Source organism: Streptomyces sp. NBC_01190 (genome assembly GCF_045039895.1).
In the GTDB taxonomy this organism is placed as follows: Bacteria; Actinomycetota; Actinomycetes; order Streptomycetales; family Streptomycetaceae; genus Actinacidiphila.
The window spans coordinates 806838-863437 of record NZ_CP108580.1 but is presented as its reverse complement, the minus strand read 5'-3'; the positions used below and the strand labels follow the sequence as shown (position 1 = coordinate 863437).

Annotated in this window: 56 protein-coding genes (2 of these 56 cut by a window edge); 47 read left to right on the top strand and 9 right to left on the bottom strand. The window is 73.7% G+C overall.

Annotation, left to right across the window (positions count from 1 at the left end; translation table 11 throughout):
* The 12 genes from OG519_RS03740 to OG519_RS03685 all read left to right on the top strand — a co-directional run.
* Positions 1-894: the 3' portion of a carbohydrate ABC transporter permease gene (locus OG519_RS03740; RefSeq protein WP_405578605.1), read on the top strand. The gene continues 15 nt to the left of window position 1, outside the view; the window shows 894 of its 909 coding nt (coding positions 16-909); its start codon lies beyond the left edge, outside the window; its stop codon occupies positions 892-894.
* The gene (locus tag OG519_RS03735) at positions 891-3029 is read left to right on the top strand and encodes an alpha-galactosidase (RefSeq protein WP_405578602.1); all 2139 of its coding nucleotides are present in this window, start codon (positions 891-893) and stop codon (positions 3027-3029) included. Before OG519_RS03740 ends, OG519_RS03735 begins: the two co-directional genes overlap by 4 nt.
* An 88-nt stretch (positions 3030-3117) precedes the next feature.
* Complete coding sequence (locus OG519_RS03730) at positions 3118-3879, top strand: SDR family NAD(P)-dependent oxidoreductase (RefSeq protein ID WP_405578599.1); 762 nt, start codon at positions 3118-3120, stop codon at positions 3877-3879.
* Between the two features lie 64 nt (positions 3880-3943).
* Positions 3944-4678, top strand: a complete 735-nt coding sequence (locus OG519_RS03725) for a FadR/GntR family transcriptional regulator (protein WP_405578597.1) — start codon at positions 3944-3946, stop codon at positions 4676-4678.
* On the top strand, positions 4675-5820 hold the full coding sequence (gene dgoD / locus OG519_RS03720) for a galactonate dehydratase (protein ID WP_405578594.1): 1146 nt from the start codon (positions 4675-4677) through the stop codon (positions 5818-5820). Before OG519_RS03725 ends, dgoD begins: the two co-directional genes overlap by 4 nt.
* On the top strand, positions 5814-6746 hold the full coding sequence (locus OG519_RS03715; protein WP_405578591.1) for a hypothetical protein: 933 nt from the start codon (positions 5814-5816) through the stop codon (positions 6744-6746). The genes dgoD and OG519_RS03715 overlap by 7 nt, the downstream gene beginning before the upstream one ends.
* A 218-nt stretch (positions 6747-6964) precedes the next feature.
* On the top strand, positions 6965-7612 hold the full coding sequence (locus OG519_RS03710) for a bifunctional 4-hydroxy-2-oxoglutarate aldolase/2-dehydro-3-deoxy-phosphogluconate aldolase (RefSeq protein WP_405578589.1): 648 nt from the start codon (positions 6965-6967) through the stop codon (positions 7610-7612).
* Entirely contained in the window at positions 7609-8655 is a 1047-nt protein-coding gene (locus tag OG519_RS03705; RefSeq protein WP_405578587.1) for a sugar kinase, read from the top strand. Before OG519_RS03710 ends, OG519_RS03705 begins: the two co-directional genes overlap by 4 nt.
* 27 nt (positions 8656-8682) lie before the next feature.
* On the top strand, positions 8683-9831 hold the full coding sequence (locus OG519_RS03700; protein ID WP_405578585.1) for an anion permease: 1149 nt from the start codon (positions 8683-8685) through the stop codon (positions 9829-9831).
* A 125-nt stretch (positions 9832-9956) separates the two neighbouring features.
* Positions 9957-10187, top strand: coding sequence for a hypothetical protein (locus OG519_RS03695; RefSeq protein WP_405578583.1), 231 nt, complete (start codon positions 9957-9959; stop codon positions 10185-10187).
* A gap of 55 nt (positions 10188-10242) precedes the next feature.
* On the top strand, positions 10243-11166 hold the full coding sequence (gene ppk2 / locus OG519_RS03690) for a polyphosphate kinase 2 (RefSeq protein WP_405578580.1): 924 nt from the start codon (positions 10243-10245) through the stop codon (positions 11164-11166).
* Positions 11167-11207: 41 nt separating this feature from the next.
* Positions 11208-12338 carry a P1 family peptidase gene (locus OG519_RS03685; RefSeq protein WP_405578577.1) on the top strand — a complete coding sequence of 377 codons (1131 nt, stop codon included), beginning with the start codon at positions 11208-11210 and terminating at the stop codon, positions 12336-12338.
* Between the two features lie 118 nt (positions 12339-12456).
* On the opposite strand, the gene OG519_RS03680 is transcribed toward OG519_RS03685, so the two are convergent.
* The 3 genes from OG519_RS03680 to OG519_RS03670 all read right to left on the bottom strand — a co-directional run bounded on the left by OG519_RS03680 (position 12457) and on the right by OG519_RS03670 (position 17584).
* Positions 12457-13704, bottom strand: coding sequence for a glycosyltransferase (locus OG519_RS03680; RefSeq protein WP_405592440.1), 1248 nt, complete (start codon positions 13702-13704; stop codon positions 12457-12459).
* A 208-nt stretch (positions 13705-13912) separates the two neighbouring features.
* Positions 13913-16192 (bottom strand): protein kinase domain-containing protein, encoded by a 2280-nt coding sequence (locus tag OG519_RS03675; RefSeq protein ID WP_405578574.1) that lies wholly within the window; start codon positions 16190-16192, stop codon positions 13913-13915.
* Between the two features lie 105 nt (positions 16193-16297).
* A complete protein-coding gene (locus tag OG519_RS03670; protein WP_405578572.1) occupies positions 16298-17584 on the bottom strand; it encodes a hypothetical protein in 1287 nt (428 codons plus the stop codon).
* A 306-nt stretch (positions 17585-17890) separates the two neighbouring features.
* Between OG519_RS03670 and OG519_RS03665 the strand changes: the two genes are divergently transcribed.
* The 3 genes from OG519_RS03665 (at position 17891) to OG519_RS03655 (ending at position 20113) form a co-directional block, all read left to right on the top strand.
* Positions 17891-19144: an AI-2E family transporter gene (locus OG519_RS03665; protein WP_405578571.1), complete on the top strand. Its 1254-nt coding sequence runs from the start codon at positions 17891-17893 to the stop codon at positions 19142-19144.
* Positions 19145-19294: 150 nt separating this feature from the next.
* Positions 19295-19513: a hypothetical protein gene (locus tag OG519_RS03660; protein WP_405578569.1), complete on the top strand. Its 219-nt coding sequence runs from the start codon at positions 19295-19297 to the stop codon at positions 19511-19513.
* Between the two features lie 144 nt (positions 19514-19657).
* Positions 19658-20113, top strand: a complete 456-nt coding sequence (locus OG519_RS03655; protein ID WP_405578566.1) for a response regulator — start codon at positions 19658-19660, stop codon at positions 20111-20113.
* A 66-nt stretch (positions 20114-20179) separates the two neighbouring features.
* On the opposite strand, the gene OG519_RS03650 is transcribed toward OG519_RS03655, so the two are convergent.
* Entirely contained in the window at positions 20180-20545 is a 366-nt protein-coding gene (locus OG519_RS03650) for a YkvA family protein (protein ID WP_405578564.1), read from the bottom strand.
* A 136-nt stretch (positions 20546-20681) separates the two neighbouring features.
* Between OG519_RS03650 and OG519_RS03645 the strand changes: the two genes are divergently transcribed.
* Positions 20682-20954, top strand: coding sequence for a WhiB family transcriptional regulator (locus tag OG519_RS03645; RefSeq protein WP_405578561.1), 273 nt, complete (start codon positions 20682-20684; stop codon positions 20952-20954).
* Positions 20955-21010: 56 nt separating this feature from the next.
* Here OG519_RS03645 and OG519_RS03640 read toward each other — a convergent pair whose 3' ends face one another.
* Complete coding sequence (locus OG519_RS03640; RefSeq protein WP_405578558.1) at positions 21011-21358, bottom strand: STAS domain-containing protein; 348 nt, start codon at positions 21356-21358, stop codon at positions 21011-21013.
* A 154-nt stretch (positions 21359-21512) separates the two neighbouring features.
* Here OG519_RS03640 and OG519_RS03635 point away from each other — a divergent pair, with 154 nt between their 5' ends.
* The 7 genes from OG519_RS03635 to OG519_RS03605 all read left to right on the top strand — a co-directional run bounded on the left by OG519_RS03635 (position 21513) and on the right by OG519_RS03605 (position 28343).
* Positions 21513-21965, top strand: a complete 453-nt coding sequence (locus tag OG519_RS03635; RefSeq protein ID WP_405578555.1) for an ATP-binding protein — start codon at positions 21513-21515, stop codon at positions 21963-21965.
* 110 nt (positions 21966-22075) lie between these two features.
* On the top strand, positions 22076-22933 hold the full coding sequence (locus OG519_RS03630) for an STAS domain-containing protein (RefSeq protein WP_405578553.1): 858 nt from the start codon (positions 22076-22078) through the stop codon (positions 22931-22933).
* Positions 22930-23307: an STAS domain-containing protein gene (locus OG519_RS03625; protein WP_405578550.1), complete on the top strand. Its 378-nt coding sequence runs from the start codon at positions 22930-22932 to the stop codon at positions 23305-23307. The genes OG519_RS03630 and OG519_RS03625 overlap by 4 nt, the downstream gene beginning before the upstream one ends.
* Positions 23304-23732: an anti-sigma regulatory factor gene (locus tag OG519_RS03620; protein WP_405578547.1), complete on the top strand. Its 429-nt coding sequence runs from the start codon at positions 23304-23306 to the stop codon at positions 23730-23732. The genes OG519_RS03625 and OG519_RS03620 overlap by 4 nt, the downstream gene beginning before the upstream one ends.
* Positions 23720-24850: an ATP-binding protein gene (locus OG519_RS03615; protein ID WP_405578545.1), complete on the top strand. Its 1131-nt coding sequence runs from the start codon at positions 23720-23722 to the stop codon at positions 24848-24850. The genes OG519_RS03620 and OG519_RS03615 overlap by 13 nt, the downstream gene beginning before the upstream one ends.
* Positions 24847-26760, top strand: coding sequence for an ATP-binding protein (locus tag OG519_RS03610; protein ID WP_405578542.1), 1914 nt, complete (start codon positions 24847-24849; stop codon positions 26758-26760). Before OG519_RS03615 ends, OG519_RS03610 begins: the two co-directional genes overlap by 4 nt.
* Complete coding sequence (locus OG519_RS03605; protein ID WP_405578539.1) at positions 26757-28343, top strand: SpoIIE family protein phosphatase; 1587 nt, start codon at positions 26757-26759, stop codon at positions 28341-28343. Before OG519_RS03610 ends, OG519_RS03605 begins: the two co-directional genes overlap by 4 nt.
* Here OG519_RS03605 and OG519_RS03600 read toward each other — a convergent pair.
* Positions 28324-28620: an STAS domain-containing protein gene (locus OG519_RS03600; RefSeq protein ID WP_405578536.1), complete on the bottom strand. Its 297-nt coding sequence runs from the start codon at positions 28618-28620 to the stop codon at positions 28324-28326. The genes OG519_RS03605 and OG519_RS03600 overlap by 20 nt on opposite strands.
* Positions 28617-32891 (bottom strand): SpoIIE family protein phosphatase, encoded by a 4275-nt coding sequence (locus OG519_RS03595; protein ID WP_405578533.1) that lies wholly within the window; start codon positions 32889-32891, stop codon positions 28617-28619. Before OG519_RS03595 ends, OG519_RS03600 begins: the two co-directional genes overlap by 4 nt.
* Positions 32892-33020: 129 nt before the next feature.
* Between OG519_RS03595 and OG519_RS03590 the strand changes: the two genes are divergently transcribed.
* The 4 genes from OG519_RS03590 to OG519_RS03575 all read left to right on the top strand — a co-directional run bounded on the left by OG519_RS03590 (position 33021) and on the right by OG519_RS03575 (position 35134).
* Entirely contained in the window at positions 33021-33383 is a 363-nt protein-coding gene (locus OG519_RS03590; RefSeq protein ID WP_405578530.1) for an STAS domain-containing protein, read from the top strand.
* Between the two features lie 11 nt (positions 33384-33394).
* Positions 33395-33751 carry an STAS domain-containing protein gene (locus tag OG519_RS03585; protein ID WP_405578528.1) on the top strand — a complete coding sequence of 119 codons (357 nt, stop codon included), beginning with the start codon at positions 33395-33397 and terminating at the stop codon, positions 33749-33751.
* Between the two features lie 36 nt (positions 33752-33787).
* On the top strand, positions 33788-34255 hold the full coding sequence (locus OG519_RS03580) for an ATP-binding protein (RefSeq protein ID WP_405578526.1): 468 nt from the start codon (positions 33788-33790) through the stop codon (positions 34253-34255).
* A gap of 438 nt (positions 34256-34693) precedes the next feature.
* Positions 34694-35134: an ATP-binding protein gene (locus tag OG519_RS03575; protein WP_405578523.1), complete on the top strand. Its 441-nt coding sequence runs from the start codon at positions 34694-34696 to the stop codon at positions 35132-35134.
* Positions 35135-35206: 72 nt separating this feature from the next.
* Here OG519_RS03575 and OG519_RS03570 read toward each other — a convergent pair whose 3' ends face one another.
* Positions 35207-36121: an aldo/keto reductase gene (locus tag OG519_RS03570; protein ID WP_405578520.1), complete on the bottom strand. Its 915-nt coding sequence runs from the start codon at positions 36119-36121 to the stop codon at positions 35207-35209.
* A gap of 128 nt (positions 36122-36249) precedes the next feature.
* On the opposite strand from OG519_RS03570, the gene OG519_RS03565 reads away from it, so the two are divergent.
* The 18 genes from OG519_RS03565 to OG519_RS03480 all read left to right on the top strand — a co-directional run bounded on the left by OG519_RS03565 (position 36250) and on the right by OG519_RS03480 (position 54686).
* A complete protein-coding gene (locus OG519_RS03565) occupies positions 36250-37221 on the top strand; it encodes an aldo/keto reductase (protein WP_405578517.1) in 972 nt (323 codons plus the stop codon).
* 198 nt (positions 37222-37419) lie between these two features.
* Positions 37420-37608: a DUF4236 domain-containing protein gene (locus OG519_RS03560; RefSeq protein WP_405578515.1), complete on the top strand. Its 189-nt coding sequence runs from the start codon at positions 37420-37422 to the stop codon at positions 37606-37608.
* A gap of 143 nt (positions 37609-37751) precedes the next feature.
* Positions 37752-39479 carry a PP2C family protein-serine/threonine phosphatase gene (locus OG519_RS03555; protein ID WP_405578513.1) on the top strand — a complete coding sequence of 576 codons (1728 nt, stop codon included), beginning with the start codon at positions 37752-37754 and terminating at the stop codon, positions 39477-39479.
* 301 nt (positions 39480-39780) lie between these two features.
* A complete protein-coding gene (locus OG519_RS03550) occupies positions 39781-40215 on the top strand; it encodes an STAS domain-containing protein (RefSeq protein ID WP_405578510.1) in 435 nt (144 codons plus the stop codon).
* An 84-nt stretch (positions 40216-40299) separates the two neighbouring features.
* On the top strand, positions 40300-41208 hold the full coding sequence (locus OG519_RS03545; RefSeq protein WP_405578507.1) for a DUF1206 domain-containing protein: 909 nt from the start codon (positions 40300-40302) through the stop codon (positions 41206-41208).
* A gap of 45 nt (positions 41209-41253) precedes the next feature.
* Positions 41254-41529 (top strand): GlsB/YeaQ/YmgE family stress response membrane protein, encoded by a 276-nt coding sequence (locus OG519_RS03540; protein ID WP_405592438.1) that lies wholly within the window; start codon positions 41254-41256, stop codon positions 41527-41529.
* Positions 41530-41695: 166 nt separating this feature from the next.
* Positions 41696-43138 carry an NADP-dependent phosphogluconate dehydrogenase gene (gene gndA / locus OG519_RS03535; protein ID WP_405578505.1) on the top strand — a complete coding sequence of 481 codons (1443 nt, stop codon included), beginning with the start codon at positions 41696-41698 and terminating at the stop codon, positions 43136-43138.
* A 75-nt stretch (positions 43139-43213) separates the two neighbouring features.
* The gene (locus OG519_RS03530; RefSeq protein WP_405578502.1) at positions 43214-43570 is read left to right on the top strand and encodes a PRC-barrel domain-containing protein; all 357 of its coding nucleotides are present in this window, start codon (positions 43214-43216) and stop codon (positions 43568-43570) included.
* 79 nt (positions 43571-43649) lie between these two features.
* Entirely contained in the window at positions 43650-43814 is a 165-nt protein-coding gene (locus tag OG519_RS03525) for a hypothetical protein (protein WP_405578499.1), read from the top strand.
* Between the two features lie 7 nt (positions 43815-43821).
* The gene (locus OG519_RS03520) at positions 43822-44619 is read left to right on the top strand and encodes a DedA family protein (protein ID WP_405578496.1); all 798 of its coding nucleotides are present in this window, start codon (positions 43822-43824) and stop codon (positions 44617-44619) included.
* Between the two features lie 84 nt (positions 44620-44703).
* The gene (locus OG519_RS03515; RefSeq protein WP_405592436.1) at positions 44704-45978 is read left to right on the top strand and encodes a PP2C family protein-serine/threonine phosphatase; all 1275 of its coding nucleotides are present in this window, start codon (positions 44704-44706) and stop codon (positions 45976-45978) included.
* A gap of 141 nt (positions 45979-46119) precedes the next feature.
* Positions 46120-46869, top strand: coding sequence for a DUF4232 domain-containing protein (locus OG519_RS03510; RefSeq protein ID WP_405578494.1), 750 nt, complete (start codon positions 46120-46122; stop codon positions 46867-46869).
* Between the two features lie 46 nt (positions 46870-46915).
* Positions 46916-47761 (top strand): GH25 family lysozyme, encoded by an 846-nt coding sequence (locus OG519_RS03505; protein ID WP_405578492.1) that lies wholly within the window; start codon positions 46916-46918, stop codon positions 47759-47761.
* 105 nt (positions 47762-47866) lie between these two features.
* Entirely contained in the window at positions 47867-48901 is a 1035-nt protein-coding gene (locus OG519_RS03500) for a PHP domain-containing protein (protein WP_405578489.1), read from the top strand.
* A gap of 589 nt (positions 48902-49490) precedes the next feature.
* A complete protein-coding gene (locus OG519_RS03495) occupies positions 49491-50033 on the top strand; it encodes a 2Fe-2S iron-sulfur cluster-binding protein (protein WP_405578486.1) in 543 nt (180 codons plus the stop codon).
* Positions 50030-51115, top strand: a complete 1086-nt coding sequence (locus OG519_RS03490; protein WP_405578483.1) for an FAD binding domain-containing protein — start codon at positions 50030-50032, stop codon at positions 51113-51115. The genes OG519_RS03495 and OG519_RS03490 overlap by 4 nt, the downstream gene beginning before the upstream one ends.
* Entirely contained in the window at positions 51112-53277 is a 2166-nt protein-coding gene (locus tag OG519_RS03485) for a xanthine dehydrogenase family protein molybdopterin-binding subunit (protein ID WP_405578481.1), read from the top strand. The genes OG519_RS03490 and OG519_RS03485 overlap by 4 nt, the downstream gene beginning before the upstream one ends.
* Positions 53274-54686 (top strand): polyprenyl synthetase family protein, encoded by a 1413-nt coding sequence (locus OG519_RS03480; protein ID WP_405578478.1) that lies wholly within the window; start codon positions 53274-53276, stop codon positions 54684-54686. The genes OG519_RS03485 and OG519_RS03480 overlap by 4 nt, the downstream gene beginning before the upstream one ends.
* Before the next feature lie 56 nt (positions 54687-54742).
* Here OG519_RS03480 and OG519_RS03475 read toward each other — a convergent pair whose 3' ends face one another.
* On the bottom strand, positions 54743-54949 hold the full coding sequence (locus tag OG519_RS03475) for a hypothetical protein (protein WP_405578475.1): 207 nt from the start codon (positions 54947-54949) through the stop codon (positions 54743-54745).
* Between the two features lie 199 nt (positions 54950-55148).
* Between OG519_RS03475 and OG519_RS03470 the strand changes: the two genes are divergently transcribed.
* Together OG519_RS03470 and OG519_RS03465 are read left to right on the top strand one after the other, a co-directional pair.
* Positions 55149-56162 (top strand): YihY/virulence factor BrkB family protein, encoded by a 1014-nt coding sequence (locus OG519_RS03470; RefSeq protein ID WP_405578472.1) that lies wholly within the window; start codon positions 55149-55151, stop codon positions 56160-56162.
* Positions 56163-56351: 189 nt separating this feature from the next.
* Positions 56352-56600, top strand: the 5' end (the start) of a protein-coding gene (locus OG519_RS03465; RefSeq protein ID WP_405578469.1) for a magnesium and cobalt transport protein CorA. The gene runs 738 nt beyond the window's last position; only the first 249 of its 987 coding nucleotides appear in the window; the start codon lies at positions 56352-56354; the stop codon falls past the right edge of the window.

Here is a 56600-nt window from a genome sequence, read left to right as displayed (position 1 = left end):
ACCGCCACCCAGCGGACCGGCACGGCAGCCGACACCCGGCCGCCGACCCCGGCCCGCGCCCCGCGGGTCCGGCGCCGGGTCTGGGGCACCGTCGCCTTCCACACCGGCGCCGGGCTGCTCTCGGCGCTGTGGCTGGTGCCGATCGCCGTCGTCCTGATCACCGCCACCCGCTCCTTCGACGACATCGCCGGCCACGGTCTCGGCAGCGCCCCGCACTCCTTCACCCTCGGCGGCTTCCGCCAGGCGTGGGTGGCCGGCGGCCAGCGACAGGCCCTGATCAACAGCCTGATCGTCTCGGTGCCGACCGTGCTGATCTCGCTGCTGCTCGCCTCCATGGCCGCCTTCGCGCTCAGCCGCTACGACGTGCCCTTCCGCCGGGTGCTGCTGCTGCTGATGCTCAGCGGAAACCTGCTGCCACCGCAGATCCTGCTCATCCCGGTCTCCAAGCTCAGCGAGCAACTCGGCATCTACGACTCGCTGTACGCCCTGATCGGCGTGCAGGTCGGCTTCGGCGTCGGCTTCTACGTCTTCGTGCTGCACGGCTTCATGCGGGCCATCCCGGCGGAGATCCAGCAGGCCGCCGTCATCGACGGCGCCGGGCCCTGGCAGATCTACACCCGCGTCATCCTGCCGCTCGCCAGGCCCGCCCTCGCCGCCCTCACCGCGCTCGCCTTCACCTGGATCTTCAATGACCTGCTGTGGGCGATCACCGTACTGCGCTCGGACACCAAGATGCCGATCACCGCGTCACTGCTGGGACTCCAGGGGCAGTACGTCTCCCAGTGGAACGTCATCGCCGCCGGTTCGGTGATCGCCGCCGCCCCGACCGTCCTCGTCTTCCTCCGGTTCCAGCGGCACTTCGTGGCCGGACTCAACCTCGGAGCCGTCAAGTGACCCCCGCCCGCGAGGAGACCGCGCCCGGTCCCTGGCTGCTGCGCACCGAGCACACGGTGTACGCGGTCCGGCTCGCCGGCGACGGCCGCTGGGCGGAACTCGCCGCCTGGGGCCCGCACGGCGCCGAGACCGGACCCTCGCCGCTCGACCCGTCGCGCCGGACCCACTTCATCACCCCCGCGGACGCGGCCCCCGCCGAGTACCTCCCCACCGGACTGCGGCCGTTCACCGGCGCCGACCTCACCGTCCGCCGCCCCGGCGGCGAACGCGGCCTGTGGTGGACCTTCACCGGCGCCGACCACGACGGGGACACCGCGCTGCGGCTGGAGTTCACCGACGGGCCGACCGGCCTGCGCACCACCCTGTGCTATCGGACCGTGCCCGGCACCGACGTCGTACTGCGCTGGACCGAACTCCGCAACGCCGGCACCGAGGACCTGCGCCTGGAGACCCTCGACTCGGCCGCCGTCAACGTGCCCGTGACCGGCGGCGCCCGGCTGACCTACCTGGCCGGACAGTGGTCACAGGAGTTCCAGCGCCACCAACTCGACCTCACCCGCGGCCGGTTCGAGATGTCCTCGACCCAGGGCGTGCCCGGCCACGCCTACGCGCCCTGGCTCGCCGTGCAGGACGCCGCCGACGCCGCCGAGCACGACGGGCCCGCCTACGGCGTCGCCCTCGAGTGGTCGGGCAACTGGCACCTCACCGCCGACGCGGAACCCGGCGGCGCGGTGCGGATCCGGGCCGGCCGTGTCCCGCACGAGGGAGCCGCCCTGCTGCGGCCAGGAGCCGCCCTCACCACCCCGCGGCTCGCCTGCGTGTCGAGCACCGAAGGACTCGACGGGCTGTCCCGGGCCTGGCACCGCTACGAGCGCGCGCTCGCCGGCGAACGGCTGCACCGCACCCGCAAGGTCCTCTACAACTCCTGGGAGGCCACCGGCTTCGGCGTCGAGGCCGGCGCGCAGCTCGAACTCGCCTCGATCGCCGCGGACCTGGGCGCCGAGCTCTTCGTCGTGGACGACGGCTGGTTCACCGGCCGCCACGACGAGAAGGGCGGCCTCGGCGACTGGCACCCCGACCCCGCCGCCTTCCCCGGCGGAACGGGCGGACCCGGCGGGTTCGACGAGTTCATCGCCCAGATCCGGGCCAAGGGCATGGACTTCGGCCTGTGGGTCGAGCCCGAGGCGATCAGCCCCGCCTCCCGGCTCCACGCCGAACACCCCGACTGGGTCTACCGGATCGACGGCCGCCCGGCGACCCTCGTCCGCGAACAGCTCCTGCTCGACCTCGGCCGGGCGGACGTCCAGGACTTCGTCATCGGCACCCTGGACCGGCTGCTCACCGAGCACGCCGTCGACTACCTCAAGTGGGACATGAACCGCCCGCCCACCGAACGCGGCCGCCCCGGCGGCGCGCCGGCCGGGGAACAGGACCTCGACGCCGACCATGTGGCCGGCTATCTGCGGGTCCTCGACCATCTGCGGAACCGGCACCCGCACGTCACCGTCGAGGGCTGCGCGGGCGGCGGCGGCCGGATCGAACACGCCACCCTGGCCCGTACCGACGTGGTGTGGCCGAGCGACAACACCGCGCCGCTCGACCGGCTCGCCGTCCAGTACGGCTATCTGCACGCCCACGCCGCGCACACCATGAGCAGCTGGGTCACCGACGCCCCCGGCGTCTTCGACCCGCGGCCCCGCTCGCTCGCCTTCCGCTTCGTGCTCGCCGCGGCCGGTGTCCTCGGCATCGGCGCCGACCTGCGGCACTGGACCGCCGCCCAACGCGCCGAAGCGGCTGGCTGGGTGGCCCGCTACAAGCAGGTACGGGACGTCGTCCACCACGGCGAGGCCCGGCTGCTCGGCGCACCCGTCGACCCCACCTGCGGGGTGCAGTACGACGCGCCGGACGGTGACCGGGTCGTGGTCGCCGCCTGGAGCACCGGCCGGCTCGACGGCGCGCCGCTCGTCCCCGGCCGCGCCGCCCGGCTGCGGCTGCGCGGCCTCGACCCGGCCGCCCGCTACACGGACGACAGCACCGGAACCCAGTACAGCGGCGCCCATCTGCTGCACTACGGACTGCCGTTGACCTGGACCGCCGCCCACGACGCCGAGTTGGTCACCCTGCTCCGGCAATGAGCCAACGGAGTAAGGCGATTGGCGAACCCGCCCCCATCACGTCACTAGAGTCGCGACACCACCGCACCCCGAGGAGTCGACCCGCCCCATGAATGTCACCGCCGCCCGATTCGCCGGACAGGTGGCCGTCGTCACCGGCGCCGCCTCCGGGATCGGCGCCGCCACCGCGCGGCGCCTCGCCGACGAGGGCGCCCGCGTGGTCCTCGCCGATATCGCCGAGGCCGCGGGGCAGGACGTCGCGGCGGGGATCCGCGAGCGGGGCGGCGACGCCGTGTTCGTCGCCGCCGACGTCTCCTCGGCCGGCGACTGGGACCGGATCGTCGCGCGGGCCCACACCCTCGGACCGGTCGACGTGCTGATCAGCAACGCCTACACCGTCGATGTCAGACCGGCCCACGAGACGACCCTCGCCTCCTGGGAACGGCAGCTCGCGGTCAACCTCACCGGCGGCTTCCTCGGCGTCAAAGCGCTCCTGCCCGACCTGCGCGAGCGCCGCGGCGCGATCGTCCTCACCTCCTCCGTGCACGCCCACAAGGGCATCCCCGGCCACCCGGCCTACGCCGCCTCCAAAGGGGCGCTGCTCTCGCTGTGCGGACAACTCGCCGTCGAATACGGCCCCGAGGTCCGCGTCAACGCCGTCCTGCCAGGACCCATCCTCACCGCCGCCTGGGACCGCGTGCCGCAGCCGGACCGGGACAAGAGCGTCGCCGAGACCGCCGCCCGCCGCTTCGGCAGACCCGAGGAGGCCGCCGCCGCCATCGCCTTCCTGGCCGCGCCCGAGGCGTCGTACATCACCGGGGCGAGCCTGCTCGTGGACGGCGGCTGGAGCGTCGTCAAGGCCTCCGCGTGATCGGCGCCCGCCCCACCCGGCATGCCGACCGACATGCCGGCCGACCCGAGAGAGGCAGAACGACATGACGCCATACGCGCGCCGCGGCGTGCACGGCCAGACCGTGGAGACCCTCGCGCGCCGGGTGCTGAGCGGTGCGATCCCCGAGGGCGCCACACTCGATCTCCCGGCGCTCCAGGCCGAGTTGGACGTCAGCCTGACCGCCCTGCGGGAGTCCCTGAAGGTCCTCGCGGCCAAGGGCATGGTCGACGCCCGGCAGAAACGCGGCACCTTCGTGCGGGCCCGCGCCGACTGGAACCTGCTCGACGCGGACGTGCTGCGCTGGCAGTTCGCCGGCGGCACCGCGGCCGGCGCCGACCTGGCGGTGCTGCGCAACCTCGGCGAGGTGCGCGGCATCATCGAGCCCGCCGCGGTCCGGCTCGCCGCCGTCCGCCGCACCGAGGACGACCTGACCGCGCTCGACGCGGCGCTCACCGCGATGAGCCGGCAGGACGGCGGCCCCGCGCACGCCGTCGAGGCCGACCTCGCCTTCCACCGCGCGCTGCTCGCCGCCACCCACAACGAACTGCTCGAACGCATGGAGATGGTCATCGAATCGGGACTCGCCCACCGCGACCAGATCGTGCACAGCTCACCGCACGGCGAGGACCCGGTGCCCAGCCACCGCGCCGTCCTCGACGCGGTCCGCGACCAGGACCAGGACGCGGCCGAGCGCGCCATGCGGGCCCTGCTCGACCAGGCCGTACGCGACCTGGACCTGGTGCACGGCGCCGACTCCCCGGCGGAGGACGCCCGGTGAAGATCGTCCGCGTCGAGACCTTCCTGGTACCGCCCCGCTGGCTCTTCTGCCGGATCGAGACCGACGAGGGGCTGGTCGGCTGGGGCGAACCCGTCGTCGAGGGCCGCGCGGAAGTGGTGCGCGCCGCCGTCGAGGTGCTCGCCGAATACCTCGTCGGCCAGGACCCGTTGCGGATCCAGGACCACTGGCAGGTGCTCACCAAGGGCGGCTTCTACCGGGGCGGCCCGGTGCTCTCCAGCGCGGTGGCCGGCCTCGACCACGCGCTGTGGGACATCGCGGGAAAGGCGTACGGCGCGCCCGTGCACGCGCTGCTCGGCGGCCCGGTCCGCGACACCGTACGCGTCTACGCCTGGGTCGGCGGCGACGAACCGGCCCGGCTGACCGAGGAGATCGGCGCCCAGATCGAAGCCGGCTTCACCGCGGTCAAGATGAACGCGGCGGGCCGCACCGACGCGCTCACCACGCCGGCCGGCACCGCCGCCGTGGTGGCCCGGGTGGCCGCCGCCCGGGAGGTGCTCGGCCCCGACCGCGATGTCGCGGTCGACTTCCACGGCCGCTTCAGCCCGGCCGGCGCCCGCCGGGTCCTGCACGCGATAGCCCCGCTGCACCCGCTCTTCGTCGAGGAGCCGCTGCTGCCCGAACACGGCCACCTCACCGCGTCGCTCGCCGCCAACACCCCCGTACCGCTCGCCACCGGTGAACGGCTCTACGGGCGGGGTGAGTTCCTGCCGGTGCTCAGCGCCGGCATCGCCGTCGCCCAGCCCGATCTGTCGCACGCCGGCGGCATCACCGAGGTCACCCGGATCGCGGCGCTCGCCGACACCTTCGGCGCCCAACTCGCCCCGCACTGCCCGCTCGGCCCCATCTCGCTCGCCGCCAGCCTCCAAGTGGCCTTCTGCACACCCAACTTCCTCATCCAGGAACAGAGCCTCGGCATCCACTACAACAAGGACGCCGATCTGCTCTCCTACCTCCTCGACCCCGAGCCCTTCCGCTTCACCGACGGCCACGCCCATCGCACCGCGCTGCCGGGACTCGGTGTCACCGTCGACGAGAACGCCGTCCGGGCCGCCGACCGCACCGGGCACGCCTGGCGCAACCCGGTCTGGCGGCACGACGACGGCTCCTTCGCCGAATGGTGAGCCGGACGCCGGAGAGGGCGCAAAGCCGTCCACCGGAGGTGCGGATCACCACCGACCCCGCCCACGGCGGCCGCTGGACCTCGCTGCGGGCCGGGACCCGGGAGTGGCTGTGGCGGCGCGAGGAGCCGCGCAGGGCGGGCGCGCGGCCGGGTGACGACTTCGCCGACGCGGGCGGCCTGGAGGAGTGCGTGCCCACCGTCCGGGGCATCCCGGACCACGGCGACGCCTGGTCCCGCCGGTGGACCGCGCGGGGCGACACCGCCTCCGTGCGCTGCCCGGACTTCCACCTCACCCGCCGCATCACCACGGAACCCGGCCGGGCGGTCGCCGACTACCGGCTGACCGCCGACCCCGGCTACCGCTTCCTGTGGGCGGCGCACGCGCTGCTCGATGTCTCCCCGCGGGGGCGGATCGCCATCGCCGAGGGCGCGCCGGGCCGCTGCTACCCGGACGGCGGCGCGCGGTGGACGCCGTTCGCCTGGCCGCGCGCCGGAGAAGAGCCGGCGGGCGGGAGGCCGCTGGGCGGCGGTCCCACGGGCGGCGGCCCGGTGGGTGGCGGGTCAGCGGGTGGCGGGCCCACGAGCGGCGGCCCGGTGGGTGGAGGCGCCGCAACCGTGACCCGCTTCGACCTGCTCGGCCCGGACGACGGCACGGCGCTCGGCGCGATCATGGCGACCTCGACGGCGACCGTCCACGACGGCCCCGACATGCTGGCGTTCACTCTCGAAGCCCCCGGCCAGCCCGTCTCCGTCGCCCTGTGGCGCAACCTCCGCGGTTTCCCCGAACCGGCCCCCTATCGCTCGATCGGTGTCGAACCCATGCTCGGCCGCGCTTTCGACCTGGGCGCGGCCACCGACGAGGACTGCGCGCGGGTGCCGGCCGGCGGCGAGGTCCGCTGGCGCCTGACCGTCACCGCGTCGCCGTGACTGACCGCCGGGCGAAACGGCCGGCCGGGCCCGTATCCACTGCCCCATATCAACCGACGATCCCGCGACCCCGCCCGCGACGGACGAGGCGCGGGCTCCCCGGCCCCGGTCGCCCGCCCGCCGTCCGGTGTAGCCCGTCGTCACACCGTCACCGCTCGCGTCACCTCCCGGGGCCGGGCCCAGCCGCCCGCCCCGGCTCATCGGAAAGGAGCCCGCACATGGACCTGTTGGCCGCGCTGCGTACCCACCGGCTCGTCGCGATCGTGCGCGGCAGCGAACCGGACGCCGCCTACCGGGCGGTGCTCGCCCTCGTGGCCGAGGGCGTCGCCCTGGTCGAGGTCTCGCTCAGCGGGGCCGGCGCGCTGGACGTGATAGCCCGGGCCCGTACCGCGCTGGGCGCCGGCGCCCCGCTCGGCGCGGGCACCGTGCTCAGCGCGGACGACGCGCGCGCCGCGCACCTGGCCGGGGCGGACTTCGTGGTCACCCCCGCGCTCGGCGAAGGGGTCGGCGCCGCCCGTGCGTTGGGCCTTCCGGTACTCGCCGGGGTGATGACGCCGACGGACGTGCTGACCGCCCGGCGGATGGGCGCGACCGCGCTGAAGATCTTCCCCGCCGAGCAGGCCGGCGGCCCCGGCTACCTGCGGGCCCTGCGCGGACCCTTCCCCACGCTCCCCTTCGTCCCCGTCGGCGGTGTGGACGCGGACGCCGCCCGGGCCTATCTCGCCGCGGGCGCCACCGCCGTCGGCGTCGGCTCCCCGCTGCTCGGGGACGCCGCGGACGGCGGTGACCTGGCCGCGCTGCGGACCAGGGCGCGGACCTTCCTCGCCGCCGTGCGGGACGTCGGCGCGGGCGGGAGCGAGCGGTGATCCGGCTCGCCGAAGGGCCGGTCGTCTGCGTCGGCGAGACCATGGCCGCGCTCGTGCCCGAGCCGGTCGGACCACTCGTCGCCGCCGAGGCACTGTCGATCGCGGTGGCCGGGGCCGAGTCGAACGTGGCGATGTACCTCGCCGACCACCGGGTGCCGGTGCGCTGGGTGTCCGCGCTCGGCGACGATCCGTTCGGGCGGCGGGTGCTGGCCGAGGTGGCCGCGCCGGGGGTGGACGTGAGCGGCGTCCGTACCGATCCGTCCCGGCCGACCGGACTGCTCGTCAAGGACCCGGGGACCGCCGCCACCCGGGTCCACTACTACCGGCGGGGCTCGGCCGCCGCCGCCCTCGGCCCGGAGGCGCTGACCGGCGCCGCCGTGCGCGACGCGTCGCTGCTGCACCTGACCGGCATCACCGCCGCGCTCTCCCCGTCCTGCCGGGACCTGGTCGAAGCGGCGCTGCGCGGCCCGCACCCGGTGAGCTTCGACGTCAACCACCGGCCCGCCCTCTGGTCCGACGGCGGCGCGGCCGAGGTGCTGCGCGACCTCGCGGACCGCGCCGACCTGGTCTTCGTCGGCCTCGACGAGGCCCAGGCCCTGTGGGGCGCCGCGGTCGCCGCACCCGGCGACATCCGTACGCTCCTGCCGGGACCGCGACTGCTCGTGGTCAAGGACGGCGCGACGGCGGCCACCGTCTACGACGGACCGACACCGCACACCGTGCCCGCCCTCCGTACGAGGGTGGTCGAACCCGTCGGCGCGGGCGACGCCTTCGCCGCCGGGTTCCTGGCCGGCCTGTACCGGGCGGAGCCGCCGGACCGGGCGCTGCGGCTCGCCCATCTCACCGCGGGCGCCGCGCTGCGCGTCGCGGGCGACCACGGACCGCTGCCGTCCGCGGCCCGGATCGCCCGGCTGCTGTCCGCGCCGGAGGCGCAGTGGCGCCGGCTCGGCCCGTCCGGCGATCCGCCGCCGGGGCCGGGCGGCGGGTCGCCCGACGGCGGTTCGCCAGCGCGTACCCGACCTTCACGTGTCCTTCCCCGTTAGGACGCCTGCCACTGCTTACCTGGTGCGATGGACCACATCACCTTCATTGTGGCTTTGGTCATCGTCACGGCTCTGGCCTTCGACTTCACCAACGGTTTCCATGACACGGCCAACGCGATGGCCACGTCGATCGCGACCGGCGCCCTGAGACCCAAGGTCGCGGTACTGATCAGCGGGGTGCTCAACCTGGCCGGCGCGTTCCTCTCCACCGAGGTGGCCAAGACGATCTCGGGCGGCATCGTCGACGACGCCGTGGTCACCCCGGGCATGATCTTCGCCGGGCTGGTGGGAGCCATCCTGTGGAACCTGGCCACCTGGCTGGTGGGACTGCCGTCCAGTTCGACCCATGCCCTCTTCGGCGGGCTGATCGGCGCGGTGTGGGTCGGCGCGGGACGCGAGGGCGTCAACTTCGACAAGGTCGTGGAGAAGATCCTGATCCCCGCGGTCGCCTCGCCGATCGTCGCGGGTCTGGCCGCGATAGGGGCCACCTATCTCGCCTACCGTTTCACCCAGCGGGCTCCCAAGGACACCGTCACCAAGGGCTTCAGGTCCGGGCAGCTCGCCTCGGCCTCCCTGGTCTCGCTGGCGCACGGCACCAACGACGCGCAGAAGACCATGGGCATCATCACCCTCGCGCTGATCTCCTGCGGCGCGCTCGGCAAGAACGCCGGGCCGCCCCTGTGGGTGATCCTCACCTCGGGACTGGCCATCGCCACCGGCACCTATCTCGGCGGCTGGCGGATCATCCGCACCATGGGCAAAGGCATCGTGGACATCCAGTCGCCGCAGGGCTTCGCGGCCGAGTCGGCGGCCACCTCGGTGATCCTGACCTCGGCCAAGCTCGGCTTCCCGCTCTCCACCACCCAGGTCTGCGCGGGCGGCATCCTCGGCGCGGGGGTCGGCCGCAGGCTCGCCGAGGTCCGCTGGGGCACCGCGGGACGGATGGCGCTCGCCTGGCTGGTGACGCTGCCCGCCGCCGCGGCGGTCGGCGCGCTCGCGGCCGGCGGCGTGGTGCACGGCGGCACCCTCGGCACCGTACTGATCGCCCTGGCGGCGCTCGCCGTCGCGCTGGTGATCGTGGTGCTGTCCCGCCGCCACCCGGTGGACGCCGAGAACGTCAACAACACCCCGGACGCCACGCCCACCGAGCCGGAACGCGCCGGGGCGGGCACCTGATCCGCCAGGCGCCGCCGACACCGCCGACACCGCCGATACCGATACCGATACCACTAATACCGCCGATACCGACAAGGTCGACCAGGTCAGGGGAGACAAGCCGTGACGAGGGCAGGAGGATCCGTATGAGCATCGCGTGGGGGTCACTGGGGGATGTCGCCCTGGTGAGTATCGGCGCCACCATCGCCGTGGTGGCCATGTTCGCTCTCGGGGTGCGCACGCTGGCCGAACGTGACACGGCTCGCGCGCACGGCGGGAATGGTACGTTTCAGCAGGTCAGTGCGGGTGCGTGTTTTCTGGTGTGCGCCGCCGCGGTGCTCTACGGGCTGTATCTGATCATCCCTCAGTTCCACTAGGCCCACCAGGCCACACGTAGGCAGTACGCGGCGACGGAAGGCGGGCGGGCGAACGATGACGACGAGCACCACCTCCCAGGGGTACCCCCTGCTGGAGGGAATGAAGGTGGACTACACCGACCAGGACGACCCGGTGCTGATCCGCCCGGACGGCAGCGTCATCGACACCTGGCGGGAGAACTATCCGTACGACGCGCGGATGGAGCGGCCGGAGTACGAACACCACAAGCGGCTCCAGCAGATAGAGCTGCTCAAGCTGCAGAGCTGGGTCAAGGAGACCGGGCAGCGGCTGGTCATCGTCTTCGAGGGACGGGACGCGGCCGGCAAGGGCGGCACCATCAAGCGGTTCATCGAGCACCTCAATCCGCGCGGCGCGCGGGTCGTCGCACTGGAGAAGCCCACCGAGCGGGAGAGCGGGCAGTGGTACTTCCAGCGGTACGTGGCGCATCTGCCGACCGCCGGCGAGATCGTGCTCTTCGACCGCTCCTGGTACAACCGGGCCGGTGTGGAGCGGGTGATGGGCTTCTGCTCGGACGACGAGTACCACCGCTTCATGCGGCAGGCGCCCGCCTTCGAGCGGATGCTGGTGGACGACGGCGTGCACCTGGTCAAGTTCTGGTTCTCGGTCTCCCGCAACGAGCAGCGCACCCGGTTCACCATCCGCCAGGTCGACCCGGTACGGCAGTGGAAGCTCAGCCCCATGGACCTGGCCTCGCTCGATCTGTGGGACCGCTACACCGAGGCGAAGGTGGCGATGTTCCATGAGACCGACACCGAGTACGCCCCGTGGACGGTGGTGAAGAGCAACGACAAGAAGCGGGCCAGGGTGGAGGCGATGCGCAGCGTGCTGGACCGCTTCGACTACGACGACAAGGATCTGGACGTCGTCGGCGCCCCCGACCCGCGGATCGTCGGCGCCGCCGCCAACCTGCTGGAGGCGGGCGAGGACGCCGCCGCCCGCTCGGAGCTACGGCCCTGAGGCGATCGAGGGGTTGTCGCGGCGGGACGGGAGGGGGACAGGTGAGCGGATCGGGACGGCCGGGGGCGGCGAACGCGCTGACCGATGTCGGCGGACTGCGGGTCGGTCACGCCGGGCGGCGCGGTGACGGCTGGCTGACCGGGGTCACCGTGGTGCTGGCGCCCGAGGGCGGCGTGGTCGCCGCCGTCGACGTACGCGGCGGCGCCCCCGCCACCCGGGAGACCGACGCGCTCGACCCGGGCGATCTGGTCGAGCGGATCGAGGCCGTGGTGCTCACCGGCGGCAGCGCCTTCGGGCTCGACGCGGCCTCCGGAGTGGTCGGCTGGCTCGAGGAGCGGGGCCGCGGCTTCCCGGTCGGCGGACCGGGCCGGGTGGTGCCGGTGGTGCCCGCGGCGGCCCTCTTCGATCTCGGCCGGGGCGGCCGGTGGGACGCCCGGCCGGGGCCGGAGACGGGCCGCGCCGCGGTCGCCGCCGCGGTCGCCGCGGCGGAGGGCGCCGCCGTCCCGCAGGGCTGTGTCGGCGCCGGCACCGGAGCGGTGGCCGGCGGTCTGAAGGGCGGGGTGGGGACCGCCAGTTGGGTGCTGTCGTCGGGCGCCACGGTGGCCGCCCTCGCCGTGGTCAACGCGGCCGGGTCCGTGGTGGATCCCGACACCGGGACGCTGTGGGGCGTCAGGCCCGGCTGGGCCGCCGAGTTCGGGCTCGACGGCGGCCCGCCGACGCCCGCCACCGCCGCGCGCGCCCGGACCCGCCTCGCAGCCGCGCCGCCGCCCGCCCTCAACACCACGCTCGCCGTGGTCGCGACGGACGCCGCGCTGGCCCGTCCGCACGCCCGGCGGCTGGCCGGATCGGCCCACGACGGGCTGGCCCGCGCGGTACGGCCGGTGCATCTGCTCGCCGACGGTGACACCGTCTTCGCCCTGGCCACCGGGCGCCGCCCGCTCCTCCCCGCGGGCGCGCCGGACCGGCGGGGCGGGTGGTCAGGACCTACGGAGTCACCCGCTACGGAGTCAGCCGCGGTCGACGAGATCCTCGCCGCCGGCGCCGACACCCTGACCCGCGCCGTCCTGCACGCCGTGCTCGCGGCGGACAGCGTCTCCGGCCCCGGCGGTGACTTCCCCTGCTACCGGGAGCTGTACGACCTCCCCGCCGGCCACCACCGCCGGGGCGGATAGGCCGCACGCCGGCCACCCGCGCCGCCCACCCCGTACCGCCCGGCCGTCGATGAACGGCGCGGGCGGCACGGGCGGCGCGGAAGCCTCCGGCGGCCGGAAGGGCGGTGTCCGGCCGGGATCAGAACGGCTCGGGAAGCGGGGCCGGCGCCGGGACCAGGCCGTGGTGCACCTGCTCGATCAGCGTGCCGTAGGCGGCGATCATCCGGGTGCGGCTGAACCGCTCGCGGCTCAGCTCAAGAGCCGGGGCGAACTCGGCCGCGCGGCCCGCCGCCTCGCTCCAGGCCGCCGCGATCGCCACCGGCTCCGGCGGGGTGACCAGACCGCGCCCGGCCACCAGCGCCGCGCTGTCGCCCACATCCGTGGTCACCGGCACGGCGCCGCACATCATGCCCTCGATCAGGCAGAGCGGCGCCGCCTCACCCGAGGACGAGGTCAGCGACACCACATCGGCGGCGGCGTAGATCGCCTCCATGTCGTACCGCACCCCGAGCAGCGACATCCGCTCGGCGAGCCACGGCTCGTCGCCGAGCGCCGCCTCGATGTCGGCGCGCAGCCCGGGGTTGTCCCCGGTCATGCCGGCGCCGCACATCAGCACATGGCCGTGCGGTTCCTGCCGCAGGAACTGCCGGGCGGCCCGCAGGAACAGCGGTACGTTCTTCATCTCGGCGTACCGGGCGGCGAAGACCACCACCGGGGCCTGCGCCGCCACGCCGAGCGCCGCCCGCCGAGCGGCCCGCCGCGCCGGGTCGGGGCGGAAGCGCAGCAGGTCCACCCCGTTGGGGATGACATGCAGCAGCTCCGCGGGGATGCCGGCCGCCGCGTACGCCGCGCGGGTCGACTCCGCGCAGCACACGCCCGCCCGCACCCGTCCCGCCTCGATCGCGGCCCGCAGGGCGTCGAGGGCGGCCCCCTGGTTCTCCGGGTCGGACCGGTGCAGGCAGACCACGACCGGGCGCAGCGGGAGACCGGCCTGGTTGAGCAGCGCCAGCGGCTGCTCCTTGAGGGACAGCACCACGTCGGCGGCGGCCGTCGCGCGGGCGGTGGCCGCCAGTTCGGTGGCGCTGAACAGCTCCGGCGGCACGCCGCCGAAGGGCTCTTCCGCGCCGATGGCACCGGCAGCGCCGACGCCGACCGGTCCGACAGGTGCGACGGCGCCGCCGCGCAGCGCGGTGACCGGGATTCCCGCGCCGGTCAGCGAGCGGTAACAGGCATCGTCCTCCATCCGCTGCCGGGTGGCCTCCCGGTGCATCTCGCCGTGAATGCTCAGCACCGCGTGCTCCTGCGCACCGCCGTGCAGACCGAGGATCATGTCGCTGTGCAGAATTCGGGCCCCGCCGGAAAAGAAGCCTTCGTAGACCGACAGCACACGCAGTTCGCTCATAACCCGCACCTATCGCCGTCCCGCGCTGGCGGGAAATTTACGGACCCCCTTGACCAGCGGGTTAGCCGCGATAGGAGCAGCCGAAACTGGCTGCCGTGTGAATTCCTTATTGCCGATGATCGCGGATGAGGTTACGTGGCCGGTCCCGGGCCTGCGCCGGGTGGTTCCGGACCGTTTCCGCGGCCGGTTCCGGTCACCGCCACGAGGGATGGCCTTCGGGAACGTCGCCGGTCGTGAGCTTGCGGGCTCCGGTGCCGTCGGCCCGGACCGCCCACACGGCGGGCGCGTCGACCGGCCCCCGCACATAGGCCACCCATTGGCCGTCGGGGGACCACGTCGGGTCCATTTCCAGATCCCCGGTGGCCGCCAGCGGGCGATCGCCGGTACCGTCCACGGCGATAAGGTGAATATCTCCTTGCGTACTGCCCCCCGCGAAGGTGTACGCGAAGTGTTTTCCGTCCGGCGACCACGCCGGATCCTTCGCCTTCTGCCGCTGGTGGGTGATCTGCCGGGGCGCGGCGCCCGGATCGTCCGGGTCGACCAGATGGATCTGCGACAGGCCCGGTGACGTCTCGACGCAGACCGCGATCTTCGAGCCGTCCGGCGACCACGCCGGGTCGTCCACCAGGCGGGCGCCCGAGGTGATCTGGCGCGCCGAGCCGTCGGCGAGCGTCAGGACGTACAACTGCTGCACCCCGTTGTCCGCTTTGCGCAGGAGCGCGAGTCTGCTGCCGTCCGGCGACCAGGAGACCCGGCCGCCGGAGATGGCGGCGAGCTTGCGCGGTCCGGAGCCGCCGGTGTTGTCGACGTGCCCGGTGCCGTCGGTCTTCTCAATCCACACCGCCAGATCCGCGCCGGAGCCCCGGACGAAGGCGAAGGACTTGTGGTCGGGCGCCCACGCGGGGAGCCGGTCGCAGTCGTCGCCCGACGTCAACTGGCGCAGGACGTCGGAGTCCGGGTCGCGGACGCCGATCACCTGGCCGCAGTGGCCCGGCGTCTTCCCGGCGATGGTCTCCCGGACCAGCAGAGGACCGGTCGACAGCGGCGCCGGTCCCGCGGCCTTCGCCGAGCCGCTCGCGCCGGTGGAGGCGCTGTGCGCCGCGTTGCCACCGCTGCTGGTGCCGTTGTGGTGGTGACCGCCCGACCAGGGCTGGGTGGCCAGCAGCCCGGCGGCCGAACCGGCCACCACAAGCGCGGCCACCGCGATCAGCGCGGTACGCCGCCGGCCGCCGGCCCGCCGCGGCCCGGCGGCGGCCCCGGAGGGCGCCGCGGGCGGTCCGAAGCCGCCGCCCGCCGGAGCGGTCGCGGGGGTGGCCGGATACGCGGGCGGCGCGGCTGACGGCGCCGGGGGGAGCGGGGCCTCGGCCCTGACCGTCCGGGGGTGGTCGCCGGTGAAGGGGTCGGCCTGCGGCCGGGGGTCGGCGGAACCGGGCGGTGTGTCCGGGGCTTGCGAGTGGGTCGGGCCCGGCGGACCCGCCTTGACCGTGTCGGGGTGGTCGGTTGCGGGCGGCGCGGCGGCCGCGCCGGAGGGTCCGGCGGCCGGCGGGGGAGTGAAGGGCGACTCGGCCCACCCGGCGGCCGGTTCGGCCCCCGCCGCCGTCGCGGGCGGCGGCTCGACCCGTCGCAGCATCGCCGTCGCCGCTTCCGGGAGCCAGGCGCCGTCCGGCAGGTCCCGTACGGTCAGCCGGGCCAGGAACCGCGCCGGGGTCGGCCGGTCGGCCGGGTCCTTGGCCAGGCAGGCGCCGATGAGCGGGCGCAAGCGCTCGGGCACGCCCGCGAGATCGGGCTCCTCGTGGACCACCCGGTAGTGCCGGGCCGCCGAAGGACCGTCGCCGAACGGAAAGGCGCCGGTGGCCTGGCTCAGCACCACGCCCAGCGCGAACATGTCCACCGCCGGGGTCACCGCGCCACCGGTGAGCTGCTCGGGCGCGAGATAGCCCGGGGTACCGATCTGCAACCCCGTCTGGGTCAGCGCGGTGCCGTCCAGGGCCCGGGCGATCCCGAAGTCGATCACCCGGGGGCCGTCCTCGGCCACGATGATGTTGGCCGGCTTCAGATCGCGGTGCATCACGCCGACCCGGTGGATCGCCTCCAGCGCCTCGGCGAGGCCGGCGGCGAGCACCGAGACGGTGTCGAGCGGCAGCGCCCCGACCGTCTGGAGCACCGCCTGCAAGGTGGGACCGGGCACGAACGCGGTGACCAGCCAGGCCGGTTCGCCGTCCGGGTCGGCGTCGACGACCGGCGCGGTGTGGAAACCGCCGACCCGGCGGGCGGCGGCCACCTCGTCGGCGAAGCGGCGCCGGAACCCCGGTTCGGTACTCAGCTCGGGCCGTACCACTTTGACCGCCACCGCCCGTCCGGACTGCGAACGGCCGAAGTAGACCACCCCCATGCCGCCCTGGCCGAGCCGTCCGACCAGCCGGTACCGGCCCTGTCCGACCGATGTCGGATCGCCCGCCTCCAGCGGCTTCATGTCGCCCCCCATCCGTCACCGCCCCGCGCGGCGACTCCTGTCGCCGGGTCGGCGGACCCTCGGGTCCGCCCCCCGGCGAGCCGGCTGTTCGACGGGGCGCCGGGGCTATCGGGAGGTCATCCGCCGTCGCGCGACGGTCAGCAGCAACCCCGCGAGGAGCAGGGTACTGCCGCCGATGAGGAAGGCCGGCCGAGGCGTCCGGTCGCCCGTCACGGCCAGGGTATTGGGCATGTCGGCCGAGCGTACGGGCTTCGGTCGAGCCGTTGCCGCCGGATACCAGGTACGGGCCCCGGACGGCGGGCGGGTGGCCGCCGTGGCGGGCGCGGGCGGGGCGTCCGACACCGCGGCGGCCATGGTCGGGCTCACCGTGGCCGACGGGAGGGGCGGCGCCACCTCGATCCGCCGGCTGAGGGGGTCGGTGCCGGGGCCGGCCGGGTCGCGGGGGGAGCCGGGGGAGCCAGGGGAGCCAGGGGAGCCGGGATAGTCGAGGTAGGGGTCGGCGGTCCCGCCGACCCCGGCACTGATCACGCCGTCGGCGGTCACCGAGATCGCCACCGAGAAGCGGCCGTCGGCGCCCGTGTGGGCCTCCTCGACCAGCGGCGGCGCGGCGGCGGCGCGGTACTCGATCCGTACCGTGGCGCCGGCGACGGGCCGCGGCCCCGGCGGGCTGTCACGGTGGAGACTGCCCGTCGCGGTCACCTTCCGGCCCGCCGCCGAGACGCCGCCCAGTCGGTAGTCGACGGCCAGCAGCGCCCTGCTCCGCGTGGCGGTCACCGTCAGCCGCGCCTGCACCGTGTCGTCAGGGTCGTCAGGGTCGTCGGGGTCGTCGGCGTCGGTTGCCGGCGCGCCCGCGCCGGTGCCGTCTCCTCCGGTGGCCTGCCCGCCCGTGCCGCCCTGCCCGCCGGTCCCGTCCCCGTCCGTCGGGGTCGGGTCGTCGCCGTGGTGGACGGCGCGGATCTCGACCGTGGCAGGACCCGCCGTCCCGTCGGCCACCGGATCCACCCGGGCGCCCGCCAGCCGGAACCGGCCGTCCGCGTCGGTGGTGACCGTGCCGAGCGAGGTGCCGCCGCCGTCCGGCGCCGTGGCGCCCGCCGACTCGACGAGCTCCACCGCCGCGGCGGGCGCGGGCCGGTCGGGACCGCCCTCGACGGGGCGCCGCAGCAGCAGACCGGTCAGGGTCACCGTGCGGTGGTCGTAGTCGGTGGCCGCCGGCGTGGCGGCGAAGTGCGCGAACGCGTAGATCCACGCCGTGGCTCGCGGCGGTTCGGCGTACGCCGTGGCCGGACTCAGCGCGACCGTGAACAGCGCGGCCGCGGACAGCGCGACCGCCGTGACCACGGACGCGCGCCGGGCCGACCCCGCCCGGCACCCGGCCGAAGCGATGGGTGACACCTGGTCCCCTCCCCCTGACATCTGTTGGACCACCGATCGCTCGTCCAGGTCGCGCCCGGGGAATGCCAGGAAAGGAGAAATCCGGCTGTTCCGGGCCCGAACCGGCGGCCAACACCTTTTGCGGGCGGCGGAAGCGCGGATGTACGCAGAGGGTATCGGCCGACCGGCGGTACCCGGTGACGCGGACCGAATCATCACCGTTGGTGCGGGTACACGCGATGCGACACCATGCCGGCGGCGCGGGACCCTCGGGGCCCGCATCGCGGAACCGGCCCACCAGGACCACCGTCGCGAGGAGACACCGCCATGTCCGACACACCGGCCGGCACCGCACCACGCCCCAGCGCGGCCGAGGACGTACCGGAGCCCGCCACGGACCCCGGCCGGCGGACCGCCGCGCCGGCCGCCACGGCCGCCACCGTGACGGCCGCCACGACCCACCCCGGCGAGAGCGCCCAGCAGCCGGGGGAGACCGGCGGGGGCGCGGCGCGGCCGGCGGGACGCTGGGCGCGCAGGCCGCCCGCGCCGCCCGGCGGGCAGCGCTCCTCGTGGTTCCGGGTCGGCTTCGGCATCGGGCTCGGGGCGATCCTGGCCTGGCTGGTGGTGCACACCGTGCTTCAGATCAGCGCGCTGCTGACGCTGCTGCTGCTGGCCTTCTTCATCGCGGTCAGCCTGGAGCCCGTCGTGGCGCTGCTCTGCCGGCTGGGCCTGCGGCGCGGTCTGTCGGTCGCGGCGGTGCTGGTCGCGTTCGCCGGCCTGCTCGCCGGCTTCCTCGCCCTGGTCATCCCGCCGGTCGTCGCCGCGGTCAACGCGCTCACCGACGCGGTGCCGCGCTGGCGCGACCAACTCCACGACCACCGCTCCACGCTGGGCCGGCTGGAGGACCATTACCACCTCATCGAGAAGGTGCAGGCGCAACTCGGCTCCGGCGGAGCCTCGGCGGTGGCCGGCGGGGTGCTCGGCGCCGGGCAGGTGGTGATCAGCGCCGTCACCTCGACCGTCATCGTCATCACCGTCACTCTTTATGTGATGGCCGCGTTGCCCGCCATCAAACGGTTCGGCTACCGCTTCGTTCCCGGCACCCGGCGCTCCAGAGTGGAGATGGTCACCGAGGAGATCCTGAGCCGGGTCGGCCGCTTCATGCTCGGCAACCTCGTGACCTCGGCGATCGCCGGCGCGGCCACCTTCGTGTGGTGCGAGGTGATCGGTGTGCCCTACCCCGCCGCGCTCGGCTTCTTCGTGGCGCTGATGGACATGGTGCCGGTGATCGGCTCGACCATCGGGGGAGTGGTGGTCAGCCTGGTGGCGCTCGCGGTGTCCCTGCCGGTGGCGGTCGCCACGGCCGGCTTCTACATCGGCTTCCGGATCGCCGAGGACTATCTGATCATGCCGCGGGCGATGAAGTTCGCGGTGAACGTCCACCCGGTGGTGACGGTGGTCGCGGTGCTGATGGGCGGGTCACTGCTCGGCATCATCGGCGGCCTGGTCGCCATCCCGGCCGCGGTGGCGCTCGGCATCGTCCTCGACGAGTACGTCTTCCCGCGCACCGACGCGTCCTGACGTGCGGTGCGGGCGGCCGGTTTGGCGGTACGGCGAGCGGCAAGGCGAATGACTGCCGCTCGCCCGCGCCGAACCCCTTCCCCGGGCGCGGGCGGGCCTTGAGAGGCTCGGGAAGCTTGAGAAGCTTGAGAAGCTTGAGAAGGAGGCCCCATGCGGACGACCCTGGGAGTGCTGCTGGCGCTGTGGGGTGTGTTCTTCGTGCTGTTCAGCGGCCGGGTGGCGCGCGGCCAGTATCCGCGCGGCCGGCTGGCCGCGACCGACGCCCCCGCCGGGGGCGCCGGACCGCACCGGACCACGACCGCCCTCAACGCGGCGCTCGGCTGCGCGCTGACCGTGTGCGGCGTCCTGCTCGCCGTCGGAGCCTTCTGACCGCGGCGCGAGCCAAGGCCCGGGTGACAACTCGTGTTGTCGCCCGGGCCGAATCCTCCCTAGGATTCGCTGCGCACCCCGCCCCACGCCGCGCTCGGATCCGCACGCCGTGGGAACCGTGTCCACCGCGACCAGGAGCCACCCATGAACGCCCTCAACGAGCCGCCCCGTTCCTACCGCGTCCTGCTGGTGGAGGACGACCCGGCCGACGCCCTGCTCATCGAGGACGCGTTGAGCGAGGGCGGGGTGGCCAGGTCACTCACTCATGTGGCGGACGGTCTCGAGGCGCTGGAACATCTGCGGGACCCCGAGTCCGAGCGTCCCGACCTGATCGTGCTCGACCTCAACATGCCGCGGATGAACGGCCGGGAGCTGCTCGCCGTGCTGCGGGACGACGAGAACCTGGGCTCCATCCCGCTGGTCGTGCTCACCACGTCCGCGGCGCCGGACGACATCACCGACGCCTACCAGAAGCACGCCAACGCCTACGTCACCAAGCCGGTCAACCTGGACGACTTCCTCCAGGCGGTGCAGCGCATCGACGCCTTCTTCCTGGGCACCTCGGCCCCGCTGCCCCGCGGCAACAACAACCAGCGGTAGCCACCGGCCGCCACCGGACGGCACACAGGCGCCGGGGCGCACCGGCCGGCCGGTGCGCCCCGGGGCTCAACGCCGTTGTCCGGACTCCCACTCCACGTACCTGCCCGACTCGCGGACGATCCCGGTCAGGAACCACAGCGCGACCGCCCCGTCGTCGGTCCAGCCGAGTACCGGGATGAAGTCGGGGATCGCGTCCAGCGGCGACACGATGTAGACCGCCGCGAGCAGCCCGAGGAGCAGCAGCTTGCCCCGGGACAGCCCGGGGTAGTCCCGGCGCAGCACCGAGCCGATCAGCCGCGGGGTGGCCAGCAGCCGGCGCAGCAGCCCCGGCGCGCCCGGCCTGCGCGTCTCCCGGTACAGGCCCCAGGCCGAGCGGCCGACGCGCCGCCGGTCCAACTCCCGGCCCGTCGTGATGTCCTGTGTCTTCCGCACGGTTCTCCCCATCCTTTGCCGAACCTCTTCACGGATCGCCACGTTGACCGGGCGCCTGAGCGGGCAGGCGCCACGATACGGCGCCGAGGACCGCGCCCCGTTTCTCCGTAACCACCGATATAAGGCGGTGTTCCCCGTGAGCTGGCAACAAAAGGCTGCCTGCCGTACCGAAGACCCCGAACTCTTCTTCCCCGTGGGCCAGTCCGGCCCGGCCAAACTCCAGACCCGACAGGCCATGGGGGTCTGCGCGAGGTGCCCGGTGCGGGAGCGGTGTCTGAGCGACGCGCTCGCCGCCGGCGACACCAGCGGGGTGTGGGGAGGTACCACGGAGGACGAACGGCGGGCCATCAGGCGCCGGTCCGCCCGCAAGCGCTCCGTCACCGGCCCGAGCGGGCGCAGGGACGGATGACGTCACGGCCGGACCGTGGAGCGCCCGCACCGGCCGCACCGGCGGTGCGGGCCCGGTCAGCCGATCGGCCCGGCGGGGGCCGCCTGCGTGGCCTCGGAGACGGTCGGGTACAGGGGGATGATCCGGTCCGCGCCGGTGATCCCCAGCAGCCGCAGCACCTGTGGGGAGGAGCCGGCGACCCGCAGATCGGTCAACTGGCGCACGCTGAGCAGCACGGACAGGAAGCTGGAGTCGGCGAAGCTGACATCGGAGGCGTCGAGGACCACCACGGGCCCTTGGGCCGCCGTTTCCAGGGCCCGCCGCAGCGGCCCGAGGTTATCGATGTCAAGATCGCCCCGCGCCGTCACCACGGGCACGGAACCGGCGGCCGGGCCGCCCTGGGGGGATTCATCTTGCGTCGGCATGGCGGAAGTATGCACGAATGTTCGGGTCGCCCGGAGCCCGGACGCGATGGTTGAACGGGTGGCGCGGCGGGTGGTGTAAAGGTGGAACGGGCGGGTACACGGTCGATCGGTCGTACCTGGCGACCGGACAGGGGCTGCGGAGATGGAAACAGCGATGGCGACCGGCCGTAACCGACGTGGGCCGACGGGTGCGGGCATCTGGGCGGGAGCCGCGTACGACGGGCAGACGGGGGCCATCGCCGAGGCGCGTTCCTTCGCCGCCGGATTCCTGGAGCGGGCCCGTACCGCGCACGGCGTCCACGTTCCCGAGCGGGCCGACGCCGACGCCCAGCTCGTGGTCAGCGAGTTGATCACCAACGCCTTCAAGTACGCCCCCGGGCCCTGCGCGCTCAACCTGGAGATCCGCGGCCCGCTGCTGGAGATCACCGTCTGGGACACCAACACCGCGCTGCCGATCGCCCGCGCCGCCGAGCCGGGCCGGATCGGCCAGCACGGCCTGGAGATCGTCTTCGCGGTCGCCGACGGCTTCGACGTACGCCGCGAGCCGGTCGGCAAGCGGATCACCGTGACGCTGGCGCTCGGCCCCATCGGCCCCTTCGACGTGTGACCGGCGCCGTCACCCGCCTCTTCGAACACGTGCCCTGCCAGCCGGCCGGACCCGTGCCGTAGCCTCGGGGACTGCAACGAGGCCGCGATCATCACGGAGAGGTGCGCCACATGGCAGACGAATCAACTCAGGCGCGGAGGCTGGCGGGTCTTCTGACCGACCGGCGGGAACAGTTCATCGCGGACTGGGCCAGGAACGTCACCGGCACACTGGCCGGCCGGCTCGCGCCGGCCGAGGTCGAGCGGGAACTGACCGAGCTGTACGACGCGGTCACCGCGGCCGTCGCCCAGGGCGGACTCTCCACCCGGGGCGAGCCCTTCGCGCCGACCCGCGCCCTGCTCGCCGAACTCTCCCGCAACCGCGCCCGCCAGGGATTCAGCCCGACCGAGACCGCCTTCGGCGTCTTCGCCCTCAAGGAGGTCGTGCGGCCGGACCTCACCGGGGACGCCGCCGACCTCGCGGCGTACCTCCGGTTCACCGTCGCGCTCGACGACCTCGGGCTCTACACGGTCGAGACCCACGCCAAGACCCGGGAGGAGATCATCGCGGCCCAGGCCGAGCAGCTCCTCGAACTCTCCACCCCGGTGGTCAAGCTCTGGGACGGTGTGGTCGGCGTCCCCCTGGTCGGCACGCTGGACTCGGCGCGCACCCAGGTGGTGATGGAGAAGCTGCTCCAGTCGCTGATCGACCTCAACTCGACGCACGCCATCATCGACATCACCGGCGTACCCGCGGTCGACACCCAGGTCGCCCAGCACCTGCTGAAGACGGTGGTGGCGGCGCGGATGATGGGCGCGGAGTGCACCATCTCCGGGATCAGCCCGCAGATCGCGCAGACCATCGTGGCCCTCGGCATCGAGTTCGGCGACATCGCGACCAAGGCGACCCTCGCCGACGCGCTGCGCCACGCCCTCACCCAGATCGACCGGCGCAAGGCCGCCGTGGCGAAGGCCGGGGTGCTGGCATGACCGACCGCGTGCCGGTGCTGAAGATCGGCGACGTCCTCCTGGTCTCCATCCAGATCGATCTGGAGGACCAGATGGTGCTCGACCTCCAGGAGGACCTGTCGGAACGGATCGTGCGGACCGGCGCCCACGGTGTGGTGATCGACATCTCGGCGCTGGAGATCGTGGACTCCTTCGTCGGCCGGATGCTGGCCACCATAGCCGCGATCTCCCGGGTGCTCGGCGCCGAGACCGTCGTGGTCGGCATGCGCCCCGCGGTCGCCATGACCCTGGTCGAACTCGGCCTCTCGCTGGGCGGGGTCCGTACCGCGCTCAACCTGGAGCAGGGGCTGGAGCAGCTCAGCATCGCCCGGGACCTCCCCCCGGTCCAGTGGTGAAGGCGGAACCCGGCGAGGTGGAGGAGTCCTCGGTACAGGAAGTGCCCATCGGCGCGAGCGGCGACGTGGTCAAGGCCCGGCAGGCGGTCCGGGTGCTGGCCCAGCAGGCCCGGCTCTCCCTGGTGGACCAGACGAAACTCGTCACCGCGGCCAGCGAGCTGGCCCGCAACACCCTTACCTACGGCGGCGGCGGCAGCATGCGCGGCAGCCTGGTGCGCCGCAACGTCAAGGAGGGGGTGCGCGTCCAGTTCAGCGACCAGGGGCCCGGCATCCCCGATCTGGACCTCGCGCTGACCGACGGCTGGTCGTCCGGCAGGGGCATGGGTCTCGGCCTGAGCGGCGCCAAGCGGCTGGTCGACGAGTTCGACCTGGACTCCGAGGTCGGCAAGGGCACCGTGATCACGGTCATCAAGTGGGCCCGGTGAGCCCGGGCGCCGCGACGGAGGCGGGCGACGTGGTGTGGCTGCGGGTCGGCGAGGCGATGCCCGCCGCCGCCCGCCGGGAGGCCGCGCTGCTCGCCGGGCGGATCGGCCTCGGGGCCGACCGCGCCAACGACCTCGCGATCGCGGTCACCGAGGCGGCCACCAATCTGCAACGGCACAGCGCCGACGGGGCGCTGGCGCTGCGGATCGAGCGCCAGGGCAAGCACGCCGGGGTGGAGTTCCTCGCCCTCGACAGCGGCCCCGGTATCAGCGACATCCGGGCCGCGCTCATCGACGGCAACTCGACCGCCGGCACGCTGGGGGTGGGGCTCGGCGCCATCAACCGGCTCGCCGACGTCTTCGGCATCCACTCGGTGCCGGGCCGCGGCACCGCGCTGCTCGCCCGCTTCTACCCGCGCCGCGCCGCGCCACCGGCCGCCGACGGCCGGCCGGCCGTCGGCGGACTCACCCGGCCGATCAACGGCGAGGAGCTGTGCGGCGACACCTGGGCGGTCCGGGACGCGCCGGCCGAAGGCGCGCCGGGCGCGTCAGGCGAGCCGGACCGACCGGAAGAACGGCATGAGCCGGCCGGACCCGGCGAAGCGGCCGCATACGCTGAACTCCCCGACACGATCGTCATGATGTGCGACGGGCTGGGCCACGGCCCGCTCGCCGCCCGCGTCGCCGACCAGGCCCGGCTGTCGTTCCGGGAGAGCCGGTCGGCCGACCCCGCGCAGATCGTGCGGGAACTGCACGCCGGGCTCAAGGGCTCGCGCGGCGCGGCCATAGCGGTCGCCCGGGTCGATCACGTGAGGCGCCGGGTACGGCTGTCCGGGGCGGGCAACATCAGCGGCTTCATCCTCGGCGACCGCTCCCGCCAGACCCTGCTGTCCATCCCGGGCATCGTCGGGCACAACATCGCCCGGCTGCAGACCTTCGAGGCCGAACTCCCGGCCGGCTCGGCGCTGGTGCTGCACTCCGACGGACTCAGCAACCGCTGGGCCCCGGCGGACTTCCCCGGCCTGCTGGCCCAGTCCCCGGTGCTGATCGCCGGGCAGCTGCTGTGGCAGGCCGGCACCCGCGCGGACGACGCGGGGATCGTCGTGGTGAAGGCGGCATGACCGGCGACCACTCCCTGGTGGTGCTCACCTCGCCGCTGCGCGGCGAGCGTGAGGTGTTCGCGCTGCGCCGGGACGCGCAGGCGGCCTTCCGGCTGCTCGGGCTGCCGCAGGCCGAGACGGTGCGGCTCACCACCGTGCTCAGCGAGGTCGGCCGCGACCTGCACGGCGCCCCCGGCCTCACCGGCCGGGTCGGTCTGGAGGACGCCGATCCACCGCGGGTGACGGTGCGGTTCGCCTGGACCGGGGCCCGGGTGCCCTCCGCGGAGATCCTTCAAGCGGCCGAGCGGCTGCTCGACCACTGCGCGTGGAGCCCGGGAGAGCGCCCCGTGCTCGTGCTCGGGCAGCACCTCCCCGCGACTTCCCTGCCGCCGGCGGACTTGGCCGCCCGCGCCCGAAACGAACTGGTGGGACTGAGCGGCGTCAGTATGAGCGAGGAGTTGCGCAACCAGAACCACGACCTGCTGGCCGCGCTCCAGCAGGCCCGTGCCCACCAGGAGGAGCTCCAGCGGCTCAACACCGAGCTGGAGGAGACCAACCAGGGTGTCGTCGCCCTGTACTCCGAACTCTCCGAGGAGTTGGAGGAGACCAACACCGGCGTGGTGGCGCTCTACGCCGAGCTGGACGAGAAGACCCGCAGGCTCAGCCTGGTCAGCGACTCCAAGACCCGGTTCTGGGCGAATGTCAGCCATGAACTGCGCTCGCCGGTGAACGCCGTGATCGGCCTGACCCGGCTGCTGCTGGCCCCGGACGCCGACCCGCTCACCGCCGAGCAGCGGCAGCAGGTGGCGCTGATCGCGGCCTCGGGGAGCACCCTGCTGGCCCTGGTCGAGGAGCTGCTCGACGTCGCCAAGGCCGAATCGGGACGGCTCGAACCCGAGCTGGTCGCCACCGACCTGCGCTCACTGCTGCACCAGTTGCGCGGCACGCTGCGCAGCACCGCACGGCCGGGGGTGCTGCTCGACATCCCCGACCAGAGCCACCCGCAGCCGCTGGTCACCGACGAGGTGATGCTCACCCGGGTGCTGCGCAACGTGCTCTCCAACAGCCTGAAGTACACCGAGGCCGGCGAGGTCCGGCTCGCCGTCGAGGTCGAGGACCACCGCGGCGTCCCCTGGTACGTCTTCACCGTCGCCGACACCGGCGTCGGCATCCCGCTCGACCAGCAGGAGCGGGTCTTCGAGGAGTTCTACCAGGTCCGCGGTCCGCACCAGCGGTCCGTCGCGGGCACCGGTCTCGGCCTGCCGTACGCCCGCAAACTCACCGAGCTGCTCGGCGGGCGGCTCTCCTTGTCCAGCGTGCCCGGCGAAGGCACCCGCGTCGTCGTCGAACTGCCCGCCGAGCAGCGGCTGCCGCTGCCCGGCCGGCCGGCCGCCGCCGAGCACGGACCGGAGAGCCTCGACGGCGGCGCCGGCTTTCCGGCTGACGGCGGTGGTGACGGCGTTGCCGGCGGCGGGAGTGACGGCCTCGTGGCGGCCGGGGCGCCGGGCGACGCCGACCACCTGCTGGACTCGCCCCTCGGCTCGCTGGTGGTGATCGACGACGACCCCGCGTTCCTGCTGACCTTGCGGCCGGTGCTGGCCCGGCTGGCGCGTTCGGTGACCGAAGTGACCGACAGCGCCCAGGCTCTGGCGACGGTCCGCGCGCAACGGCCCGACGCCGTACTGCTCGACCTGTCCATGCCGGCGCCGGACGGCTACCAGTTGCTCGAGCACTTCTCCCGGGACCTGACGCTGACCGCGGTCCCGGTGGTGGTGCTCACCGCCACCGACCACGACAGCATCGACCGGTCACGTCTGAAGCATGCCCGCGCGGTCCTGGGCAAGACGCACCTCACATCCGGCAGGCTGGCCGGAGTCCTGCACCGTGGGCCGGCCACCGGTCGACGCCTCGGGGATGACGCACGCTCATGATCACCGGAACAGCGGTCGGCACCGACCCGGCCCTCGTCCTCGTGGTGGACGACAACCCCACCAACCGCTACATCCTCACCGCGTGTCTGCGCCGGGCCGGCCACGAGGTGATCGAGGCCTCGGACGGCACCAGTGCGCTGACCCTGCTGCGGGACGCCGAGACGCTGCCGGACGCGGCCATCATCGACGTACGGCTGCCGGACATGACCGGCTTCGAGGTCTGCGAGAAGGTCAAGGCCGACCCGTACACCGCCGCCGTACCGGTGATCCACATCTCCGCCTCCGCGATCACCGTCACCGACCGCGCCCAGGGCCTCAACCGCGGCGCCGACGCGTATCTCACCGAACCCATCGCACCCGACGAGCTGCTCGCCACCGTGACCGCCACCCTGCGCTATGCCCGGGCCCGCCGCCGCGCGGAAACCCTCGCCGACCGCCTGGGCCGGCTCAACCGGGCCACCCTGGCGCTGTACGGGGCGAGCGACGCCGCCGCCCTGGCCCGGGGCACCGCGCTCGGCGCCGTCGGGATCTTCGGCACCGAGGCCACCGTGGTACTGCGCGCCCCGCAGGGACGGCTGGTCCGGGCGGCCGGCGCCGCCGACGGCACGGTGACCGTCTCCGAGCCGCCCGCCGCCGAGGCGCAAGAGCTCCTCCAGCGCCATCCGCTGGGCTCCGACACCGGTGTCCGCGTGCACACCCTGCCCGGCGCCGACGGTGGCCCCGCCCGTGCGACGGCGATGGCGAGGGTCAAGGCGAAGCGGCCACCGCTGTTCATCGCGATCCCCGACGCGGGGCTGACCGAGGACGACCGGGAACTGCTCACCCAGCTCGCCCACGCCTGCGCCCTGTCGCTGGAGGCGCTGCGGTCCTATGCCGAGGAGCACACCCTGGCGCTCACCCTGCAACGCACCTTCCTGCCCGCGTCCTTGCCGGCCGGCGACCGCGCGGAGCTGGCCGTCCGCTACTTCCCGGCCAGTGAGACCACCGAGATCGGCGGCGACTTCTACGAGGCGCTCGCCGTCGAGGAGGGGCTGATCGTCGCCGTCGGCGACGTGGCCGGGCACTCGCTGGACGCCGCCGTGGTGATGGGCGAACTCCGCCACGCGCTGCGCGCCTACGCCCTGGAGGGCCACCCCCCGCACCTCATCGCCGTCCGCCTCGAACACCTGCTGCACACGCTGAACCCGCAGGTGTGCGCGACGCTGTGCATCATCCTCATCGAGGCCGAAGGGGACGGCCTGCAGATCGCCAACGCCGGCCACCTGCCGCCGGTGCTGCGCGCCCCCGACGGCAGTACCCGCTTCGTCCGCGAGCACGGCCCGATGCTCGGCCTCGGCCTGCCCCACCCGCCGTCGATCCGGGTGACGGCGCCGCCCGGCACCCTCATCGTGATGGTCACCGACGGGCTGCTGGAACGGCGAGGCACGGACATCGCCGACAGCCTCGCCAGCCTTGAGGAGGCGCTGGCGCAGGCCCCCGGCGACCCCGAGACCGTCTGCGACTTCCTGCTCACCCGCTTCCCGCCCGACGGCAACGACGATGTGGCGCTGCTCGCCGTCCGGCTCAGCGAATCTCCACCGTGACGATGTCCGCCAGCCCCGAGATGGTGAGCACCGGCCGCAGCAGCGCCCCGGCCACCAGGCTGATCCTGGGCGCGTGTTCGAAGAGCACCGCGAGCCCGGCGCTGTCCAGATAGCCGACATCGGTGAGATCCACCCGCAGCGGGGCGCCGCGCTGGATCGCCCCGGCCAGCGCGGTACGGAACGCGTCGGCGTTGCTCATGTCGATCTCGCCGCGCGCGGCCAGCACCGCGCCGCCGTCGGCGCCGCGGGCGATGTCGAATCTGAGGCTGGATGTCATGGCGCGATCCTCGTGTGGAAGTCGACGGTGGTGCCCTCGGGACCCGGGGTGATGACGACCTGGTGGACCAGGGCCCGCATCAGCTCGATGCCCCGTCCCCGGTCCACCCCGGGGGTGGGCCCCGGGGGTTTCCAGCGGCCGTTGTCGGTCACGGTCAGCCGCAGCGTGTCCGCGGTGGCGCTGGCCAGCAGCCGCACCCGGCCGCCGGGTCCCGCCCGCCCGCCGTGCTCCACCGCGTTGGCACACGCCTCACCCGCCGCGACCAGCACGTCCTGCGCCTGCCGGGGGTTGAGCCCGCACAGGGCGAGCCAGCCGCGCAACACGCCGCGGACCGTGGAGAGCTGACCGGATTCGGGCGGGAACGCCAGCTCCAGCGGGCCCGGATGCCGGTACACCAGCAGGGCCACATCGTCGTCGTAACCACCGGCCGGAGCGAGCAGGGACAGCACCTCGGAGGCCAGTTCCTCGACCGCCGAGGCCCGCCCCTCCCGGATCACCTCGCCGGCCCTGGCGATCCCGTCGTCCAGCGGCAGGCGGCGCCGCTCGATCAGCCCGTCGGTGTAGAGCAGCAGGGTCGCCCGCGGCGGCACCGTGCAGCGGGCCTCGGGACGCCGCCGGCCGGGCCGCACCGCGAGCGGCAGCGACCGGCCGCCCTCCAGCAGTTCCACCTCGCCGTCGGCGGTGACCAGCACGCCCGGCGGATGGCCCGCGCTGCTGTACGTCAGCTCACCGCTGGCCGGGTCGAGGATGCCGCAGAAGACGGTCGCGCAATGGGCGCCCGGCACCAGCGCGGCGAACCGGTCCAGCGCGTCGAGCGCCATCGCCGGACCCACCGACTGGATCAGCAGCGCCCGACAGGCGCTGCGCAACTGGCCCATCACGGCCGCCGCGTGCAGCCCGCGGCCGACACAGTCGCCGACCACGATCGCTATCCGGCCGTCGGGCAGTTCGACGCTGTCGTACCAGTCGCCGCCCACCTCCAGCGGCCGGCCGGCCGGTTCGTAGCGGGCGGCGAAGCCGGGCGGCAGCAGACCGGGTCCGAGGATGGCCCGCTGGAGCGCCACCGAGGTCTCCCGCTGCTGGTCGAAGAGGTACGCCCGGTGCAGGGCCGGCGCCAGGGTGCCGCAGAGCAGCGTCAGCAGCGTACGGTCCTCGGTGCCGAAGGACTGGTGCGACGGGAGTTCGAGCCAGAGGGCCAGCCGCCCGTCGGGGTGCTCCAGGGTGATGCCCGCGCCCCTGGCCCCGTCGTCGGTGAGCACCGGGGTGAGCGGCGGCCGGTCGCGCAGCGCCGTCAGGGTGGCCCGCAGCGGCTCCGGCAGCTCGGCCCAGACCGCGGCGGTCCCGGACACCTGCGGCTGGCCGGACGGGCTCCAGGACACGGCCAGGGCCCGCGGCGAGCGCCACAGCGACCGGAACTCGTCCAGCGCCTCGCCGATGGCCTCGGCCTGGCTCCCCACCGGGGCGAGCCGCCGGCTCAGCGAGCCCAGCGCGACCTCGCGCCGCACCGCGAGCCGTTCGGCGCTCACATCACGCAGCGTGCCGACGAACATCCGCCGGCCGCTCTCCGGGTCGTGCACCTCGCTGTAGGCGACCGCCACCCACAGGCGGCGCCCGTCACGGTGCTCGACCGGCACCACACAGTTGCCGTGGGAACCGGTCAGCGCCCGGGTGAAGGCCGACGCGGTCTGCTCCCGCGCCGCCGGGTCACCGGCCGCCGGCCACCACGGATGCGGCGCCGGATACGGCAGCCCCCCGGGACCGTAGCCGAGGGTCTCGGCGAAGGAGGTGTTGATCTCCAGTACAGTGCCGTCCTCGGCGCACAGGAAGAAGCCCTCCTGGAGCGAGTCGATGAGCGCGCTGCGCCAGTCGGCGTGGTGGTTGCGCAGCCGGGCCAGCCGCACGTTGGCCTCGACCCGGGCGAGCAGCTCGCCGGCCGTGAAGGGCTTCACCAGGTAGTCGTCGGCGCCCGCCTCCAGGCCCTCGACGGAGGCCTCCTGACCGGCCCGCGCGGACAGCAGCAGGACGGGTGTGCCGGCGGTGCGGGGATCCGCCCGCAGCTCGGCCACCAGCTCCAGGCCGTCCATCCCCGGCATCATCACATCGCTGACGATCAGGTCGGGCGGCAGGGCGCGTGCCGCGTGCAGGGCGGCGTGGCCGTCGCCGGCCGTCTCCACCCGGTAGTGGGGGTGCAGCAGCCGGTGCAGGTAGTCGCGCATGTCCGCGTTGTCGTCGGCGATCAGCACCCGGGGCGGCTCAGGGCCGGCGCCGTCCTGACCGTCCGCCGCCGGCCGGCCGGGGTCCTCGCCCGATCCGCCCGACACGTCAGATACGTCGGATACACCAGATCCGCCCGGTGCGCGCGGCTGCGGGACCGGTGAGGCGGCCGGCGGCAGCCAGCGCAGCGCCTCCTGGACGAACGGCTCGGCCGTCGAGGACACAGTGGCCGCCGGAGGCTCCAGGGGCGCCGCGGACCCCGCGCGCCCGGCCGGCCCGGTGGCGAGTGCGGCCGGGCCCACCTGCCCGGTGGCCGGCCCGGCGCTCGCCGGGACGATGTTCGCCGCCGGCAGGTGGCTGTGCCCGAACGGCACGGTCACCGTGAAGACGGTGCCGACCCCCTCGGTGCTGTCCGCGGTGATGGTGCCGCCGTGCAGATCGACCAGTTCGCGGACGAGCGCCAGCCCGATACCGCTGCCCTCGTCGGAGCGGGCGCGGACGCTGCGCACCCGGTGGAAGCGCTCGAAGAGCCGCGGTATCTCGTCGGCCGCCACCCCGATCCCGGTGTCGCTCACGCGCACCACGGCCCGGTCGCCTTCGACGCCGACCGAGACCCCGATGCCGCCGTCGAAGGTGAACTTGAGCGCGTTGCTGAGCAGGTTGAGCATCACCTTCTCCCACATCTGCCGGTCCACGTACACGCTGGCCGGCAGCGCCGGACAGACGACGCTGAAGCGCAGACCCGCCTTCTCCACCGCCGAGCGGAAGACCCCGGCGAGTTCGGCGGTCAGTTTGGCCAGGTCCACCGGTTCGTACCTGGCCTCCATCCGGCCCGCCTCGATCCGGGAGAAGTCCAGCAGCGCGTTGACGAGCCGGCCGAGCCGCAGCCCGTTGCGGTTGACCACCTCCAGCTCCTCGCGCACCCGGCTGTCAAGGTCGTCCGTACGGTCGAGCAGATCGCGCACCGGCCCCATGATCAGGGTCAGCGGGGTGCGGAACTCATGGCTGATGTTGGAGAAGAAGGCGGTCTTCGCCCGGTCGAGTTCGGCCAGTTCCTCGGCCCTGCGCTGCTGTACCTGGTAGGCGACCGCGCCGTTGACCAGCGCGGCCGTCTGCTGGGCGACCAGATTGAGAAAGGACAGATAGCCGTCGTCCAGCATCCGGCCGGCGCTGGCCGCCAGCACGATCACCCCGATGTGCTGCGCCCCGGTCTCGCCCGGCAGCGGCAGCACCACCGCCTGCCGCGGCGGCGCCTGCCAGTCGCCCGGCGGCAGTTCGCCGAAGCGCTCCCGCACATCGGACAGCACCACCGGCGCGCCGCCCGCGAGTACGTCGGCGAGCGGCCAGCCGGCCCCGCCGTCCCGGCCCGGCCGCGCGAAGACGCCCGAGGTGCTGGCCACCGGCTCCGTTTCGCCGCCGCCCCCCGGCCGGCGCAGATGGATCTCGGCGAACGGCACGTCGGCGGCGGCCCGGCTCAGCGCGGCCGCGACGAGTTGGCAGGCCTCGGCCACGCTGCGCGCGTTGCCCGCCTGCGAGCCGAGGTCGCGCAGCGCCGCCAGCCGCCGCTCGCCGATCACCCGCTCCGTGGTGTCGCTCACCGCGGTGAACACCCCGCGCACCACGCCGTCGTCGTCGTGCAGCGGACTGTAGGAGTAGGTCCAGTAGGTCTCTTCCAGATAGCCGTGGCGGACCAGCGGCAGCAGCAGGTCCTCGGACCAGGTGGCCCGGCCGGTCTCCAGCACCGACCGCAGCATCGGGCCGATGATGTGCCAGATCTCCCGCCAGACCTGGTCGCCCGGCTTGGCCAGTGCGGGATGGTTGGTGCCGAGCAGCGGCAGATAGGCGTCGTTGTAGAGGAAGCGCAGCTCCTCGCCCCACCAGACGATCATGGGAAACCGGGACGTCAGGCAGATCCGCGTCGCGCTGTGCAGGCCGAGCGGCCAGGACCGCGGGTCGCCCATGGGTGAGGTGTGCCACGGATACGCCCGCATCCGCCCCGCCATCTCACCGTCACCCGGGAACAGGAGTTCCGTCGAGGACTGGTCCTTGCCGCTCATCGTTTTCCGGCTCCGTAGTATGTAGGACGCACCAACCGGCGAGTTCAGGGTACGAGCACGATGAGTGCTCCGTGACCCCGTCCACCGGAACACGGAAACGTCCCAGCTCGCCGACCACGAGGAGCACGGGTGACCAATCTGACCTTCACTGTGGAGGCCAGGCCCTCCGGCCAGTGTGTCCTTGACGTGTCCGGTGACCTGGACCTGCACACGGCCCACCGGCTTCAGCACACCCTGGAGGAGTTGACGCTCGACGCCGGCCTGGTGATCGATCTCTCCGGCGTCACCTACTGCGACTCCACCGGGCTCACCACGCTGGTCTGGGCCTATCGCCGCACCCAGGCCGAACACATCGGCTTCGCGCTGAGCGGCACCAGCCAGGAACTGGCGAGGATCTTCCAGATCGTCGGTATCGATCAGATCGTCGCCATGTACGACACGGCCGACCAAGCCGCGGACGCGCTCTCCCAGGTGTCCGGGCCGGCCCGGTGAAGGGAGCCCCGATGCCAGGAGAGCCGGACGCCGGCCGACTCATCGAGATCCAGGCCGACGGCAACACCGCTGTGGTCAGGATCACCGACGAGATCGACGCGGACTCCGCCCCACTGCTCGCCGAGACCCTGGAGCAGGCGGCGCTGCGCGCGCCGGCGCGCACGGTGGTCGATCTGTCGGCCGTGCCGTTCGCCGACTCGTCGATCCTGCACGCGCTGCTGACCGCCCAGCGACGGCACGAGGACCTGGGCGGCAAGCTCGTCGTGGCCGGGCCGTTCAGCCCCATCGTGGGCCGGCTCTTCGAAGTCACCGGCACCGCGTCGCTGTTCACCCTGGCCGACACGTTCGACCAGGCGTTGGAGGCATGACCCGATGAGCCGGCACCACCACTGCGAAGTACGGCCATGACCGCGGCGGAACACTCCGCGGACGCGGAGCTCACCTTTCCGACGGGCGCGGCGGCGGCGCGCGGCCGGGTACGGACCCTGCTCGACCGCCATCTTCCGCTGCTCGTCGGCCCGCCGCAGGGGGTGGAAGGGGCGAATGGGGCACATGAGGCGGCGGCGGCCGAAGGGGCCGCCGGGATGGAGCGGATATTCACCGACGTCCTGCTGGTGACCTCGGAGCTGGTCACCAACGCCATCCGCCACGGCGGCGGCCTCACCGGTTTCGCCGCCATCGTCGAGGACGGCTGCGTCCACCTCATCGTCAGTGACGCCAGCGACCAGCCCCCGGTACGGTCCCCGGTCGCCATGACCGGCCAACCCGGTGGCTACGGCTGGCCGCTGGTCTGCTCGGTCTCCGAGGACGTCACGGTGACCCCGCATCCCGAGGGCGGCAAGACCATCAACGCCCGGGTCCGGCTGGTCTGAACGGAAGCCCTTACTGATCGGCGTCTGGCCGGCGGCTGGTCGGCGGCCCGGTCGGTGGCGGCCCGGCCGCTGGTCGGCGGCCCGGCGACGGCCGCGCGGGCCGGCCGGAGCGGCGGCGGAAAAAATCAGTTCGGCCCGGGTGCATGAGGGCCGGGGCCCCGGGCAGGCGGAAGTCATCCCCCGCGAGGGACTCGCAGGGGACAGGTCCAGCCGGTGGTTGTCCGGCAAAGCGGCTGGACCTCTGCCCGCGGCGCCCACCCCCCCTGGCGCCCCGGGCCGCGCCCGGCCACCGGCTCGCCCCCCCGGCACGGTGGCCGGGCGCCTGCCGTCCGCCCCCGCCGGTCCAGGGCGGGATTCGAGCGGGGATCCCCGGGAAACAGGTGGGACAACCCCCGGGAACCACACCGGGCAAGAACGACTACAGGAGGCGGCACACCAGTGAAGGCTGTCGGCTGGGCACGATCGTTCCCCGTCTCCCAAGGAGTGAAGGCGGGCCGCGACTGGGCGCGCGAGCACCTGGCGCTGCTCGGCTGGACCGAGCGGGCGCCGGACACCGCGGACGACGTCGTGATCGCCGTCTCCGAACTGATCACCAACGCCCATGTGCACGCCCACAGCGACGCCCATGTGGTGCTGGTCTGGGACGGCCGCTGTCTGCGGGTCAGCGTCGGCGACTCCTCGCAGGAGACGCCGACCACCAAGGAGCCCGACGCGGAGCGCACCTCCGGACGCGGGATGGCCCTGGTGGAGGCGCTCGCCGACGACTGGGAGACCCACACCCGGCCGGTCGGCAAGACGGTGACCGCGGCCTTCTCCTTCGAGTTGCCGGGCGCACCGGTCGAGACGCGCCCCGCGGCGGGTCAGAAGTGCCCTGACTGAACCGGTGGCCCGCCCCGGTCGGGGCCGGCTGCCGACCGGCTCCGGCCGGCCCCCGACCGGCCCAGCGTGGCGTCAGACCGCCGCCGTCAGCTCCGCGTACTCCTCGTCGGAGAGCGAGACTCCGGCCGCCGCGATGTTGTCCTCGACGTGGTCGACCGACGACGTACCGGGTATCGGCAGCATCACCGGGGAGCGGCGCAGCAGCCAGGCGAGCCCCAACTGGGACGCCGACACTCCGTGCCGTTCGGCCGCCGCGTCCAGCGGGCCGCCGGTCTTGGCCAGTCGGCCGGTCGCCAGCGGGGCCCAGGGGATGAAGGCGATGCCGTTGGCCTCGCTGTGCTCCAGCAGCTTCTCCGCCGCCCGGTCGGCAACGTTGTAGCGGTTCTGGACGGAGGCGATCTCCGCGATGGCACGGGACTGCTCGAGCTGGTCGACGTCCACCTCCGACAGCCCGATGTGCCGGATCTTGCCCTCCTCCTGGAGCAGCTTCAGCTCGCCGATCTGATCGGCCAGCGGGACCGCGCTGTCGATCCGGTGGAGCTGGAAGAGATCGATCCGCTCCACACCGAGGAACCGCAGGCTCAGCTCGGCCTGCTGCCGCAGGTACTCCGGCCGGCCGACCGGCTGCCAGCCGCCGGGTCCTGAGCGGGTGAAGCCGGCCTTGGTGGCGATCACCAGGTCGTCCTGGTACGGGTGCAGCGCCTTCTTGATCAGCGGTTCGGCCACCACCGGTCCGTAGGAGTCCGCGGTGTCGATGAAGTTCACCCCCAGTTCGACGGCCCGGCGCAGCACCCTGACCGCCTCGTCGGGGTCCGCGGGATCGCCCCAGACGCCGGGGCCGGTGAGCCGCATGGTGCCGAAGCCGAGCCGGGTCACCGGGAGGTCGCCGCCGATGGAGAAGGTGCCGGACGCCTTCGCGGGCTGGGTGCCGGGCGGCGTGTCGTTCCGCGCGGTGGGCTGGGCGGACAGTTGATGGGTGGGGGCCATTGTCACTGCTCCTCGTCGGATGGCTGCATCAAGACCACTGAGGGAAGGCCGAAGAGGCGGCCCCTATTCCCAACCGGGCCGCGACCTGCGTAGGGTCGGCCCGGTTTTCCATTCGAGGAGGGATCCGCGTGCGGTACACACGGCTCGGTTCGACCGGTCTGGAGGTCTCGGCCCTCACCCTGGGCTGCATGAGCTTCGGTGAGTCGGGCCGGGGAAATCACCGCTGGTCACTGGACGAGGAGAGCAGCCGTACGATCATCCGCCAGGCACTCGAGGCCGGGGTGAACTTCTTCGACACCGCCAATGTGTACTCCGACGGCAGCAGCGAGGAGATCACCGGCCGGGCGCTGCGCGACTTCGCCGCCAGGGACGAGGTGGTGATCGCCACCAAGGTGCACGGCCGGATGCGGCCAGGACCGAACGGCGCCGGGCTCTCCCGCCGGGCGATTCTCAGTGAGGTTGATCACAGTCTGCGCCGACTCGGAGTGGATTACATCGATCTCTACCAGATACACCGATTTGACGCGTCGACCCCGCTCGAAGAGACCCTGGAAGCCCTGCACGACGTGGTGAAGGCCGGGAAGGTCCGCTACATCGGCGCCTCCTCGATGCACTCCTGGCAACTGGCCAAGGCCCTGTGGACCGCCGATCTGCACGGCTGGACCCGGTTCGTGTCCATGCAGAACCACTACAACCTCCTCTACCGCGAGGAGGAGCGCGAGATGCTGCCGCTCTGCGCCGACCAGGGCCTCGGCGTCATCCCCTGGAGCCCGCTCGCCCGCGGCCGGCTGACCCGCCCCTGGGACGCGGTCACCGCGCGGACCGAGACCGACGAGTTCGGCGCCAAGCTCTACCACGAGGACGACCGGGTGATCGTCGAGCGCGTCGCCGAGATCGCCAAGGGCCGCGGCATACCGGCCGCCCAGGTCGCCCTGGCCTGGCTCAGCCGCAACCCCGTGGTCACCGCGCCCATCGTCGGCGTCACCAGGCCGGAGCACCTCTCCGACGCGGTGGCCGCGCTCGACGTGGAACTCGAAGCGGCCGAGATCGAGAGGCTCGAGGAGCCGTACGTCCCGCACGCGGTCTCCGGCTTCCACTGAGCCGGCCGGCCGGCGGTCGATCCACGCGGGCCCGGCGGCCGATCCTCCCGGGGCCGGCGGCCGGCGGGTTGACGCCGCGTCACCGGCCGGCCGCCGCCCAAGTGGCCGCGGGGCCGGGCGGATTCGGCCGGGCCCGCGGCCGTATGAAGGCCCGACTCGGGGGCAGAAGGGCGGCAGAGACCTATGAAGGAGGCCACCATGCCGATGACATTCCGCAAGTCCTTCCACATCCTGCCGGGCGTTCGGGTCAATGTGAACCGCAAGTCCCTCTCGCTCACGCTCGGTCGCAAGGGAGCCCATCGCACCTGGTCCACCACGGGGCGTCGCACCACCTCCGCGGATCTGCCGGGTCCCTTCGGCTACCGGCACACCGACCGCCGGCACTGAACCGCCGGCGACGGTGCGACGCATCGGGGGGTGATTGCGCTCCCCGGGTCCGGTGCGGGAAGGTGGGAAACGGGCAGGCAACATCCGTATGCCGAGGGCTGACGAGGTGAAGGGGCTCGCTGACGAGTCCTGTGAGGGTGGCGATGGTCGCGAAACAAGGCATTCAACCGGCCGCTGACGCGGTAGCGGGCGCCGCGCGGCCCAAGGGCACCTCGCCGCGGTCCGCGCCGACCCTTCCCGTTCCGGCGTTTCCCGCGCTGCTGGTGGACTCCGACGGTGTGGTGCGGCGGACCAACGACGAGGCGGCCTCCCTGCTGCCGGACGCGAGGGTCGGCGCGGACCTGACCGAGGCCGCGCCGCCCTGGCTCGCCGCCGCCCATCGGCGGCTCAACGAGGCGGAGTCCAGGACGGCGGGGGCAGCGGCGACGGCGGGCGTCACCGACGAGACCGGTCCCGCGCCCGCCAACGGCCCGGTCGGCGAACGCAGCTTCGCGGCCCACCCCTCCGCCCCCGACTCCAGCGGAGCGGTGGCGTGGTGGCTGGTGGACGACACCGAACACCGCAGCACCGCGGACGCGCTGACCGTCGAACGGGAACGCACCGCGTTTCTGACCGAGGCCTCCAATCTGCTGCTCTCCTCACTGAACCTGGAACGCTGTATGGACGTCGCCGCCCAACTGGCCGCGACCTATCTCGCCGACGCGGCCCTGGTGGTCGCCCCCAGCGCGGGCCGCCTGCTGCCGGTCACCTCCTGCGTGCGCGGCGGCGTGCCGGTCCACGGCAAGGCCGACGGCGACCCGGCGGCCGTGCCGGGCCTCGCCGAGGCGCTCCGCGGCTTTCCACCGCTGCCCTCCCGCTGGATCGACCCGGCGAACGCCCCCGACTGGGTGGTGCCGGCCGGGTTCGGCGCGGTGGGCTCGATGGTCGTCACCCCGCTGCCCGGCCAGGGAGTGCCGGCCGGCGCGCTTATCCTGCTGCGCAAGACCGACGGCGAGACCTTCAGCGTCGCCGAGGAGACCGTCGCCCGGCTCTTCGCCGGCCGCGCCGGAGCCGCGATGTCCGCCGCCCGGCTCTTCGCGGAACAGACCTCGATCACCGAGACGCTGATGCGCGATCTGATGCCCCCGCCGATGCGGCACATGGGCGGCGTCGACTACGCGGCCGGCTACCGGGCGGCCCGCCCCGGCGAACGGATCGGCGGCGACTTCTACGATCTGCACGCCGGCCAGGGAGCGGGCGGGGAGTCCCTGGTGGTGCTCGGCGACGTCTGCGGCAAGGGCCTGGACGCGGCGGTGCTCACCGGCAAGATCCGCAACACCCTCCAGGCGCTGCTGCCGATGGCCGGCGACCACCAGCAGGTGCTGAGCCTGCTCAACGGGGCGCTGCTCAGCTCCCACCACACCCGCTTCGCCACCCTGCTGCTGGCCTCCGCGGTGCGCCACGGCCCGGACGTACGGCTGCGGTTGACCAGCGCGGGCCATCCGTCGCCGCTGCTGGTCAGGGCCGACGGCCGGGTGGAGACGGTGCCGACCCGCGGCACGCTGGTCGGGGTGATGCCGACGGTGGTGGCCAGGACCGAGCACGTCACGTTGGCGCCGGGGGAGACCTGTGTGCTCTTCACCGACGGCATCACCGAGGCCAAGGGCGGCCCGGTCGGCGGGGAGTTCTTCGGCGAGACCCGGCTGGCCAGGGCGCTCGGCGCATGCGCCGGGATGCCGCCGGAAGCCGTGGTGCAGCGGGTGCTGACGCTGGCCGCGCGGTGGGTGGGCGACGGACGGCACGACGACATGGCCGCGGTGGCGATCGCCTCCCCGCGGGGCGCGCATCTCAGCGCGGTGGGAGGGCACGGGCCGGGCAGGTTCACCGGATGAACGAGGTGAGCCGGCCGGCCGGGCCGCGCCGGGCGGCCGGGACCGGCGGCATACCCCGAACTCTTCACCGGCGTGACGACGTGGACCGCCGGTATCCTCACCTCGCGCGGCCTGCCGGCCTGGTGGCCGGCCGCCCCGCCGCTTCCGTCCTTCGATTCCGGGAGGCCCGTATGACTCTCCAGCCCGTCGTCCTGGTGGGAATCGCGCGCACGGCCGGCCCGCCCGCCAGGGCGCGCCGCGTGCTCGCCGATTCCGGCGGGCCGGAGGCAGCCGGCCGCGCGCACCGAGCCGGGGGGTCCCGATGACCGCGCCGCAGCCCGCCGCTGTGCCGCTGAGCCTGGCCACCGTCGCGGTGGACGCGCGGACCCTGCGGATCACCATCGCCGGGGACCTGGACTACGACAGCGCTTGGGAGTTGCCCGAGGCGATCGACGCCGGGCTCGTCGCGTATCCCGGCATCCGGGAACTCCGGCTGGACTGCGCGGGGCTCGGGGACTGCGACTCCATGGGCCTGTCGGTGCTGCTCGGGGTTCACCGGGCCACCGTCCGGACGGGCATCCGGCTGTTCCTCGACGACCGGCCGCCGGCTCTTGAGCGGCTGCTCGATCTGACCGGCACGCTGGAGTTCCTCACCGCCGACCCGGCCGCCGACAGTGGGGGCGAGGCGGCCGACGAGCGGCGCGACGCCTCGGAGCGGCAGACGCGCCGTCCTTCGGCGAGCCCGCCGAGCGGCTGACGGCGGCGTGAATCAGCGACGGCAGGGCACACGCCCCTTCCGGGTGCCACCTGGCACCGGGCAGAACAAGGGGAGGCTGGCGCGATGTCGTCGCAGACAGAGTCGAGGGGACAGTCCAAGGGGTGGCGCGGGGGCGGGACGCTTTCCGGACGGTCCCACCGCCCACCGCGTGAGGTGCTGGCCTCCGCCGGCCGGGCGGGCTTCGTCGCCCGTGGGGTGATCTACGTCCTCATCGGGATCCTGGCGATCCGGATCGCCTTCGGGGACGGCGGCCGGCAGGCCGACCGGCAGGGCGCGTTGCAGTCCATCGCGGACAAGCCGTTCGGCACTGTGCTGCTCTGGCTGGTGGTCGCGGGCTTCGCCTGCATGACGCTGTGGCGGGGCGCGCAGGCCGTCATCGGCACCGAGGAACCGGGCGGCGGCTCCGGCGGATCGGGCAGCGGTACGTCTGGCGGCCAGTCGAAGAGCAAGGGCGTGGGCAAGCGGCTGATGAACGCCGGCCGGGCGGTCTTCTACGGCTTCGTCTGCTGGGGCGCCGCGTCCTTCGCGGCCGGCTCCGGGGGTTCGGGCAGCAGCGACAGCAAGTCCAAGGACTGGACGGCGTCCGCCCTCAAGCTGACCGGCGGCCGCTGGCTGGTGGGCCTGGTGGGCTGCGGGCTCATCGTCGCCGGTGCGATGATCGCGATACGCGCCGCCCGCCGTACCTTCCTGAAGAAGCTGGAGACGGCCCGGATGGGACGCCGGACCCAATCAGCGGTCACCGTGACCGGGATGGGCGGCGGTATCGCCCGCGGCGTGGTCTTCGCCGGCGCCGGTGTCTTCGTGCTGGTGGCGGCCATCCGCTTCGACCCGCAGAAGGCCAAGGGGGTGGACGACACCCTCCGCTCCTTCCGGGACACCGCCGCCGGGCCCTGGCTGCTCGTCGCGGTGGCGATCGGCCTGGTGCTCTTCGGTCTCTTCTCCTTCGCCTCGGCCCGCTGGCGCCGCGTGTGACCACGGCGGTCGCTTATGCCGGTGGCCACTGGGCATATGGCGGTCATGGGAATCCTGAGCTGGATCATCCTCGGCCTACTGGCCGGTGGCATCGCGAAGATTCTGCTGCCCGGCCGTGACCCGGGCGGCGTCGTCGGCACCCTGCTCTTCGGCGTCGCGGGAGCGTTCGTCGGCGGCTGGCTGTCGGCCAAGTTCCTCGACCGCCCGGTGCAGCACCACTTCTTCGACGGTGCCACCTGGCTGGCGGCGATCGGCGGCGCGCTGGTGCTGCTGATCATCTACCGCGTCCTGTTCGGCAACTCACGGGACGCCAGGCGGTGACCCGGCCCGTGTCCGCCGCCGCGCCAACCAGCACGCCAACCAACCCGTCCGCCCTCCCCGCTCTCGCGCGCTCCGCACCCCGATCGGCCGTCGTGAACGGGCCGGACCCGTCCGACGGCCGCAGACTGACCACTGGAGCCGAAGCGGGATCAACCAGGAGCAGCGCATGAGCGAGAAGGCCGACATCGGAGTGACCGGGCTGGCCGTAATGGGCAGCAACCTCGCCCGGAACTTCGCTCGCCACGGTTTCACCGTGGCCCTGCACAACCGCACCCAGGCGAAGACCGACGCTCTGATGAAGCAGTTCGGCGACGAGGGCGCCTTCGTCCCCACGTCGTCCGCCGAGGAGTTCGTGGCGGCGCTGGAGCCGCCCCGCCGGCTGCTGATCATGGTGAAGGCCGGCCGGCCCACCGACGCGGTGATCGAGGAGTTCGCCCCGCTGCTCGAACCGGGCGACGTCATCATCGACGGCGGCAACGCGCACTTCGAGGACACCGTCCGCCGCGAGCGGACGCTGCGGGACAAGGGCATCCACTTCGTCGGCGCCGGTGTCTCGGGCGGTGAGGAGGGCGCGCTCAACGGACCCTCCATCATGCCCGGCGGCTCCGCCGAGTCCTATGTCTCGCTCGGCCCGATGCTGGAGCAGATCGCCGCCAAGGCCAAGGACGGCAAGCCCTGCACCACCCACGTCGGCCCCGACGGGGCCGGCCACTTCGTCAAGATGGTGCACAACGGCATCGAGTACGCCGACATGCAGCTCATCGCCGAGGCGTACCACCTGCTGCGGGCCGTCGCCGGCTACACCCCGCAGCAGATCGCCAACATCTTCCGCACCTGGAACACCGGCCGGCTGAACTCGTATCTGATCGAGATCACCGCCGAGGTGCTGGGCCACACCGACCCGGACACCGGCAAGCCGTTCGTGGACGTCGTCGTCGACCAGGCCGAGCAGAAGGGCACCGGCCGCTGGACCGTACAGGTCGCCCTGGACCTGGGCGTCCCGGTCTCCGGGATCGCCGAGGCGGTCTTCGCCCGCGCGCTGAGCGGACACGCCGAACTGCGGGCCGCCTCCCGCCACCTGGTGGGACCTCAGGGCACCACCATGGACAAGAACGCGGCCGGTGTCTTCGCCGACCGGGTGGAGCAGGCGCTCTACGCCTCGAAGATCGTCTCTTACACCCAGGGCTTCCACCAGATCAAGGCCGGCAGTGACGAGTACGGCTGGGACATCGACCTCGGCGCCATCGCGTCGATCTGGCGGGGCGGCTGCATCATCCGGGCCGCGTTCCTCGACCGGATCACCGCCGCCTACGACGACCGGGCCGATCTGCCCAGCCTGCTGTCGGACCAGCGGTTCGCCGACGAGATCGGCGCCGCCCAGGACGACTGGCGGGCCGTGGTCGCCGCGGCGGTCGAAAACGGCGTCCCGGTACCGGGTTTCGCCGCCTCACTCGCCTACTACGACGCCCTGCGCGCCGAACATCTGCCCGCCTCGCTGACCCAGGCGCAGCGGGACTTCTTCGGCGCCCACACCTACCAGCGCACCGACCGCCCCGGCACCTTCCACACGCTGTGGGGCGGCGATCGCACCGAGACGACCGCCGGATGAGGTGCGTACGACGTCAGGCCGAGGGCAAGCGACCTCTGACAGGACGCCGACCGAGTCACGGCGAGAGGACCGGCCATGATCGAACCCGCTGATCTCCGCGAGTGGCGCGACCACGATGTGGTGGACGAGGAAGGCCACAAGATCGGTGCCCTGGAGGCGGTCTACGTGGACACCGTCTCGGACCTGCCGTCCATGGCCACGGTCCGGGTCGGACTGCCCACCCGGCACCGGCTGGTGTTCGTACCGGTCGGTGAGGTGATCGCCGGACCGGGCTACGTACGCGTGCCGTACGCCAGGACGCTGGTGAAGTCGGCCCCTTCGATCGGAACGGACGATGTCCTCCCGGTCGAGGACGAGGAGGCGGTGTTCCGGCACTACGGCCTGCCGTACAAGCCCGGGGCGGACGGGGCACGTCAGCTCGCCCGTCGTTGAACAAGGCGCCGCGGGGGAGACCCCGCGGCGCGCGGGGGCAGGATGTGCCCCGGCGCCGAGCCGGAAAGGAGATCGGATCATGAGCCTGTTCCTGTTCCTCGTCCTCATCGCGGTCGTGCTCGGACTGATCGGCGCGGTCGCCGGCGGCCTGGGGTACCTCCTGGTCATCGGGGTCGCGGTGTTCGCCGCCGATCTCGTCTTCGCCTGGTGGCGGCTGCGCCGCAGGCCACGCCCGGTGCGATAAGCCGCCGGTGCTGCATACCATCACCGACTGGCTGTCCCGGGCCTCCGGCCCCGCGATCTACGCCGTCATCTTCGCCATCGTCTTCTGCGAGGACGCGCTCTTCTTCGGGTTCTTCCTGCCCGGCGAGACGGCGGCGGTCCTCGGCGGGGTGCTGGCCGGGCAGGGCAAGGTCTCCGTCTACTGGCTGGCCGCCCTCGTCGTGCTGGCCGCCGTGGCCGGCGACTCGGTGGGATACGAGATCGGCCGCCGCTACGGCAGCCGGATCCTGGACACCAGGGCGCTGCGCGGCCATCACCAGCGGATCGAGAAAGCCGAGGAGCTGATCAGACGGCGCGGTCCCACCGCCGTCTTCCTCGGCCGTTTCATCGCCTTCTTCCGCGCCCTGATGCCGGCGCTGGCCGGCATCAGCCGGATGCCGTACCGCGTCTTCCTCGCCTTCAACGCGCTGGGCGGCGTGGTCTGGGGCGTCGGCTTCGTGCTGCTCGGCTACTTCGCCGGCGCCGCCTACGAGCGGGTCGAGCGCACCGCGGGCACCGCGGTGGCGATCGCGGTCGCCGCGGTGGCCGTGGTGGGCTTCGCTGTGTGGGAGATCCGGCGCAGGCGGCACGACCGGGGCGCCACCGACGACACCGACGACGACGCCGGTGCCGCCGACAGGGCTGACGGGGCCGACACGGCCGACAGTGCTGACGGGGCCGGGGAGCACGACGGGAAGGGCGCGGGCGACGGCCCCGGCCGGGCGGGCCGGCCGGGGGAGCCGGAGGATCCGGACGAGCCCGGCGGTGACGGGGCGCCACGCCGCTGAACGCGCGGCCCGCCCGGTCCGGTGTTTGACTGACCGTGGGTGAGGAGGTGGACCACCGTGCAGCCCGGACAGCGGCCCGAGCGGATGCCCGACCGGATCGACGAGCGGCTCTTGGAGTCCCTCCTGGCCCAGGCGCACGCCGCCGCGCCGGGCGAACTGCCCTCGGCGGTGCAGCGCTGCGCCACCGAACTGGGCCTGGGCCGGATCGTGGTCTATCTGGTCGACCTTCAGCAGCGCCGCCTTCAGCCGATGGTGCCGTCGGACGACGACACCCCGGAGCTGACCGTCGACGACTCCTACGCCGGGTCGGCGTACCGCACCCTGACCCTCTATGTGGAGGAGACCGGGGACCCCTTGAACGCCGGGAACGCCGGGAATCCTTCCGACGCCGGGGCCGGTGGGGAGGACGCCCTGACCGCGTGGCTGCCGTTGGTGGACGGCGCGGACCGGCTCGGCGTGCTGGGCGCGCGCACCACCGGCCTCGACGCGGCGCTGCTGCGGCGGCTCCGCGCCTTCGCCCTGGTGCTCTCCATGGTGATCGCCTCCAAACGGGCCCACGGCGACAGCCTCACCCGGCTCACCCGTTCGCAGCCGATGGAACTGCCCGCCGAGATGCTGCGCGCCTTCCTGCCGCCGCGCACCATCGGCAACGCCGACGTGGTGTCCACCGCCGTCCTCGAACCGGCCTACGAACTCGGGGGCGACGCCTTCGACCACTCGCTGGCGGGCGGCCGGCTGCACGCCGCCATCTTCGACGCCATGGGCCACGATCTGGCCGCCGGGCTGACCACCGCGGTCGCGTTGGCCGGCGACCGCAACGCCCGCCGCAACGGCGCCGACCTGATGGACATCATGGGCATCATCGACGAGGCCCTCGACCGATGGCTGCCGGATCAGTTCTGCACCGCGGTCTTCGCCGAACTGGATCTGGACACCGGCCGGCTGCGCTGGTGCAACTGCGGGCATCCGCCGCCGCTGCTGATCCGCGACGGCCGGCTGGTGCCGGGCGCGCTGGAACGCGTCGCCCAACTACCGCTCGGCTCACCGTCCCGGCTGCTGGCCGAACCCCGGGTGGTGCACGAGACGGTCCTGCGCCCCGGCGACCGGGTGCTGCTGCACACCGACGGGGTACCCGAGGCCCGGATGCGCGACGGCACGCAGTTCGGCATGGAGCGCTTCACCGGCGCCATTCTGCGGGCCGCGATCGGTGAACTCGCCCCCGAGGTGCTGCGCCGCCTCATCCACGAGATCGTCGGCGGCCAGGACAGCAGGCTGCGGGACGACGCGACCATCCTGCTGCTGGAGTGGAAGCCCGCCGAGCCGCACCGGGCCGACCCCGTCCGCCGGCCCGTCGGCTGACCGCTCGACCGCGTGCAGGGGTCCGGCCCATCGGCCTGACCCGCCGTCCGGGGCGGCCGGCCGGGTGCGGAGAATGTGCCGATACGGCAACAATCGTGACCCCGGAGGTTCGAACACCGCGCCACGGAGCACCTGGAGGGTATGCCTACTACGCCAGAACACCTGACCGGGAATACGTCATCCGCACCCACCACCCTCGTACGCCGCCGGGCGTTCTCGCTCGCCGCGTCGGCGGTGGCCGTACTGGCCCTCGGCGCGGCCGGCTGCGGTACGGGCGGAAGCGGCGACGCCTCGTCCAGTGATCCGGCCGCACCGGGAACCACCGCTTCCGCCACCCCCACCGCGCCGGGCGCACCCGCCGTGCCGTCGACCGCGCCGGCCAACCCTTCCGCCGGGACCCCGGCGGCGGGCAACCCGGCGCCGAGCGCCACTTCGGGGCCGCCGGCCACCACCGGCGCGCCCGGCGCGCAGACCAGCGAGGCAGCCGCGCCCGCCACCTCGCGGTGCACCGTGACCGGTCTGAAGATGCGGCTGGGCCGGGGCGACCCGGGTGCGGGGAACATCTATTTCCCGCTGGAGTTCACCAACACCACGCGCAAGCCCTGCGTCCTGGGCGGTTTCCCCGGCGTCTCACTCATCCGGGGGGACGGCAGTGTGATCGGCAAGCCCGCGAACCGCCAGGGGACGGCCGCCAAGGCCCTCCGTATCCCGGCCGGTCGGACCGTCCAGGCCGATCTGCACACCCTCAACAAAGGAATAAAGGGGAACAGTTGCTGGACCGAACCCACCTATTTGAAGGTGTATCCTCCCGGGTCCACCGAGTCCATGACGCTGGCCACCCACAGCCCCATCGTCTGCGGTGGCACCTTCGACGTCAGCGCCGTGCACTGAATCCACGACCGGCCGGCCGCGCGCCCGCACAACCGAAGGACCGCACATGACCGTCAACGGAATCGACGTCGCCTCGTACCAGGACACCGCGTATGCCACCTCCGGCTTAGGTTTTGTGATCGTCAAGGCCACCGAGGGCACCGGCTACATCAACCCCAAACACACCGGACAGGTCGCCACCGGCCGGGCCCACGGCCTGGTCGTGGGCCACTACCACTACGCCAAGCCCGGCTCGATGAGCGCCCAGGTCAGCTACTTCCTCCAGCACGCCGCCCCGGCGGCCGGCGACATACTCGCGCTGGACTGGGAGGACACCGGGGTGCCCGACGAGGACAAGGACACCTGGATCAAGCGGGCGCAGCAGGCGGCCCCCAGCCACCGGGTGGTGCTCTACTGCAATCGCGACTTCTGGCTCAACCGCGACAAGACCTCCTTCTGCGGTGACGGGCTGTGGATCGCCGACCCGAGCTCCCCGGCCGGCCACCCGCAGGTCCAACACGCCTGGCTCTTCCACCAGTACAGCGACAGCGGCGGCATCGACCGCGACGTGGCGAACTTCGCGAGCAAGGCGGCGCTCCAGACGTGGGCGGCCAAGGGCACCCCGCCGAAGCCGCCCGCCCCCTCCTATGAGCCGTTCCCCGGCGCCGCCTGGTTCACCGTCGGCCGCCGTTCGCCGATCGTCGCCGCCCTGCACAACCGGCTGGTGGCCGTCGGCTGCGACCGTTACACCAGCTCCGCCAACAAGGACGTGATCGGCGCGGGGGACGTGGCGTCGTACGAGGCGTGGCAGCGCAAGTACAACGCCGACCACGGCAAAGGCTGGAGCGGGGCCGCCCTGAAGTGGCCGCCCGGCAAGGAGACCTGGGACGCGCTGAAGGTCCCCCGGGTCTGACGGACCCCGCCGCGGCCGGCCGCGACGGCTGACAGACGGCTGACAGACGGGTGACAGGGGCTCATCGGCCGTTAGCCCGGCCCGTGGGCGGGAATGGCGCTCACCATGGAACCGATCGAGGCGCTGGAACGGATCGCGTTCCTGCTGGAACGCGCCGCCGCCCCCACCTACCGGGTCCGGGCCTTCCGCAACGCGGCCGCGGCGCTGGCCGCGCTGAGCCCGGGGGAACTGCGGCAGCGTATCGCCGCCGGTCGCTTCACCGACATCAAGGGGATCGGCGAGCGGACCGGCCAGGTGATCGCCCAGGCCGGCGCCGGCCGTACCCCCGAATATCTGGCCGCGCTGGAGGAGCGGGCCCGTACCCCGCTCACCGAGGGCGGCACGGCGCTGCGGGCCGCGCTGCGCGGCGACTGCCATCTGCACTCCGACTGGTCGGACGGCGGCAGCCCCATCGCGGTGATGGCGCGCGCGGCCCGCGATCTCGGCCACGCGTGGGCGGTGCTCACCGACCACAGCCCGCGGCTGACGGTCGCCCGTGGGCTGACCGCCGACCGGTTGCGCCGCCAGCTCGACGTGATCGACGAACTGCGGCCCGAGATTGCGCCGTTCCGGCTGCTCACCGGCATCGAGTGCGACATCCTGCCGGACGGCTCGCTCGACCAGGAGGACGAGCTGCTCGACCGGCTGGACCTGGTGGTGGCCTCCGTCCACTCGGAACTGCGGATGGCGGCGCCGCGGTTCACCCGGCGGCTGGTCGCCGCGGCCGGCAATCCGCTGGTGGACGTGCTCGGCCACTGCACCGGGCGGCTGCTCGGCGACAAGCGGCGGCCGGAGTCGGAGTTCGACGCGGCGGAGGTCTTCGCGGCGTGCGTGGCGGGCGGCACGGCCGTCGAGATCAACAGCCGCCCGGAGCGGCTCGACCCGCCAAGGCGGCTGCTGGCCGTGGCCCGGGACGCCGGCGCGCTCTTCAGCGTCGACAGCGACGCCCACGCGCCGGGCCAGCTCGACTGGCAGATCCACGGTTGCGCCCGCGCCGAGGAGGCCGCGATCCCGGCGGAGCGGATCATCACCACCTGGACCGCGGACCAGTTGACCACCTGGACCACGACCCGCCGTCCGCCGGCGCCGCGGCCGGACTGACTTCCGGCGGCCGGGCGTCACCGCAAGGCGTACGCCGTCGGCACGGTTCCGGCGGGCGGTTCAGGTGCGGTCTTTTCCTACCCGGTCCTCGGCCGTCCGCCGGGCGGGCCGCGCGGCCCCCGCGGACTTCGCCGGAGGCCGCTGCGGCCGGGGGCCGCCCTCTCCGGGCAGGACCGGAGCCTCCACGAGAGGCGGCAGATCACGTATCAGGTGCAGGGCTCTGTAATCCGTCATGGCTCACGCCTACCCACTTGTCCGGATTCACCCTGAAGAGCGGCAACTCGATCGAACTCATGAACGTTCCCACGCATGGGCTTTCCCTTTTCACAAGGGCGCAAGTCCTTCCCCACCGCCTGACGGGGTCCAGCTCGAGTGGCCGGCTGCCGGCCCCTTCGTGGAGTTGGTGGAGAGTTCAACAGGTGGGTGGGTCACTCGGTTGGAGGTGGTGAGGGGGCCGGGGGTGGCGGGACGGGGGAGGGTGGGGGGGAGGGTGTTGGGAGGGGGTGCGGTCGGCGTGGCGGGCGTGGCGGGCGGGTCGGCAAGCGGCGAGAACGCGAGAACGCGAGAACGCGAGAAAGGGTGTGACGGCGTGGACTCGACGCATCGGGCGACGCGGGCGAGCCTCACGCTGCGGGTCAACGGGGTCGACCGGGCGCTCACACTGGATCACCGGACCACCGTGCTGGACGCGCTGCGGGAGCACCTGGGGCTCACCGGCGCGAAGAAGGGGTGCGACCACGGGCAGTGCGGCGCCTGCACGGTGCTGGTGGACGGACGGCGCGCCAATAGCTGCTTGCTGCTCGCCGTCGCCCACGACGGCGCCCGGATCACCACCGTGGAGGGCCTCGCCGACGGCGCCGGCCTGCATCCGATGCAGACGGCCTTCCTGGCCAGGGACGCCTTCCAGTGCGGCTACTGCACCGCGGGCCAGCTCTGCTCCGCGATCGGAGCGGTCGGCGAGGCCGCCGCGGGCCACCCGTCCCACGTCACCCCCGACGGCGCACGACCCGAGCTGGGACCCACCGAGATCCGGGAACGGATGAGCGGCAACCTCTGCCGGTGCGGCGCCTACGTCAACATCGTGGCGGCGGTCACCGACGCCGCGGCCGCCACGGAAGGCGGCACGCCGTGAAACCCTTCGGCTACGTCCGGGCCGCCACCCCCGCCGAGGCCGTCTCGGCGTTCGGGGCCCACGAACGCGCCCGCTATCTCGGCGGCGGCACCAACCTCGTCGACCTGATGAAGCTCGGCGTGGAGACCCCCGGCACCCTGATCGACGTCAGCCGGCTGCCGCTCGACCGGATCGAACCGACCCCGGACGGCGGCCTGAGCGTCGGCGCCGCCGTGCGCAACAGCGACCTGGCCGCCCACCCCGCCGTGCGCGGCCGCTACCCGGCGCTCTCCCGGGCGGTGCTCGCCGGCGCCTCCGGGCAACTCCGCAATGTCGCGACCACCGGCGGCAACCTCCTCCAGCGCACCCGCTGCCTGTACTTCCAGGACACCGACAAGCCCTGCAACAAGCGGCTGCCCGGCTCCGGCTGCCCCGCCCGCGACGGGGTGCACCGCGATCTTGCGGTGCTCGGACACTCCGAGGGGTGCGTCGCGACCCACCCCTCCGACATGGCGGTGGCGCTCGCCGCGCTCGACGCGACCGTGATCCTGCTCGGCCCCGACGGCGGCCGGCGGGTGGCCGTCACCGACTTCCACCGGCTGCCCGGCGCCCGTCCCGACCGGGACACGGTGCTCCGCCCCGGCGAGCTGATCACCGCCGTCGAACTCCCGCCACCGGTCGGCCGGTCCACCTACCGCAAGGCCCGCGACCGCGCCTCGTACGCCTTCGCGCTGGTCTCCGTCGCCGCGGTGCTCGACCTCCACGACGGCCGGGTACGGGACGCGGCGCTCGCCTTCGGCGGGGTCGCCCACCGGCCCTGGCGGGCCTACGCGGCCGAGGCGGTGCTGCGGGGCGCGCCCGCCACCCGGGAGACCTTCCGGCGCGCCGCGGACGCCGAACTCGACCAGGCCCGCCCGTTGCGGGACAACGCCTTCAAGGTGCCGCTCGCCCGGCGCCTGGCGGTGAGCGTGTTGGCCGGACTCGCCGAAGCCCATGCCGATGCCGATGCCGATGCCGAAGCCGATGCCGATGCCGAAGCCGAGTCTGAGGCCGGGTCTGAGTCCGGGGAGCGCGGCGCGCCCGGAGCGGACGGCCCGGCATGAGCCACCGCGCCGATCCCCGAGAGGCCAGCCCGCGAGCCGCCGGCCGGCCCCCGCAGCGCTCCCCCCTGGGCGCCGCGGCCGCCCGCCGCGAAGGCCGGGAGAAGGTCACCGGCGCCGCCCGTTACGCCGCCGAGTACACCCCGGACGGCTGCGCCTACGCCTGGGCGGTACCGGCCGCGATCGCCCGCGGCCGGGTCACCGCGGTGCACCGCGACGACGCCCTCGCCGTCCCCGGCGCGCTGACCGTACTCGCCCACGACGACGCGCCCCGGCTGCACCCGGCCGGCGACCCCACTCTCGATCTGCTGCTCCAGCACGACCGGGTGCCCCACCGCGGCTGGTATGTGGCCCTCGTCGTCGCCGACTCGTTCGAAGCCGCCCGCGAGGCCGCCGCGGCCGTGCGGGTGGACTACGCGGTGGAACCGCACGACGCGGTGCTGCGCCCCGACCACCCGGGCCTCTACACCCCGGAGCTGGCCAACGGCGGCCACCCCGCGGTCCGCGAACGCGGCGACTTCGACGCCGGGTTCGCCGCCGCCGAGGTCCGGCTCGACACCACCTACACCCTGACCGGACTGCACAACCATCCGATGGAGCCGCACGCCGCCATCGCCCACTGGGACGGCGACCGGCTCACCGTGCACGACTCCAGCCAGGGCTCCACCGCCGTCAGGAACGCCCTCGCCACGCTCTTCGGCCTGGACCGGGAGCGCGTCACGGTCCTCTCCGAGCACGTCGGCGGCGGCTTCGGCGCCAAGGGCACCCCGCGGCCGACCCCGGTACTGGCCACCATGGCCGCCCTGCGCACCGGCCGGCCGGTCAAACTCGTCCTGCCCAGGCGCCAGTTGCCCGCCATCACCGGGCACCGGTCACCCACCGTGCAGCGGGTGCGGATCGGCGCCGACCGCGAGGGCCGGATCACCGCGCTCGCCCACGAGATCGTCACCCAGACCTCCACCGTCAAGGAGTTCGTGGAGCAGGCGGCCGTCCCCGCCCGGGTGATGTACACCTCGCCGCACAGCCGGACCGTGCACCGGGTCACCGCCCTCGACGTGCCGACCCCGTCCTGGATGCGGGCCCCCGGCGAAGCGTCCGGCATGTACGCGCTGGAGTCCGCGATGGACGAACTCGCCTGCGCCGGCGGCCTCGACCCCGTCGAGCTGCGGCTGCGCAACGACCCCGCCACCGAACCGGACACCGGCCGGCCGTTCAGCAGCCGCCATCTCGCCGAGTGCCTGCGGGAAGGGGCCGAGCGCTTCGGCTGGCAGCCGCGCGATCCGCGGCCCGGCGTCCGCCGCGAGGGCGACCTGCTGCTCGGCACCGGGGTCGCCTCGGCCACCTACCCCGTCCTGATGTCCCCCTCGTACGCCACCGCGGCGGCCGAACCCGGCGGCACCTACACCGTCCGGGTCAACGCCACCGACATCGGCACCGGCGCGCGGACCGTGCTCGCCCAGATCGCCGCCGCCGCGCTGGGCGCGCCGCTCGACCGGGTACGGCTCGACATCGGCGACAGCCGGCTGCCCGCGGGCTCGGTCGCCGGCGGCTCCTCCGGCACCGCCTCCTGGGGCACCGCGGTGCACAAGGCGTGTACGGCGCTGGCCGCCCGGCTGCGCGAGCACGGCGGCCGGCCGGTGCCCGGCGCGGTGAGCGCGAGCGCCGACTCCGAGCGGGAGGCGTCGGCCGAGTCGCCGTACGCCCGGCACGCCTTCGGCGCGCACTTCGCCGAGGTGCAGGTCGACACGGTCACCGGCGAGGTCCGGGTCCGGCGGATGCTGGGGGTGTTCGCCGCCGGACACGTGCTCAATCCGCGCACCGGCCGCTCCCAACTGCTCGGCGGTATGACGATGGGCCTGGGGATGGCGCTGCTCGAAGGCAGCACCATGGACCCGGCCTTCGGCGACTGGGCCGAACGTGATCTGGCGTCCTACCATGTGCCGGCCTGCGCCGATGTGACGGACCTCCAGGCGTACTGGATCGACGAGACGGACGGACACCTCAACCCGATGGGGAGCAAGGGCATCGGCGAGATCGGCATCGTCGGCTCGGCGGCGGCGATCGCCAACGCGGTCCACCACGCCACCGGCACCCGCTTCCACCGGCTCCCGCTCACCCCGGACCGGGTCATCGCCTCCGTACGGCCCCACCAGGAAGACAGGTGAGCGCCGGAGACCATGAGCACGGCCGGCCCAGGGCCGGCGGCGAACGGTCCCGCGACGCGCCTTCGTCCGGCCGCGGCCCGGCGGCGCCCGGTCGTGACGCGACGCCGGCCCGCGACGCGACAGCCGGGTCCGGGCCGGCCGAGCAGCCCGATCCGCCCACCCGGCGCGGTCCGGCCGCCGACCCGTCCGTCGAAGAGACCGACACGGTCGAAGAGACCGACACGGATGTACGGGCCGCGGTGGACCGGACGCTGCGGGCGGTTCTCCGGGACCGCGGCGCGGCGGCGTTCGCGATCGACCCGGTCTTCGCCGAGCACATCGTGCGCCGACTCACCGGCTTCGCCCTCGCCGGCGGCGCCCGCCGCCGCTCCGCGCTGGTGTGGTGGGGGTGGCGGGCCTGCGGCGGGCACGGCGGCACCGCGGCGGCGCGGGCCGTGCTCGATGTCGCCGTCTCGCTCGAACTCGTGCAGTGCTGCGCGCTCGCGCACGACGACGTGATGGACGGCTCACCGATCCGGCGCGGCCGGCCCGCCGTCCACATCGACCTGGCAGGACTGCCGGAACTCGCCGACGCGCCCGAACCGCCGAGCGCCGCGGGACCCGCCCCCTTCGGCTGGTCCGCGGCGGTGCTGCTCGGTGATCTCGCTCTCGCCTGGGCCGACGACCTGATCGCCGACGCGGAGCTGACGCCCGCCGAGCGGGACCGGCTGCGACCGGTGTGGCGGGCGATGCGCACCGAGATGGTGGCAGGGCAGTATCTCGACCTCTACGGCCAGGCCACCGGCTCCCGCTCCCCGGCGACGGCCATGCGCACCGCGGGCCTCAAGAGCGCCCGCTACTCGGTGGAGCGCCCGCTCGGCCTCGGCGCCGCCCTCGCCGGAGCCGGTCCGGCGACCCGGCGAGGGCTGCGGGACGCCGGGCGCTGCGCGGGCCTCGCCTTCCAGCTCCGCGACGACCTGCTCGGCGTCTTCGGCGATCCGCGGCTCACCGGCAAACCGACCGGTGACGACATCCGCCAGGGGAAGGTCACCTATCTGGTGACCATCGCGCGAAGACGCGCGGAACGGGATCCGGCGGCCCGGCGCGTCCTCGATGACGCGGTGGGCGACCGCGACCTGTCCCCGGGCGGACTCGACCGGGTCCGGGAGGCGCTCGTCGCCACCGGCGCGGTGGCCTTCGTCGAGGCGCGGATCGACCGGCTGACGGCGGTCTGCGCGGCCCGGCTGGGCGAGGCCGATCTGGCGCCGGCCGCCCGGGACCGCCTGGCGGCGATCCTCGCCGAGGCGGCGGGCCGCTCCGGCGCGAAGGCGCCCGCCGGAACGGGCTCAGGGCCGGCCGCCGGCGGAACGGGCTCAGGGATGCCGGCCGAAAATGGCCCGGGGACGGCTCCCGGGCCGGGCGGGCGCTGAGACCCGCTCGGCGCCTCCTCGACCGGCCACTCGATCGGCCGCTCGACCGGCGCCGCTCAACTCCGCATCAGGGCCGCGATCAGCACGACAACGGCTACGATCACCACGGCACCGAGGAGCAGCAGCATTCCGGTCCTGGCGCCACGGAGTTCGGCCGCGGCGGGCTGCTGGACCGGTTGTGGGGACTGGCCCCACTGCGGGCCTGACGCCTCGTTCCAGCGCGGCTCGGGCACGGGTAGTGAGGGATCGGTTCTCTCGGACATCGCGCGTCCTCCTCAGTCGGGACGAGGTCGGTTTCTGACGCACCGCCTTCCCGCCCGGCACCCGGGCAATCCGGCCCCGCGGCGACGGGAACAGGTGCCGTGAAGTGCCATGAAAGCGCGGCGCGCGGGCATAGAGACGGCAGGAGCCGGGGCGGCGACAGCCCCACGAGCGGTGGCCGGACCGGCGGGAGGATCGAGGGTGGCGACAGGGGAGAGCGCGGCGTCCGGCACGGGACGCAGACACGCGTCCGATCGCGGCGCGCGCGGCGAGCACGGCCGGCGCCGCGGCCGCGGGGTGCGGGCGCTCACCGCCCTGTGGCGCTTCGCCGGCACCCTGGGCCGTACCGTCGCCGCCGCCTGGGACAAGGACGCCACCGAGCGCGCCGCCGCCCTGACGTACTACGCGGTGCTCGCGATCTTCCCGGCGCTGCTGATGACCGTCTCGCTGGTGGGGCTGGCGGGCGGCGCCTCGGACAGCAGCCTGTCGGCCGGTATCACCACGCTGCTGCCCGCCGAGTCACGTCCGGTGGTCGCCGCCGCGCTGCTGGACATGGCCCACGACAAGTCGGCCAGCCTCTCCCTCTCGGTCGGCGGCGGCGCGGGCGCGCTCTGGTCGGCGTGCGCCTACGCCAGCGTCTTCCGGCGCTCGCTGCACATCATGCACGGCGTCGTCGACCGGCGCCCGGCCTGGCGCACCGTGCCCCGCATCCTCATCACCTCGCTGACCCTGCTGGTGCTGCTGGTGGCCAGTGCCGGGTGCCTGGTGGCGACCGGCGCGCTGGCCCGGCGGACCGGCGCGCTGCTGGACATGGACGGGGCGACGCTCGCCGCCTGGCGCGGGCTGCGCTGGCCGCTGCTGCTGGTGGTCGCGTCCGTACTGGTCTTCGTCCTCTTCCGCTCCGGCCCGCGGGGGAGCAGGACACTGCGCTCGCTCGCGCCGGGCGGCGCCCTCGCGGTGGTGCTGTGGCTCGCCGCGTCCGCCGGGTTCGCCCAGTACACTTCACGCCTGGGTACGTACAACCGGCTGTACGGGCCGCTCGCCGGGACCGTGGTGTTCCTGGTCTGGCTGTGGTTCTCCAACCTGGCGCTGCTGATCGGCGCCCATTTCAACGTCGAGCACACCAGGACCCGGGCGGCTCTGGCCAAGACCGCCCAGCAGCCGAAAGCCGCCGCCCTGCCCGGTCAGGAGACGGGCGGCCCACCGGCCGGCTGACCGGCCGGGCCCGCACCGGCTCCTCGGACCGCTCCTGGCTCCCCATGGCTCCGATGGCCCCCCGACCGACCCCCCTTTGATTCCCGGCCGCCTGCTCTCGGCCCCCAGCCCCCCGCCCCCCGGAACCGCCGGTCCGGCGTTCCGGTACGACCTGGTACGGCCGCGCGCCTACGCGGAAAGGATCAGCACGTGATCGTGGACAGCGCCATCTATCGGAAGGGCCGGCGCGCGGAGACCCCCGGTGACCTCTCCGACGCGCTGGCGCAATGCCGGGCCTCCTCGGACGACGCGTTCATCTGGGTCGGCATGAGCGAGCCGACGGCCGAGGAGTTCGACCAGGTCACCTCGGAGTTCGGGCTGCACCCGCTCGCGGTCGAGGACTCCCTGAAGGCGCATCAGCGGCCCAAGATGGAGGTCTACACCGGCAGCCTCTTCACC

Excerpts from the sequence above, each read along its gene's own strand:
- gndA (WP_405578505.1), top strand. The coding sequence starts at position 41,696 with ATGAGCGAGAAGGCCGACATCGGAGTGACCGGGCTGGCCGTAATGGGC.
- OG519_RS03505 (WP_405578492.1), top strand. The coding sequence starts at position 46,916 with ATGACCGTCAACGGAATCGACGTCGCCTCGTACCAGGACACCGCGTAT.
- OG519_RS03605 (WP_405578539.1), top strand. The coding sequence starts at position 26,757 with ATGATCACCGGAACAGCGGTCGGCACCGACCCGGCCCTCGTCCTCGTG.
- OG519_RS03600 (WP_405578536.1), bottom strand. The coding sequence starts at position 28,620 with ATGACATCCAGCCTCAGATTCGACATCGCCCGCGGCGCCGACGGCGGC.
- OG519_RS03545 (WP_405578507.1), top strand. The coding sequence starts at position 40,300 with ATGTCGTCGCAGACAGAGTCGAGGGGACAGTCCAAGGGGTGGCGCGGG.
- OG519_RS03640 (WP_405578558.1), bottom strand. The coding sequence starts at position 21,358 with ATGCCGACGCAAGATGAATCCCCCCAGGGCGGCCCGGCCGCCGGTTCC.
- OG519_RS03715 (WP_405578591.1), top strand. The coding sequence starts at position 5,814 with ATGGTGAGCCGGACGCCGGAGAGGGCGCAAAGCCGTCCACCGGAGGTG.
- OG519_RS03555 (WP_405578513.1), top strand. The coding sequence starts at position 37,752 with ATGGTCGCGAAACAAGGCATTCAACCGGCCGCTGACGCGGTAGCGGGC.
- OG519_RS03695 (WP_405578583.1), top strand. The coding sequence starts at position 9,957 with ATGAGCATCGCGTGGGGGTCACTGGGGGATGTCGCCCTGGTGAGTATC.
- OG519_RS03675 (WP_405578574.1), bottom strand. The coding sequence starts at position 16,192 with ATGAAGCCGCTGGAGGCGGGCGATCCGACATCGGTCGGACAGGGCCGG.
- OG519_RS03665 (WP_405578571.1), top strand. The coding sequence starts at position 17,891 with ATGTCCGACACACCGGCCGGCACCGCACCACGCCCCAGCGCGGCCGAG.
- OG519_RS03655 (WP_405578566.1), top strand. The coding sequence starts at position 19,658 with ATGAACGCCCTCAACGAGCCGCCCCGTTCCTACCGCGTCCTGCTGGTG.
- OG519_RS03660 (WP_405578569.1), top strand. The coding sequence starts at position 19,295 with ATGCGGACGACCCTGGGAGTGCTGCTGGCGCTGTGGGGTGTGTTCTTC.
- OG519_RS03710 (WP_405578589.1), top strand. The coding sequence starts at position 6,965 with ATGGACCTGTTGGCCGCGCTGCGTACCCACCGGCTCGTCGCGATCGTG.
- OG519_RS03560 (WP_405578515.1), top strand. The coding sequence starts at position 37,420 with ATGCCGATGACATTCCGCAAGTCCTTCCACATCCTGCCGGGCGTTCGG.
- OG519_RS03730 (WP_405578599.1), top strand. The coding sequence starts at position 3,118 with ATGAATGTCACCGCCGCCCGATTCGCCGGACAGGTGGCCGTCGTCACC.
- OG519_RS03570 (WP_405578520.1), bottom strand. The coding sequence starts at position 36,121 with ATGGCCCCCACCCATCAACTGTCCGCCCAGCCCACCGCGCGGAACGAC.
- OG519_RS03500 (WP_405578489.1), top strand. The coding sequence starts at position 47,867 with ATGGAACCGATCGAGGCGCTGGAACGGATCGCGTTCCTGCTGGAACGC.
- OG519_RS03540 (WP_405592438.1), top strand. The coding sequence starts at position 41,254 with ATGGGAATCCTGAGCTGGATCATCCTCGGCCTACTGGCCGGTGGCATC.
- OG519_RS03510 (WP_405578494.1), top strand. The coding sequence starts at position 46,120 with ATGCCTACTACGCCAGAACACCTGACCGGGAATACGTCATCCGCACCC.
- OG519_RS03515 (WP_405592436.1), top strand. The coding sequence starts at position 44,704 with ATGCCCGACCGGATCGACGAGCGGCTCTTGGAGTCCCTCCTGGCCCAG.
- OG519_RS03585 (WP_405578528.1), top strand. The coding sequence starts at position 33,395 with ATGCCAGGAGAGCCGGACGCCGGCCGACTCATCGAGATCCAGGCCGAC.
- OG519_RS03530 (WP_405578502.1), top strand. The coding sequence starts at position 43,214 with ATGATCGAACCCGCTGATCTCCGCGAGTGGCGCGACCACGATGTGGTG.
- OG519_RS03700 (WP_405578585.1), top strand. The coding sequence starts at position 8,683 with ATGGACCACATCACCTTCATTGTGGCTTTGGTCATCGTCACGGCTCTG.
- ppk2 (WP_405578580.1), top strand. The coding sequence starts at position 10,243 with ATGACGACGAGCACCACCTCCCAGGGGTACCCCCTGCTGGAGGGAATG.
- OG519_RS03580 (WP_405578526.1), top strand. The coding sequence starts at position 33,788 with ATGACCGCGGCGGAACACTCCGCGGACGCGGAGCTCACCTTTCCGACG.
- OG519_RS03525 (WP_405578499.1), top strand. The coding sequence starts at position 43,650 with ATGAGCCTGTTCCTGTTCCTCGTCCTCATCGCGGTCGTGCTCGGACTG.
- OG519_RS03485 (WP_405578481.1), top strand. The coding sequence starts at position 51,112 with ATGAGCCACCGCGCCGATCCCCGAGAGGCCAGCCCGCGAGCCGCCGGC.
- OG519_RS03475 (WP_405578475.1), bottom strand. The coding sequence starts at position 54,949 with ATGTCCGAGAGAACCGATCCCTCACTACCCGTGCCCGAGCCGCGCTGG.
- OG519_RS03625 (WP_405578550.1), top strand. The coding sequence starts at position 22,930 with ATGACCGACCGCGTGCCGGTGCTGAAGATCGGCGACGTCCTCCTGGTC.
- OG519_RS03610 (WP_405578542.1), top strand. The coding sequence starts at position 24,847 with ATGACCGGCGACCACTCCCTGGTGGTGCTCACCTCGCCGCTGCGCGGC.
- OG519_RS03630 (WP_405578553.1), top strand. The coding sequence starts at position 22,076 with ATGGCAGACGAATCAACTCAGGCGCGGAGGCTGGCGGGTCTTCTGACC.
- OG519_RS03725 (WP_405578597.1), top strand. The coding sequence starts at position 3,944 with ATGACGCCATACGCGCGCCGCGGCGTGCACGGCCAGACCGTGGAGACC.
- OG519_RS03635 (WP_405578555.1), top strand. The coding sequence starts at position 21,513 with ATGGCGACCGGCCGTAACCGACGTGGGCCGACGGGTGCGGGCATCTGG.
- OG519_RS03595 (WP_405578533.1), bottom strand. The coding sequence starts at position 32,891 with ATGAGCGGCAAGGACCAGTCCTCGACGGAACTCCTGTTCCCGGGTGAC.
- OG519_RS03550 (WP_405578510.1), top strand. The coding sequence starts at position 39,781 with ATGACCGCGCCGCAGCCCGCCGCTGTGCCGCTGAGCCTGGCCACCGTC.